This is a genomic window from Citrobacter sp. R56, from assembly GCF_016811995.1.
GTDB classification, from domain to species: Bacteria; Pseudomonadota; Gammaproteobacteria; order Enterobacterales; family Enterobacteriaceae; genus Citrobacter_D; species Citrobacter_D enshiensis.
Window position 1 is genome coordinate 3,450,836 of record NZ_CP069159.1, and the last position, 57,671, is coordinate 3,508,506.

55 protein-coding genes (2 of these 55 running past the window's edge) are annotated in these 57,671 nt (G+C 54.0%); 18 read left to right on the plus strand and 37 right to left on the minus strand.

Translation table 11 applies throughout. The features are described 5' to 3' along the window. The 3 genes from ispA to JM656_RS16335 form a co-directional block, all read left to right on the plus strand. Window positions 1–243, plus strand: the 3' portion of a protein-coding gene (ispA, locus tag JM656_RS16325; RefSeq protein ID WP_162378961.1) for a (2E,6E)-farnesyl diphosphate synthase. 657 nt of this gene lie to the left of the window's left edge; 243 of the gene's 900 nt are visible here — the last part of the coding sequence; its start codon lies beyond the left edge, outside the window; it ends in the stop codon at window positions 241–243. Between the two features lie 68 nt (window positions 244–311). After that, the gene (gene dxs / locus JM656_RS16330) at window positions 312–2,174 is read left to right on the plus strand and encodes a 1-deoxy-D-xylulose-5-phosphate synthase (protein WP_203358678.1); all 1,863 of its coding nucleotides are present in this window, start codon (window positions 312–314) and stop codon (window positions 2,172–2,174) included. Window positions 2,175–2,231: 57 nt separating this feature from the next. Beyond that, window positions 2,232–3,206 (plus strand): aldo/keto reductase, encoded by a 975-nt coding sequence (locus JM656_RS16335; protein ID WP_203358679.1) that lies wholly within the window; start codon window positions 2,232–2,234, stop codon window positions 3,204–3,206. 180 nt (window positions 3,207–3,386) lie between these two features. On the opposite strand, the gene pgpA is transcribed toward JM656_RS16335, so the two are convergent. The 6 genes from pgpA to nrdR all read right to left on the minus strand — a co-directional run bounded on the left by pgpA (window position 3,387) and on the right by nrdR (window position 7,488). Next, window positions 3,387–3,902 carry a phosphatidylglycerophosphatase A gene (gene pgpA, locus JM656_RS16340; RefSeq protein ID WP_192611362.1) on the minus strand — a complete coding sequence of 172 codons (516 nt, stop codon included), beginning with the start codon at window positions 3,900–3,902 and terminating at the stop codon, window positions 3,387–3,389. Continuing rightward, window positions 3,880–4,857 carry a thiamine-phosphate kinase gene (gene thiL / locus JM656_RS16345; RefSeq protein ID WP_203358680.1) on the minus strand — a complete coding sequence of 326 codons (978 nt, stop codon included), beginning with the start codon at window positions 4,855–4,857 and terminating at the stop codon, window positions 3,880–3,882. The genes pgpA and thiL overlap by 23 nt, the downstream gene beginning before the upstream one ends. A gap of 76 nt (window positions 4,858–4,933) precedes the next feature. Beyond that, window positions 4,934–5,353: a transcription antitermination factor NusB gene (gene nusB / locus JM656_RS16350; protein ID WP_192611360.1), complete on the minus strand. Its 420-nt coding sequence runs from the start codon at window positions 5,351–5,353 to the stop codon at window positions 4,934–4,936. Between the two features lie 19 nt (window positions 5,354–5,372). Next, entirely contained in the window at window positions 5,373–5,843 is a 471-nt protein-coding gene (ribE, locus tag JM656_RS16355; RefSeq protein WP_203358681.1) for a 6,7-dimethyl-8-ribityllumazine synthase, read from the minus strand. 88 nt (window positions 5,844–5,931) lie between these two features. Further along, on the minus strand, window positions 5,932–7,035 hold the full coding sequence (gene ribD / locus JM656_RS16360; protein WP_203358682.1) for a bifunctional diaminohydroxyphosphoribosylaminopyrimidine deaminase/5-amino-6-(5-phosphoribosylamino)uracil reductase RibD: 1,104 nt from the start codon (window positions 7,033–7,035) through the stop codon (window positions 5,932–5,934). 3 nt (window positions 7,036–7,038) lie between these two features. After that, window positions 7,039–7,488 (minus strand): transcriptional regulator NrdR, encoded by a 450-nt coding sequence (nrdR, locus tag JM656_RS16365; protein WP_162378968.1) that lies wholly within the window; start codon window positions 7,486–7,488, stop codon window positions 7,039–7,041. Between the two features lie 153 nt (window positions 7,489–7,641). Here nrdR and JM656_RS16370 point away from each other — a divergent pair, with 153 nt between their 5' ends. Then, on the plus strand, window positions 7,642–8,181 hold the full coding sequence (locus JM656_RS16370; protein ID WP_192611358.1) for a DUF3251 domain-containing protein: 540 nt from the start codon (window positions 7,642–7,644) through the stop codon (window positions 8,179–8,181). Between the two features lie 300 nt (window positions 8,182–8,481). Next, window positions 8,482–9,360, plus strand: coding sequence for a nucleoside-specific channel-forming protein Tsx (locus JM656_RS16375; protein ID WP_203358683.1), 879 nt, complete (start codon window positions 8,482–8,484; stop codon window positions 9,358–9,360). 111 nt (window positions 9,361–9,471) lie between these two features. Here JM656_RS16375 and yajD read toward each other — a convergent pair whose 3' ends face one another. The 3 genes from yajD to JM656_RS16390 form a co-directional block, all read right to left on the minus strand. Beyond that, on the minus strand, window positions 9,472–9,819 hold the full coding sequence (gene yajD / locus JM656_RS16380; protein ID WP_192611356.1) for an HNH nuclease YajD: 348 nt from the start codon (window positions 9,817–9,819) through the stop codon (window positions 9,472–9,474). 85 nt (window positions 9,820–9,904) lie between these two features. After that, entirely contained in the window at window positions 9,905–10,597 is a 693-nt protein-coding gene (locus JM656_RS16385) for a YafY family protein (protein ID WP_203358684.1), read from the minus strand. Between the two features lie 24 nt (window positions 10,598–10,621). Then, entirely contained in the window at window positions 10,622–10,987 is a 366-nt protein-coding gene (locus JM656_RS16390) for a VOC family protein (protein ID WP_203358685.1), read from the minus strand. 280 nt (window positions 10,988–11,267) lie between these two features. Between JM656_RS16390 and JM656_RS16395 the strand changes: the two genes are divergently transcribed. The 3 genes from JM656_RS16395 to JM656_RS16405 are packed head-to-tail and all read left to right on the plus strand — an operon-like array spanning window position 11,268 to window position 14,671. Continuing rightward, complete coding sequence (locus tag JM656_RS16395) at window positions 11,268–12,305, plus strand: extracellular solute-binding protein (RefSeq protein ID WP_192611353.1); 1,038 nt, start codon at window positions 11,268–11,270, stop codon at window positions 12,303–12,305. After that, entirely contained in the window at window positions 12,289–13,977 is a 1,689-nt protein-coding gene (locus JM656_RS16400; protein WP_203358686.1) for an iron ABC transporter permease, read from the plus strand. Before JM656_RS16395 ends, JM656_RS16400 begins: the two co-directional genes overlap by 17 nt. Before the next feature lie 10 nt (window positions 13,978–13,987). After that, window positions 13,988–14,671: an ABC transporter ATP-binding protein gene (locus JM656_RS16405; RefSeq protein WP_203358687.1), complete on the plus strand. Its 684-nt coding sequence runs from the start codon at window positions 13,988–13,990 to the stop codon at window positions 14,669–14,671. Between the two features lie 162 nt (window positions 14,672–14,833). Here the strand turns inward: JM656_RS16405 and secF are convergent, their stop codons facing one another. The 5 genes from secF to queA form a co-directional block, all read right to left on the minus strand. Further along, window positions 14,834–15,805 (minus strand): protein translocase subunit SecF, encoded by a 972-nt coding sequence (secF, locus tag JM656_RS16410; RefSeq protein WP_203358688.1) that lies wholly within the window; start codon window positions 15,803–15,805, stop codon window positions 14,834–14,836. A 10-nt stretch (window positions 15,806–15,815) separates the two neighbouring features. Further along, window positions 15,816–17,663: a protein translocase subunit SecD gene (gene secD / locus JM656_RS16415; protein WP_192611349.1), complete on the minus strand. Its 1,848-nt coding sequence runs from the start codon at window positions 17,661–17,663 to the stop codon at window positions 15,816–15,818. Window positions 17,664–17,690: 27 nt separating this feature from the next. After that, a complete protein-coding gene (gene yajC, locus JM656_RS16420; RefSeq protein WP_203358689.1) occupies window positions 17,691–18,023 on the minus strand; it encodes a preprotein translocase subunit YajC in 333 nt (110 codons plus the stop codon). Window positions 18,024–18,045: 22 nt separating this feature from the next. Continuing rightward, the gene (gene tgt, locus JM656_RS16425) at window positions 18,046–19,173 is read right to left on the minus strand and encodes a tRNA guanosine(34) transglycosylase Tgt (RefSeq protein ID WP_203358690.1); all 1,128 of its coding nucleotides are present in this window, start codon (window positions 19,171–19,173) and stop codon (window positions 18,046–18,048) included. 91 nt (window positions 19,174–19,264) lie between these two features. Further along, window positions 19,265–20,329 (minus strand): tRNA preQ1(34) S-adenosylmethionine ribosyltransferase-isomerase QueA, encoded by a 1,065-nt coding sequence (gene queA, locus JM656_RS16430; protein WP_203358691.1) that lies wholly within the window; start codon window positions 20,327–20,329, stop codon window positions 19,265–19,267. 90 nt (window positions 20,330–20,419) lie between these two features. Here queA and acpH point away from each other — a divergent pair, with 90 nt between their 5' ends. Continuing rightward, window positions 20,420–21,001, plus strand: coding sequence for an ACP phosphodiesterase (acpH, locus tag JM656_RS16435; RefSeq protein ID WP_203358692.1), 582 nt, complete (start codon window positions 20,420–20,422; stop codon window positions 20,999–21,001). A 252-nt stretch (window positions 21,002–21,253) separates the two neighbouring features. Further along, the gene (locus JM656_RS16440) at window positions 21,254–21,856 is read left to right on the plus strand and encodes a peroxiredoxin (RefSeq protein WP_003021524.1); all 603 of its coding nucleotides are present in this window, start codon (window positions 21,254–21,256) and stop codon (window positions 21,854–21,856) included. A gap of 49 nt (window positions 21,857–21,905) precedes the next feature. Here JM656_RS16440 and JM656_RS16445 read toward each other — a convergent pair whose 3' ends face one another. The 5 genes from JM656_RS16445 to JM656_RS16465 all read right to left on the minus strand — a co-directional run bounded on the left by JM656_RS16445 (window position 21,906) and on the right by JM656_RS16465 (window position 29,174). After that, window positions 21,906–23,300, minus strand: a complete 1,395-nt coding sequence (locus JM656_RS16445; protein ID WP_203358693.1) for a DUF3999 domain-containing protein — start codon at window positions 23,298–23,300, stop codon at window positions 21,906–21,908. Then, on the minus strand, window positions 23,297–25,900 hold the full coding sequence (locus JM656_RS16450) for a DUF2339 domain-containing protein (RefSeq protein WP_203358694.1): 2,604 nt from the start codon (window positions 25,898–25,900) through the stop codon (window positions 23,297–23,299). The genes JM656_RS16445 and JM656_RS16450 overlap by 4 nt, the downstream gene beginning before the upstream one ends. A gap of 145 nt (window positions 25,901–26,045) precedes the next feature. Further along, entirely contained in the window at window positions 26,046–27,914 is a 1,869-nt protein-coding gene (locus JM656_RS16455; RefSeq protein WP_203358695.1) for an amidohydrolase, read from the minus strand. 20 nt (window positions 27,915–27,934) lie between these two features. Then, window positions 27,935–28,483 carry an antibiotic biosynthesis monooxygenase gene (locus JM656_RS16460; protein WP_203358696.1) on the minus strand — a complete coding sequence of 183 codons (549 nt, stop codon included), beginning with the start codon at window positions 28,481–28,483 and terminating at the stop codon, window positions 27,935–27,937. Window positions 28,484–28,532: 49 nt separating this feature from the next. Then, the gene (locus tag JM656_RS16465) at window positions 28,533–29,174 is read right to left on the minus strand and encodes a hydrolase (protein WP_203358697.1); all 642 of its coding nucleotides are present in this window, start codon (window positions 29,172–29,174) and stop codon (window positions 28,533–28,535) included. Window positions 29,175–29,447: 273 nt separating this feature from the next. On the opposite strand from JM656_RS16465, the gene JM656_RS16470 reads away from it, so the two are divergent. Beyond that, a complete protein-coding gene (locus JM656_RS16470; RefSeq protein WP_203358698.1) occupies window positions 29,448–30,350 on the plus strand; it encodes a LysR family transcriptional regulator in 903 nt (300 codons plus the stop codon). Here JM656_RS16470 and malZ read toward each other — a convergent pair. The 5 genes from malZ to phoB form a co-directional block, all read right to left on the minus strand. After that, window positions 30,344–32,161 (minus strand): maltodextrin glucosidase, encoded by a 1,818-nt coding sequence (gene malZ / locus JM656_RS16475; protein WP_203358699.1) that lies wholly within the window; start codon window positions 32,159–32,161, stop codon window positions 30,344–30,346. The genes JM656_RS16470 and malZ overlap by 7 nt on opposite strands. A 182-nt stretch (window positions 32,162–32,343) precedes the next feature. Then, window positions 32,344–33,717: a proline-specific permease ProY gene (gene proY, locus JM656_RS16480; RefSeq protein ID WP_203358700.1), complete on the minus strand. Its 1,374-nt coding sequence runs from the start codon at window positions 33,715–33,717 to the stop codon at window positions 32,344–32,346. 82 nt (window positions 33,718–33,799) lie between these two features. Continuing rightward, window positions 33,800–35,119 carry a branched-chain amino acid transporter carrier protein BrnQ gene (gene brnQ, locus JM656_RS16485; protein WP_203358701.1) on the minus strand — a complete coding sequence of 440 codons (1,320 nt, stop codon included), beginning with the start codon at window positions 35,117–35,119 and terminating at the stop codon, window positions 33,800–33,802. Window positions 35,120–35,527: 408 nt separating this feature from the next. Next, window positions 35,528–36,823 (minus strand): phosphate regulon sensor histidine kinase PhoR, encoded by a 1,296-nt coding sequence (gene phoR, locus JM656_RS16490; RefSeq protein ID WP_203358702.1) that lies wholly within the window; start codon window positions 36,821–36,823, stop codon window positions 35,528–35,530. 56 nt (window positions 36,824–36,879) lie between these two features. Further along, entirely contained in the window at window positions 36,880–37,569 is a 690-nt protein-coding gene (phoB, locus tag JM656_RS16495) for a phosphate response regulator transcription factor PhoB (RefSeq protein ID WP_203358703.1), read from the minus strand. 192 nt (window positions 37,570–37,761) lie between these two features. Between phoB and sbcD the strand changes: the two genes are divergently transcribed. Then, complete coding sequence (gene sbcD, locus JM656_RS16500; RefSeq protein WP_203358704.1) at window positions 37,762–38,964, plus strand: exonuclease subunit SbcD; 1,203 nt, start codon at window positions 37,762–37,764, stop codon at window positions 38,962–38,964. Beyond that, window positions 38,961–42,104 carry an exonuclease subunit SbcC gene (sbcC, locus tag JM656_RS16505; RefSeq protein ID WP_203358705.1) on the plus strand — a complete coding sequence of 1,048 codons (3,144 nt, stop codon included), beginning with the start codon at window positions 38,961–38,963 and terminating at the stop codon, window positions 42,102–42,104. The genes sbcD and sbcC overlap by 4 nt, the downstream gene beginning before the upstream one ends. Window positions 42,105–42,155: 51 nt before the next feature. Here sbcC and mak read toward each other — a convergent pair whose 3' ends face one another. After that, entirely contained in the window at window positions 42,156–43,064 is a 909-nt protein-coding gene (mak, locus tag JM656_RS16510; RefSeq protein WP_203358706.1) for a fructokinase, read from the minus strand. A gap of 249 nt (window positions 43,065–43,313) precedes the next feature. On the opposite strand from mak, the gene rdgC reads away from it, so the two are divergent. Beyond that, on the plus strand, window positions 43,314–44,225 hold the full coding sequence (gene rdgC, locus JM656_RS16515; protein WP_192611332.1) for a recombination-associated protein RdgC: 912 nt from the start codon (window positions 43,314–43,316) through the stop codon (window positions 44,223–44,225). A gap of 39 nt (window positions 44,226–44,264) precedes the next feature. On the opposite strand, the gene ppnP is transcribed toward rdgC, so the two are convergent. From ppnP to JM656_RS16540, 5 genes are all read right to left on the minus strand, one after another. Then, on the minus strand, window positions 44,265–44,549 hold the full coding sequence (gene ppnP, locus JM656_RS16520) for a pyrimidine/purine nucleoside phosphorylase (RefSeq protein ID WP_203358707.1): 285 nt from the start codon (window positions 44,547–44,549) through the stop codon (window positions 44,265–44,267). A gap of 70 nt (window positions 44,550–44,619) precedes the next feature. After that, the gene (locus JM656_RS16525; RefSeq protein ID WP_203358708.1) at window positions 44,620–45,297 is read right to left on the minus strand and encodes an AroM family protein; all 678 of its coding nucleotides are present in this window, start codon (window positions 45,295–45,297) and stop codon (window positions 44,620–44,622) included. A 234-nt stretch (window positions 45,298–45,531) separates the two neighbouring features. Further along, on the minus strand, window positions 45,532–45,723 hold the full coding sequence (locus JM656_RS16530; protein WP_192611329.1) for a YaiA family protein: 192 nt from the start codon (window positions 45,721–45,723) through the stop codon (window positions 45,532–45,534). A gap of 30 nt (window positions 45,724–45,753) precedes the next feature. Then, complete coding sequence (aroL, locus tag JM656_RS16535; RefSeq protein WP_203358709.1) at window positions 45,754–46,299, minus strand: shikimate kinase AroL; 546 nt, start codon at window positions 46,297–46,299, stop codon at window positions 45,754–45,756. 181 nt (window positions 46,300–46,480) lie between these two features. Then, the gene (locus JM656_RS16540; protein ID WP_203358710.1) at window positions 46,481–46,939 is read right to left on the minus strand and encodes a YaiI/YqxD family protein; all 459 of its coding nucleotides are present in this window, start codon (window positions 46,937–46,939) and stop codon (window positions 46,481–46,483) included. A gap of 149 nt (window positions 46,940–47,088) precedes the next feature. Here JM656_RS16540 and proC point away from each other — a divergent pair, with 149 nt between their 5' ends. Continuing rightward, entirely contained in the window at window positions 47,089–47,898 is an 810-nt protein-coding gene (gene proC, locus JM656_RS16545) for a pyrroline-5-carboxylate reductase (RefSeq protein ID WP_203358711.1), read from the plus strand. 15 nt (window positions 47,899–47,913) lie between these two features. Here the strand turns inward: proC and adrA are convergent, their stop codons facing one another. The 4 genes from adrA to iraP form a co-directional block, all read right to left on the minus strand. Beyond that, window positions 47,914–49,029, minus strand: coding sequence for a diguanylate cyclase AdrA (gene adrA / locus JM656_RS16550; RefSeq protein WP_203358712.1), 1,116 nt, complete (start codon window positions 49,027–49,029; stop codon window positions 47,914–47,916). 111 nt (window positions 49,030–49,140) lie between these two features. Beyond that, window positions 49,141–49,461 carry a phosphate starvation-inducible protein PsiF gene (gene psiF / locus JM656_RS16555; RefSeq protein WP_192611324.1) on the minus strand — a complete coding sequence of 107 codons (321 nt, stop codon included), beginning with the start codon at window positions 49,459–49,461 and terminating at the stop codon, window positions 49,141–49,143. A 153-nt stretch (window positions 49,462–49,614) separates the two neighbouring features. After that, on the minus strand, window positions 49,615–51,030 hold the full coding sequence (phoA, locus tag JM656_RS16560) for an alkaline phosphatase (RefSeq protein ID WP_203358713.1): 1,416 nt from the start codon (window positions 51,028–51,030) through the stop codon (window positions 49,615–49,617). A 149-nt stretch (window positions 51,031–51,179) separates the two neighbouring features. After that, on the minus strand, window positions 51,180–51,440 hold the full coding sequence (gene iraP / locus JM656_RS16565; RefSeq protein ID WP_203358714.1) for an anti-adapter protein IraP: 261 nt from the start codon (window positions 51,438–51,440) through the stop codon (window positions 51,180–51,182). A 604-nt stretch (window positions 51,441–52,044) separates the two neighbouring features. On the opposite strand from iraP, the gene ddlA reads away from it, so the two are divergent. After that, complete coding sequence (ddlA, locus tag JM656_RS16570; RefSeq protein WP_203358715.1) at window positions 52,045–53,139, plus strand: D-alanine--D-alanine ligase; 1,095 nt, start codon at window positions 52,045–52,047, stop codon at window positions 53,137–53,139. 77 nt (window positions 53,140–53,216) lie between these two features. Here ddlA and JM656_RS16575 read toward each other — a convergent pair whose 3' ends face one another. Beyond that, on the minus strand, window positions 53,217–53,432 hold the full coding sequence (locus JM656_RS16575; protein ID WP_192611320.1) for a DUF2754 family protein: 216 nt from the start codon (window positions 53,430–53,432) through the stop codon (window positions 53,217–53,219). 260 nt (window positions 53,433–53,692) lie between these two features. Between JM656_RS16575 and JM656_RS16580 the strand changes: the two genes are divergently transcribed. Next, the gene (locus JM656_RS16580; RefSeq protein ID WP_203358716.1) at window positions 53,693–54,001 is read left to right on the plus strand and encodes a YaiY family protein; all 309 of its coding nucleotides are present in this window, start codon (window positions 53,693–53,695) and stop codon (window positions 53,999–54,001) included. 25 nt (window positions 54,002–54,026) lie between these two features. Here JM656_RS16580 and JM656_RS16585 read toward each other — a convergent pair whose 3' ends face one another. Further along, window positions 54,027–55,130, minus strand: a complete 1,104-nt coding sequence (locus JM656_RS16585; protein ID WP_203358717.1) for a DUF1615 domain-containing protein — start codon at window positions 55,128–55,130, stop codon at window positions 54,027–54,029. Window positions 55,131–55,144: 14 nt separating this feature from the next. Next, window positions 55,145–56,365, minus strand: a complete 1,221-nt coding sequence (gene sbmA, locus JM656_RS16590) for a peptide antibiotic transporter SbmA (protein ID WP_203358718.1) — start codon at window positions 56,363–56,365, stop codon at window positions 55,145–55,147. 425 nt (window positions 56,366–56,790) lie between these two features. Between sbmA and ampH the strand changes: the two genes are divergently transcribed. Beyond that, on the plus strand, window positions 56,791–57,671 hold the 5' portion of the coding sequence (ampH, locus tag JM656_RS16595) for a D-alanyl-D-alanine-carboxypeptidase/endopeptidase AmpH (protein WP_203358719.1). The gene runs 277 nt beyond the window's last position; 881 of the gene's 1,158 nt are visible here — the first part of the coding sequence; its start codon is at window positions 56,791–56,793; the stop codon falls past the right edge of the window.

Consider the following 57,671-nt stretch of genomic DNA (forward strand, 5'->3'; position numbering starts at 1 on the left):
CAGGTTCAGGATGACATTCTGGATGTGGTGGGCGATACTGCAACGTTGGGTAAACGTCAGGGGGCTGATCAGCAACTTGGCAAAAGTACCTATCCTGCACTTTTGGGCCTTGAGCAAGCCCGGAATAAAGCCCAGGATCTGATTGATGACGCGCGCCAGTCTTTACGTCAACTGGCCGCATTATCACTCGATACTTCGGCACTGGAAGCGCTAGCGGACTACATAATCCAGCGTGATAAATAATTGACTACCCTGAGCAATGAATTGCCGTGGACACACGGCAATTTGGGTAAACAAACGATGAGTCTCTGATGAGTTTTGATATAGCCAAATACCCTACCCTGGCACTGGTCGATTCCACCCAGGAGTTACGTCTGCTCCCGAAAGAGAGCCTGCCGAAACTCTGCGACGAGCTGCGCCGCTATTTACTCGACAGCGTAAGCCGTTCGAGTGGACACTTCGCCTCCGGGCTGGGCACGGTAGAACTGACCGTGGCATTGCACTATGTCTACCATACCCCGTTTGACCAGTTGATCTGGGACGTGGGGCATCAGGCTTATCCGCACAAAATTCTCACCGGCCGCCGCGATAAAATCGGCACCATTCGCCAGAAAGGCGGTTTACACCCCTTCCCGTGGCGTGAAGAGAGCGAGTACGACGTATTGAGCGTCGGTCACTCTTCTACCTCCATCAGCGCCGGAATTGGTATTGCCGTTGCCGCTGAAAAGGAAGGTAAAGACCGCCGTACCGTCTGTGTGATTGGCGACGGTGCCATCACCGCAGGGATGGCGTTTGAGGCGATGAACCATGCGGGCGATATCAAGCCGGACATGCTGGTCATTTTGAACGACAACGAAATGTCGATCTCCGAGAATGTCGGCGCGCTGAACAATCATCTGGCGCAGCTGCTTTCCGGCAAGCTGTACTCTTCGCTACGCGAAGGCGGGAAAAAAGTCTTCTCCGGCGTACCGCCGATTAAAGAGTTACTCAAGCGCACCGAAGAACATATCAAAGGCATGGTCGTCCCCGGCACGCTGTTTGAGGAGCTGGGCTTTAACTACATCGGGCCGGTCGATGGTCACGACGTCGTCGGACTCATTACCACGCTGAAGAACATGCGCGACCTGAAAGGACCGCAGTTCCTGCACATCATGACCAAGAAAGGTCGTGGTTACGAACCCGCAGAAAAAGACCCGATTACCTTCCACGCCGTTCCCAAATTTGATCCCTCCAGCGGTTGTCTGCCCAAAAGCAGCGGCGGCCTGCCGAGTTACTCGAAAATCTTCGGCGACTGGTTATGTGAAACGGCGGCCAAAGACAACAAACTGATGGCCATCACACCGGCGATGCGTGAAGGTTCCGGGATGGTGGGGTTCTCGCGTAAATTCCCCGATCGCTATTTCGATGTGGCGATTGCTGAACAACACGCGGTGACCTTTGCGGCCGGTCTGGCGATTGGCGGTTATAAGCCGGTGGTGGCGATTTACTCCACCTTCCTGCAACGCGCCTACGATCAGGTGCTGCACGATGTCGCGATTCAAAAACTGCCGGTCCTGTTTGCTATCGACCGGGCGGGGATTGTGGGTGCTGACGGGCAGACACATCAGGGGGCGTTCGATCTCTCCTTCCTGCGCTGCATTCCGGAAATGGTCATCATGACGCCGAGCGACGAAAACGAATGTCGTCAGATGCTCTTCACCGGCTATCACTACAGCGAGGGTCCTGCCGCCGTACGTTATCCACGCGGTAATGCGGTAGGGGTTGAACTGACGCCGCTGGAAAAACTGCCGATCGGCAAAGGGATCGTCAGACGCCACGGTGAAAAACTGGCGATTCTGAATTTCGGTACGCTGATGCCAGAAGCGGCCAAAGTGGCGCAGTCACTCAATGCGACCTTAGTCGATATGCGTTTTGTGAAACCTCTGGATGAAACGTTGATTCTGGAAATGGCAGCTCGCCACGAGGCAATGGTCACCCTTGAAGAGAACGCCGTCATGGGCGGTGCAGGCAGCGGTGTCAACGAAGTGCTGATGGCGCATCGTAAACCCGTGCCGGTGCTTAACCTCGGTTTGCCAGACCATTTCATCCCACAAGGGACCCAGGACGAAGCTCGTGCAGAACTGGGACTCAACGCTGAAGGTATTGAAGCCAGAATCAAGGCCTGGCTGGCGTAACTCCCCTCCTCACTCCTGCTATGCTTGAACGATGAACAGCAAAGCAGGAGTGGTATCATGCAATACAATACGTTAGGAAAAACGGATCTCCGGGTCTCTCGCCTCTGCCTGGGCTGCATGACGTTCGGTGAACCGGATCGCGGCAATCACGCCTGGACGCTACCGGAAGAAAGCAGTCGCCCCATCATTCAACGCGCACTCGCTGGCGGCATTAATTTCTTCGATTCCGCCAACAGTTATTCCGACGGGAGCAGCGAAGAAATTGTCGGACGCGCCCTGCGGGATTTTGCCCGTCGCGAAGAGGTGGTGGTCGCGACCAAAGTCTTTTATCCCGTCGGCGACCTGCCGGAAGGATTATCCCGGGCGCAAATTCTGCGTTCAATTGATGACAGCCTCACCCGCCTTGGCATGGACTATGTCGATATTCTGCAAATTCACCGTTGGGACTACAACACGCCCATTGAAGAGACGCTGGAAGCCCTGAACGACGTGGTAAAGTCCGGCAAGGCACGCTACCTCGGCGCCTCTTCTATGTACGCAGCACAATTCGCGCAGGCGCTGGCGCTCCAGAAACAGCATGGCTGGGCACAGTTCGTCAGCATGCAGGATCACTACAACCTTATCTATCGTGAAGAAGAGCGCGAAATGCTGCCGCTGTGTTACCAGGAAGGCGTGGCGGTGATCCCCTGGAGTCCGTTGGCGCGCGGACGCCTGACGCGGCCCTGGGGTGAAACCACCGCCCGTCTGGTCTCTGATGAGGTAGGCAAAAATTTGTACAATGAGAGCGATGAAAATGACGCGCAAATCGCCGCACGTCTGGCTGGCGTCAGTGAAGAGCTTGGCGCGACACGTTCCCAGGTCGCACTGGCCTGGCTGCTGAGTAAACGTGGCGTCGCTGCGCCAATTATCGGCACATCACGCGAAGAACAGCTCGATGAACTGCTGAATGCCGTGGACTTAACGCTGCAACCCGAACAGATTGCCGAACTGGAAACACCGTACAAACCGCATCCGGTGGTGGGGTTTAAGTAATGTGATAATGCCCGGTGGCGCTACGCTTACCGGGCCTACGCTGGCACCGTGCAAACCCGTAGGTCGGATCGGACATTCATGCCGCCATCCGGCAAAATCTCGCCCGGTGGCGCTACGCTTACCGGGCCTACACTGGCGTCGTGCAAATCCGTGGGCCGGGCCATCCGGCAATATGCGCGTTTAAATCAACCCAATCGGCCAGTGATGTCCGATGAAATACAGGATTCCGGCGGAAATCACGCCCGCGACGATATCATCGACCATAATCCCCATTCCGCCATGAACGTTGCGGTCAAACCAGCGGATCGGCCAGGGCTTCCACATATCAAGTATACGGAAAATCACAAACCCGGCGGCCACCCACTGCCAGGCCGTGGTGGGTAATGCCATCAGGGTTATCCACATCCCGATAAACTCGTCCCACACAATGCTACCGTGATCGTGCACGCCCATATCTTTCGCCGTCTGATGGCAAAGATAAACACCGATGCAGATCCCCAGCATCACCACCAGAGAATAGAGCTGCCAGGGTAAAAATGTCATCAGATACCAAAAAGGGATCGCCGCCAGCGACCCCATTGTACCTGGCACGACAGGGCTAAGCCCGCTGCCAAATCCTGTCGCCAATAAATGCCACGGATTACATAGTGTTAACCGACTTTTCGCGACATCTTTATGGCGTGGCAAAATGGTCATATCCTTTCCAGTCAAAGGTGACAGGATTCCCGTCACGCACAAAATTCATGCCTTCCACATCTGCGCTCATTTGCCCAATGCAGGTAAACGGAACGCCAAGCTGACCAATAGCCACATCCAGTGCGCCGCGGTTAATTTCCGGGACGGTAAAGCATAATTCATAGTCTTCACCGCCGGAGAGCGCCCAACGCAGAGCCTGATCTGGCGCCACATGACGGGAGAGCGCATCGGAGTACGGTAATGCGTCCACATCAACACGAGCCCCACAACCGCTGGCCGTGACGATATGGCCCAAATCGGAGATCAGTCCATCGGAGAGATCGATAGCCGCACTCGCCAGATCGCGCAGCGCCTGGCCGATCAAAATACGCGGCATAGGACGTAAATGGCGCTTCAACAGATACTCTGCATCTTTCGCCTCTGCGACCTGTAATCGATTCTGTAAAATCGCCAGCCCTGCGGCGCTGTCGCCTGGCGTTCCGGTAACGTAGATCCAGTCGCCCGGTTTCGCACCCGAGCGTTTTAAGGCACGCCCGACGGGGACATAGCCATGGATACCCAGCGTCATCGACAACGGTCCACGCGTGGTATCGCCGCCGATCAACTGCATACCGTAATAATTGAGTTGTTCAAACAGACTGTCACTGAACGCGGCAAGCCAGGCTTCATTCACCTCGGGGAGCGTCAATGCCAGTGTCAACCAGGCGGGGTCGGCCCCCATCGCAGCCAGATCGCTTAGGTTTACCGCCAGCGCCTTATAGGCCAGATCGGCAGGATCAATATCAGGAAGGAAGTGGTTGCCCGCCACCAGCGTATCGGTGCTGATCGCCAGGGTCTGTTTTTCAGGGATATTCAGGAGAGCGCAATCGTCACCAATGCCGGTCTCGACATCGAGGCGAGAGCTTCTTACACGATCAAAATAACGGGCAATCAGGGAGAACTCGCCGCATGCCATACGTTATGCCTCAGCAGGAAAAAAGAAAAGGCCGCCAGGCAAGCGGAAACATCCCGCTCTTCTGACGGCCTGCAGATTACTTTTTGTTGGGGCGAATCACAGGTGCTGCTTTATCCAGTACGCCGTTGACGAACTTGTGGCTATCTTCGGCACCGAAGGTTTTCGCCAGTTCGATAGCTTCGTTAATGGCCACTTTGTATGGCACATCCTGACGTTTGGACAGTTCAAACAGCGCAATGCGCAGCACCGCTTTTTCTACCTGACCCAGCTCTTCCAGCAGGCGGGACAGGTACGGCTTCATCAGACCGTCGAGATACGCGCTATTAGTCGCCACTCCCGACAGCAGTTCACGGAAGTACAGGACGTCAACGTCTTTGACGTCTTGTTCCGCCAGGAACTGGTATTCAACATCAGCGATGTCGTTCTGGGACAACTGCCAGGAGTAGAGCGCCTGGACGGCACACTCACGGGCGCGGCGACGAGCAGCAGGTTTCACGGATTTCCCCTTACAAAAATCAGGCCTTAATGGCTTTCAATACATTAATCATTTCAAGCGCGGTCAGTGCAGCTTCAGCGCCCTTATTACCGGCTTTAGTGCCAGCACGTTCAATAGCTTGTTCAATACTTTCAGTGGTGAGAACACCAAAGGCTACCGGGATTCCGCTTTCCTGAGCGACATGCGCCAGGCCATTGCTTGCCCCGCCAGCGACATATTCGAAGTGTGCAGTACCGCCACGGATAACCGTACCCAGCGCAATCACCGCGTCATATTTACCGGTTTTTGCCAGTGCGCCAGCCGCCAGCGGCAGCTCATACGCGCCCGGAACCCAAACGACAGTAATGTTTTCATCTTTTACCTGACCAATACGTTTCAGGGCGTCAATCGCACCTTCAAGCAGGCTGTCATTGATAAAGTTGTTGAAACGCGCAATGGTGATGGCGACGCGAGCGTCCGGGGTAGCAACGTTAGCTTCAATAATGTTCATACTCTTCCTTCGGGTTCATTTGTGGCCCCGCAGGGGGGCGGATTTTATCATAATATTTTGTGCGCTGCTTCCCTTTCGAACCGGGAGATCATGCGCCCACTAAATGCAGGCAAATATCCGGGCCTACATAGCGTATCTCATTGAATTTAAAATGGGGGGCCTGACTTAATTTCTCAAGCCCCGGCAGTACACATAATCCCCGGGCGTCGCTTCCTAACAGTTTAGGCGCAACATAGACGATAAGCTCATCCACTAATCCGGCTTGTAACAATGCCCCCGCCAGCGTCGGTCCCGCTTCAACCCAGAGACTGTTAATCTGCTGTTTGCCAAGCTGCATCATCAGCAGGACAAGGTCAAGATGGCCGTTGTGCTCCGGGGTAATGATTGACTTTACGCCTTCCGGCCAGTGGCGATCGTCGCTGTGCGTACGGGCAAACCAGGTTTCACCCGGCTGCTGCACAATGCGATGTTCGGGTGTGACGCGGTTTTGACTGTCGATAACAATGCGCACCGGCTGGCGCAGATTTTCCTGCGGATAAAACGCCTGCGTATCCGCGTCCAGTTCATCCCAGCGCACCGTTAATGCCGGATCGTCAGCCAGTACCGTCGCACTGCTGGTCAGAATGGCATGGCTTTGCGCGCGCAGACGCTGCACGTCACGCCGCGCCTGTGGCGAGGTGACCCACTGGCTTTCGCCGCTGGCCATCGCCGTGCGGCCATCGAGCGAGGCGCCAAGCTTCAGCTGAATATACGGAAATCCCGTACGCATCCGCTTGAGAAAGCCTTTATTCAACGCTTCCACGTCGCTCATCATCAGCCCGTGGCTCACGTCAATGCCTGCCTGTTGCAGACGATACAGTCCTCGCCCGGCCACCTGCGGGTTGGGATCCTGCATGGCCGCGACGACGCGGGTGACACCTGCCGCCACTAATGCATCACAGCACGGCGGCGTACGGCCATGATGGCTGCACGGTTCCAGCGTGACATACGCAGTGGCACCTTTGGCTTTCTCGCCCGCCATACGCAGCGCATGGACTTCAGCATGAGGTTCACCGGCGCGGTGATGATAGCCTTCACCGACAATCTCGCCCTCTTTGACAATCACGCAACCGACGTTCGGGTTGGGATGCGTGGTGAACCGCCCGCGCGCAGCAAGTTTCAGCGCTCGCGCCATGTAAAACTCATCCAGCATGGCTTAGTCCTGTAGGCGAGCGATCTCTTCGCCGAATTCTTTGATATCTTCAAAACTGCGGTACACGGAGGCAAAACGGATATAGGCAACTTTATCAAGCTTTTTCAGTTGTTCCATCACCAGATTGCCGATCATCTTACTGGGAACTTCACGCTCCCCGGTGGCGCGCAGTTGCGATTTAATGTGATTTAACGCCATTTCTACGTCGTCGGCGCTGACCGGGCGTTTTTCCAACGCTCTGAGCATACCGCTACGCAGCTTCTCTTCGTTGAAAGGTTCACGCACATCGTTACTTTTTATCACGCGCGGCATCACAAGCTCCGCGACTTCAAACGTCGTGAAACGTTCATTACAGACCAGACACTGCCGACGGCGGCGTACTGAAGAGCCCTCGCCGACCAGACGAGAGTCAATAACCTTAGTGTCTACGGCGAAACAGAATGGGCAATGCATACGGCGTCCTGTACCTCAGTGGTTAACGAAATCTATTTTACCCTGAACTGACGTGACAACAAAGGCAGAGCGCTTTTGAGACAAAGGATCTATGCCTTTGCTCACGTAGAGACCTACCATTAGGTTATCCCGACAATGAAGGAAATAATCTACATGACAAGACGTTACCTAAGAATTCTCCTGGTGGGAAGCCTCTTTAGTCTCAGCGCCTGTGTGCAACAGAGCGAAGTACGCCAGATGCATCACAGCGTCAGTACGCTGAGTGCAGAAATGACCCAGTTGAACCAGGAAACCATAAAAATAACGCAGCAAAACACGTTGAATGCGAAATCGTCCAGCGGCGTTTACCTGTTACCGGGTTCCAAAACGCCAGCCCGTCTGAACAGCCAGATTGGCACACTGCGCATGTCGCTTATCAATATTGCCCCTAATGCCGACGGTACGCGTCTGACGCTGCGTATTCAGGGTGAGTCCAACGATCCATTACCGGCATTCAGCGGTACGGTGGAATACGGACAGCTCCAGGGAACGACTGAAAATTATCAGGAGGTGAATGTACATAATCAATTGATTAACGCCCCTGCCAGTCTTCTTGCGCCCAGCGACATTGATATTCCGTTACAGTTAAAGGGATTGACTCCGGACCAGCCAGGGTTCATTCGCATCCACGACATCCAGCCTGTGACGCAATAAACGCCCACGCGGAACGTTTTGTTCGTTCCGCAACATATCTCCGCTCAGTTTTGTTATTCCCCTTACATCCCCCTCACTTTTAGTGAAAATTGACTACATTCATTAGAGTCAGTACATTCTCATCGCTTAAAGTACGCAAACGTGAACGCAATCGATTACGTGAATGATAGAACTGTGAAACAAGACATATTTTTGTGAGCAAGGGTTTTTATAATAGGTTCCGCAGAAACACGAAATATTTAGAAACGCAATTTGCGCCTTTTTCACTCCCGCAAGGGATTTTTAAACAGTGGCATACATATGAAAAAAACATTACTCGCAGCCGGTGCAGTGCTGGCGCTCTCGTCGTCTTTCACCGTTAATGCAGCTGAAAACGACAAACCGGAATATCTTTCTGACTGGTGGCACCAGAGCGTAAACGTGGTCGGTAGCTACCACACGCGTTTCGGACCGCAGATCCGTAACGATACCTATCTGGAATATGAAGCTTTCGCGAAAAAAGACTGGTTTGACTTCTACGGCTACGCGGATGCCCCGGTATTCTTCGGTGGTAACACCGATGCGAAAGGTATCTGGAACCACGGTTCCCCGCTGTTTATGGAAATCGAACCGCGTTTCTCTATCGACAAACTGACCAATACCGACCTGAGCTTTGGTCCGTTTAAAGAGTGGTACTTCGCGAACAACTACATCTACGACATGGGTCGTAACAAAGATGGTCGCCAGAGCACCTGGTACATGGGTCTGGGTACCGACATCGACACCGGTCTGCCGATGAGCCTGTCCATGAACGTCTATGCGAAATACCAGTGGCAGAACTACGGCGCTGAAAATGAAAACGAGTGGGATGGCTACCGTTTCAAAGTGAAATACTTTGTACCAATCACCCAACTGTGGGGCGGTAACCTGAGCTACATCGGCTTCACCAACTTCGACTGGGGTTCCGATCTGGGCGACAAGAGCCAGTATGCTGAAAATGGTATTAAACAGCGTACTAACGACTCCATCGCGTCAAGCCACATCCTGGCACTGAACTACGATCACTGGCATTACTCTGTCGTTGCCCGTTACTGGCATAACGGTGGTCAATGGAATGACGATGCCGATCTGAACTGGATGAAAGAGAACGTCCGTTCTACCGGTTGGGGTGGATACCTGGTCGTAGGTTATAACTTCTAATTGCGCTAAGTAGCCAGATGGCTTACCGGCCTACGTGATTATCGTAGGCCCGGCAAGCTAAGCGGCACCGGGCAAAAAAAGCACCGAACGAAAATAGCGTCGGTGCTTTTTTTATTTCTTCTTATCCATCATCGCTTTCAAATCAGCGAACGGATTGTACTTCGCTTCCCCGACATCCTTCTGCGCATCTTCCCCGGCAATGACCGTGGAACCATACAGATCGGCCTCAGTGTATTTTGAATGCTCGTGATCGTGGCAGTAGAGGCAAAGCAGTTCCCAGTTACTGCCATCTTCCGGATTATTGGTGTGGTCGTGATCCATATGATGTACCGTCAATTCACGCAGGTTCGAGTAGACAAACTCGCGCGAGCAACGCCCACAGACCCAGGGGAAGAGTTTCAGCGCTTTTTCACGATAGCCGCTTTCCAGCCGCGCATAATTTTTGGGGATTATCGCCATGATGATGAAGTACCAGGGTTAACTATAAGGTCATGTGCAGTTTCCCGCGAAGCTGACTTTTTATCAATCCCGGAGAGAGGACTATTTACGGCCTTTCTTCACATTGCACTTTACGCAAGAAATCACTCAACGAGCGGTTAGCGTCTTCACGGAAACGTCGGTCAAGCGGGGTAATCTGCAGGCAACGGTCAACGCGAAAACAGCGGTAATCTTCACGCCGCTCACACCAGGCAATCAACAGCCAGTGTTCTGCCCAGAAGAACATCCCGAGCGGCTGCACGTCCCGCCAGCTGAGATGTCCGGCTTCATCGCGATAATGCAACGCCAGTACCTGCTGCACCGATACCGCCTGGTGAATGAGATCAAAGGCACTGCGGGAATGCGGCTGCGTACCAAAATCAGGCGCAAATATCCTCGTCTGCTCAGCCCGGCGGCGGCTCTCTTCCGGCAATATCGCCAGCACCTTCTCCTGCGCGGACTCCAGTTCCCGCGAAAGGGAATCCCCTCCCCATGTTTTCAGCAAACGAATGGCCACCATCAACGCTTCTGATTCGCGGTGCGTTAACATCAGCGGAGGCAGATCAAAGCCCGCAATTAAGCGATACCCGATCCCCGCTTCGCCTTCCACTGGTACACCGGATAATGAAAGGTCGCGGATATCGCGATAGATTGTCCGCTCGGAAACCTCGAGCCGTTCGGCCAGCAGCGCCGCCGTTGTCAGCCGCCTGCCACGCAGGATTTGCACAATCTGAAACAAGCGGTCGGCGCGTCGGGTCATTTTCACTCTCTGTGTTAGCGATGATTACACGGGTTGATGCAGGCCAACACGATTGCCTTCACTGTCGGTAAACAGCGCAATAGTGCCGATATTCTGCCCCAGGTCGAGCGGCCCAAAGACGCACTCGCCGCCAGCGGTAGTGACGCGTTCAAGTGATGCCGCCAGATCTGCCGTATGCAGATAAATAATAGCGCCGTGCGTCGATGGCGTAATCCCATCAAATTTTGCCAGTGCGCCCCCGGTTGCCGGTTCGTCATAGGGGAAAACGGCCAGATCAGCGCAATCCATTTTTTCACGGCGTAGCGACATCTGCATCACCGGCTCATAGAACGCAATGGCGCGCTCCATATCCGCAACCGGAATTTCAAACCAATTAATAATGCTTTTCATGGTTCCTCCTGCCTGTTTGGGTGAGTTCAGGAGAGATCATAAAGCAGGGCTACTGACAGCATACTGTCAGTAGTGATCACCGTTTTTACATTCCGTCGTTCCCCTCATCGACGCCGCCGCCCCTGCCATATCACATCGTTGATTAAAGTTTTGTAAATGTGAATCAGTTGCATTTCCCCATAATTGTCACTGCTACTGATTATCATTTATTGTATGCGCGCCTGAAGAACAGGCTCCTGTTCGGATCACGATTAGTTCCAATTACTCCGGGATAAAAACGATGAATGCTCTGCCCAGCATCAGACTGCACCGAATCACTCTTGCATCAGCCCTGGCTCTCTGTTTCAGCGCACCCGCGCTGGCCGAGGAGACATTGACCCTCTACACCACGCGTGAACCTGGCCTGATTCAGCCATTACTCGATAGCTGGACACAATCCAGCGGCGTCAAAGTGAGCACGGTTTATATTAAAGACGGCATGCTCGAACGCGTGAAAGCGGAAGGTAAAAATTCCCCTGCTGACCTGCTGATGACCGTCGATGCCGGTAATCTCATCGATTTAGTCGAAGCGGGCGTGACGCAGCCGGTACAGTCAGACGCGCTGAAGGCGGCTATTCCGGCCAATTTACGCGGTGAAGATAATCAGTGGTTCGCGCTGTCTATGCGCGCCCGTGTGCTCTATGCGGACAAATCCCTGCCCATTGATAACTGGCATTACGAACAGCTTTCCAGCCCGGAATACAAAGGTAAAGTGTGTATCCGTTCCGGGCAGCATCCTTATAACACGGCGCTGATTGCCGCCATGATTGCCCACCACGGTGAAGCGAAAACCGAAGAGTGGCTGCGTGGCGTGAAGGCGAACCTGGCGCGTAAAGCCACCGGCGGTGACCGTGACGTCGCCCGGGATATTCTCGGCGGCATTTGTGATATCGGTCTGGCGAACTCCTATTACGTCGGCCACATGAAAAATGCAAAAGAAGGCAGCGATGCGCGCCGTTGGGGTGACGCTATTAAAGTCGTTAAGCCGACCTTTGAGCAAGGCGGCACCCATGTGAATATCAGTGGTGCCGCAGTGGCCCGCTACGCGCCGAATAAAGCAGAGGCCATAAAACTGATGGAATACCTGGTGTCTGCGCCAGCCCAGCAGCTCTACGCCAAAGCAAACTTTGAATATCCGGTGTTGAAAGGCGTCACGCTTGATCCTGTTATCAGCGCGACCATTGGTGAGATTGACGTCGACAAAGTTCCGTTAACTGAAATTGTGAAATACCGTAAACAAGCAAGCCTCCTGGTTGATAAAGTTGGATTCGATCAATAAGTCACTTCATCTGACGACGTTACGCGGCCTGGTTTCCGGGCCGCAGTCGTTATTAACGCCGCTGCATCTTGGCGCGCTGTGTATTGCGCTGGGCGTACTCACCCCTATCGTGGCGCTCATCTGGCAGGCAACACAGGCTGACTTCTCCCATTGGGATAATCTCATTACCTTTGTGCTGCCCTCCGTTCTGAAAAATACCGTGCTGTTACTGGCGGGGGTAGCGGTGATGGTGGGCGTCATTGGCGTCGGCAGCGCATGGGCGGTCACGGCATGGGACTTCCCCGGGCGTAAAATCCTCAGTTGGGCGCTGCTGCTGCCGCTGGCAATGCCGACCTATATTGTGGCATTTGCCTGGCTCGATTTAATGCATCCCATCGGCCCGCTGCAAACATTCATCCGTTTTTTATTGGGGTTTGACAGCCCGAGACAGTTCCGTCTGCCTGATTTGCGCTCACTCCCAGGCGCCATTATTCTGCTCGGTTTAGTGTTGTACCCTTATGTTTACCTGACGACCCGGGCAATGTTTATTAGCCAGCCAGCACACCTGCTGGAAGCTGCCCGCACGTTGGGCTGCGGCGCTGCCGGGACCTTCTTCCGCGTTGCGCTGCCGCTGGCACGCCCGGCGCTGGCAGTCGGTATCAGTCTGGCGTTGCTGGAAACGCTGAACGACATTGGCGCGTCCGAATTTCTCGGCGTGCAAACCCTGACCGTCACCGTGTACACCACCTGGATTTCTCGCTCTGATTTGGCATCCGCTGCGCAAATCGCCTGCATGATGCTGATGTTTATTTTCTGCATTCTGACGCTGGAATTTTATGGCCGCAGGAAACAGGGGTTTAGCAGCCGCAGCCTGCGGGAAATTCAACCCACACGCGTACACGGCTGGCGCGGATGGCTTCTCGGCGCGATCATTGCGCTGCCGGTGATCCTCGGGTTTCTGGCTCCGGTCCTGTTTTTGGTCTGGGAAAGCCTAAAACGGTTAGGTGAAGAGAATCCGCTTTCCGCCTCGTTACTTTCGGCATTGCAAAACACGCTGACGCTGGCGGCGGGAACCACCCTTGTGGTTGTGTGCGTCAGTTTGCTGGTGGCGTGGAGTGCGCGCCATAGTGCTGCTGACAACGCGATGCCGGGATTTCGTCGCGGCGTCATGCGCCTGGCCTCCCTGGGCTACGCGGTTCCGGGGACCATTCTGGCGATTGGTTTTCTGACGCCAGCGATGGCGGTCGATAAATGGCTGGCAGATTTACTGGAAATTCGCGGCTTGCCGTTGATGTCTGCGGGCATATTACTGGTTATCTGCTGTGCCATGCGTTTCCAGGCCATTGCCATCGGCGCACTGGATTCCGGGCTCGGCCGCATCCCCCCTTCCCTTGAGCAAGCCTCGCGTTTGTTAGGGGAGAATGGCGCAGGAACGTTTGCCCGGGTTCACTTCCCGTTATTGCGCCCGGCGTTGGTGAGTAGCGCATTATTAGTCTTTGCCGATGCGATGAAAGAGTTGCCCACGACGCTGCTTTTACGTCCGGTCAACTTCGAGACGCTGGCAACGTTGCTTTATGCAGAAGCCGCTCGCGGAACCTATGAGGAAGGGGCTATTGCCGCCTTAATGATTGTTCTTGCAGGCACACTGCCGGTTATTTTGCTGGTTCGTCATCAACTGACGCGCCGCCACTAAAGGAACGACAATGTCAGAAATTGCATTACGCCTTGAGGATGTGCATGTTGCCTATGGCAACAGCCAGCAATCGGTGCTGAACGGATTTTCAATGTCCTTGCGTAAAGGTGAACTGGCCTGTTTGCTGGGTGCCTCCGGCTGCGGAAAAACCACGGTGTTACGTGCCGTTGCCGGATTTGAACGGTTGCGAAGCGGTGAGATTTATGTTTCACAACGACGAGTCGCCGGACCGGGCATACATCTGCCGCCAGAGAAACGTCATGTCGGGATGGTATTTCAGGAATATGCGTTATTCCCCCATCTGACAGCGCAACAAAACGTGGCGTTTGGTTTACGCCGGATGCCGCGTGAGGCGCAACAGGCCAGAGTGACGGAACTGCTAAGAATGGTGGAATTGCACAGCCATGCGGGCCGCTATCCTCATGAGCTCTCTGGCGGACAACAGCAACGTATCGCATTAGCCCGTGCGCTGGCGCCGCATCCGGACATCCTGCTGCTGGATGAACCCTTTTCCAGCCTGGATAAAAAAACACGCGAGCGCCTCGGCACAGAGGTTCGGGATATTTTGCGGGACGCGGGGCAAACCGCGCTGCTGGTGACGCACAGTGAGCACGAAGCGCAGTTAATGGCTGACCATATTGGTTATGTCCAAATGGGTCAATATCAAAAGAACAGAGACGCACAGTTCAACTGACAGAAGATCGCCCTTTCCTCCTGATGGCATAAAAGTGCCATCACGCACATGCAGTAACACCTCCCCCGAGAACAATGGGTTTTACTTCCGCAAACTCAAACGGATAAGCAAAAAAAATCCCGGTCATTTGACCGGGATTTCTATGACAGCATGAACGTCTGCTTAAGGCAGAATTGACGGCTGATCCGCCCCTTCTTTCTCGACTTTCTGCTGCAGCATGTGCTCGCGTTTCATCCCCAGCTTCAGCGCCAGCGCTGATGCGACATAGATGGATGAAGCCGTACCGATGGATACACCGATCAGCATGGTCAGTGAGAAGCCTTCCAGTACCGGACCACCGAAGAGGAACAGCATCAGGATAACCATCAAAGTGGTACCGGAAGTGATCAAGGTACGGTGCAACGTCTGGGTCAGGGAGACGTTAAAGATCTCGTAAGGCGTACCGCGACGAATCTTACGGAAGTTTTCACGAATACGGTCAGAAACCACGATGCTGTCGTTCAGCGAGTAACCGATGACCGACATCAGCGATGCGACGATAGTCAGGTCAATCTCGATATGGAACAGCGACAGCACGCCCAGCGTAATGATCACGTCGTGCGCAAGAGAGATAACCACACCTGCCGCCAGTCGCCACTCAAAGCGGAAACCGACGTACACCAGGATGGAGATCAGCGCCACAATCAACGCCATGGCACCCGTTTGCGCCAGATCGGCACCCACGCTTGGTCCGACAAACTCAATACGCTTCACAGCCGCATTCTGGTCGGTGGCTTCGTTGATGATCGTCAGCACTTTGCTGCCTAACACCTGACCGCCATTTTCGCCTTCCGTCGGCGGCATGCGCACCATAATGTCGTGGCTGCTGCCGAAGTTTTGCAGTTGCGGCTCTTCAAAACCCGCCTTCTGCAACGCTTCACGCATGACATCTATTTCTGCTGGTTTTTCCAGCGTAATCTCAATAACCGTACCACCGGTGAAATCCAGCCCCCAGTTAAAGCCTCGCACGCCCATAATCACAATGGCCGCGATCAGCAAAAGACCGGAGATGCCGAAAGCCCAGTAGTCCCAGCGCATAAAGTCCCAGACTTTACGGCCATGGTTCAATTGTTCAACAGTATATTCCTGTGCCACAACGCACTCCTCAGATTGACAGCTTGTTGATGCGTTTGCCGCCATACAACAGGTTTACGATGGCACGCGTACCGACAATTGCGGTAAACATCGACGTTGCTACACCAATACCGGTGGTGATAGCGAAGCCTTTGATTGCGCCGGTGCCGACTGCATACAGGATCAGGACTTTAATCAGCGTAGTGATGTTCGCATCAAAGATGGAACTGAATGCACCCGCATAACCTTCGTTGATTGCCTGCTGCACTGAACGCCCGTTGCTCAACTCTTCTTTGATACGTTCGTTGATCAGTACGTTGGCGTCGACCGCCACCGCAAGGGTTAGCACGATACCCGCAATCCCCGGCATACTCAGCGTGGCCCCTGGCAGTAACGACATGATGCCGACGATCAGCACCAGGTTAGCAATCAGCGCGCTGGTCGCGATCAGACCGAACTTCTTATAGAAGAAGATCATGAACAGAATAGAAACCGCCAGACCTGCCAGACACGCTTCCAGACCCTGTTCGATGTTCTGCATACCCAGCGTTGGGCCGATGGTACGTTCTTCAACAATCTGAATCGGCGCAATCAGCGCACCGGCACGCAGCAACAGAGAGAGCTGACGCGCTTCGTTCGGGTTGTCGATGCCGGTAATACGGAAGCTGTTGCCCAGGCGAGACTGGATGTTGGCGATGTTGATCACCTCTTCCTGCTTCACCAGTACTGAACGACCGTTAGCATCTTTCTTACCGCTGTCTTTGTACTCCACAAACAGGGTCGCCATCGGTTTACCGATATTGTCCTTGGTGAAGTTAGACATGATGTTGCCACCCGCGCTGTCCAGCGAGATGTTAACCTGCGGCTGGTTGTATTCGTCCTGGCTGGAAGTGGAGTCAGTGATATGGTCACCGGTCAGGATCACACGTTTGTACAGCACAACAGGCTGACCTTCGCGGGTCTGTTTCACTTCGGAATCGCCCGGTACACGCCCGGAAGCGGCAGCAGACTGGTCTACGTTGGTGTTGACCAGACGGAACTCCAGGGTCGCGGTGGCGCCCAGAATCTCTTTCGCACGCGCAGTATCCTGAATACCCGGCAGCTCAACGACGATGCGGTCTGCACCCTGACGTTGTACGACAGGCTCAGCAACACCCAGTTGGTTAACACGGTTACGCAGGATATTGATGTTCTGCTGCACCGCATATTCGCGGGCTTCGCTCAGGCGAGCATCGGTCATTACCGCACGCAGTACATTGCTACCCTGGCTTGTGATCACCAGATCGCGATGGCGGGGCGTCAGATAAGCGATCGCCTCATCGCGGGCCTTGTCATCACGGAACGTAATGCTCAGACCGTATTTGTCTTCTTTGCGTACAGTCGTATAAGGAATGCCTTTATCGCGCAGTTCGCTGCGCAGGCTATCGATATTTTGCTCCTGCAGCTTACCCAGAGCGGTGTCCATATCCACTTCCATCAGGAAGTGAACGCCGCCACGCAGGTCAAGACCGAGTTTCATCGGTTCTGCGTGAATAGCAGCCAGCCAACGCGGGGTCGCTGGAGCAAGGTTTAGCGCCACGACGTATTTATCACCCAGCACGCCCACCAGCGCTTCACGTGCGCGCAGTTGGATGTCGGTGGAGTCGAAGCGCGCAAGAATAGCGCCCTCTTCCAGTGCCACAGACTTAGCAGTAATTTTTTCTTCTTGTAACGTTTTCTGGACCTGGATCAGCGTTTGCTCACTGGCGGCGACACCGCGCGCGCCAGTGATTTGAACAGCCGGATCCTCACCATACAGGTTGGGAAGTGCGTAAAGCAGGCCGACGACAATCACGACGACCAGCATAATGTACTTCCACAAAGGATAACGGTTTAACACGGCAGTTCCCTTTGGGAAAACAATAAATTACAGCGCCTTCATGGTGCCTTTCGGCAGAACGGCAGCTACGAAGTCACGTTTGATAACCACTTCAGTGGTGTCGTTCAGCGCGATAACAATGTAGCCAGACTCAGCTACTTTGGTCACACGACCCACCAGGCCACCATTAGTCAGTACTTCATCGCCTTTCGCAATGGAGCTCATCAGATTTTTGTGTTCTTTGGTACGCTTCTGCTGTGGGCGAAGGATCATGAAGTAGAAAATCAGACCAAACACCACCAGCATCAGAATCAGAGACATCGGGCTGCTCTGCGCCGGAGCACCTGTTGCCGCTACCGCATCAGAAATAAAAAAGCTCATTCAAATTCCCTCATTATTAAAATTAATCAACGTTCAAAGGTGGAACAGGTCGACCCTGGCGTTGGTAAAAATCGGTCACGAAGCTCTCTAATTTACCCTCTTCAATAGCCTTACGTAAACCCGCCATCAAACGCTGGTAGTAACGAAGGTTATGAATGGTATTGAGTCGCGCGCCCAATATTTCGTTGCAACGGTCAAGATGATGCAAGTAAGCGCGCGAATAATGGCGACAGGTATAGCAATCACACTCGGCATCGAGTGGGCTGGTGTCGCTTTTATGCTTCGCATTACGAATTTTCACCACGCCGTCAGTCACGAACAAGTGACCGTTACGGGCGTTTCGCGTTGGCATCACGCAGTCAAACATATCGATACCACGACGCACGCCTTCAACCAGATCTTCTGGTTTGCCGACGCCCATCAGGTAACGCGGTTTATCCGTAGGGATTTGCGGGCAAACATGCTCCAGAATACGGTGCATATCTTCCTTTGGCTCACCCACAGCCAGACCGCCGACAGCGTAGCCATCAAAGCCGATATCTACCAGACCTTTGACGGATATATCACGTAAATCTTCGTAAACGCTACCCTGAATGATGCCAAAAAGCGCATTTTTATTGCCAAGGCCGTCAAAACGGTCACGGCTGCGCTTCGCCCAACGCAAAGACATCTCCATGGAGCGTTTAGCATAGTCCCAGTCCGCCGGATAGGGAGTACATTCGTCGAAAATCATCACGATATCGGAACCGAGATCGTATTGAATCTCCATGGACTTTTCAGGATCAAGGAAAATCGGATCGCCGTTGATCGGATTGCGGAAGTGAACGCCTTGTTCGGTGATCGTGCGAATATCGCCCAGACTGAACACCTGGAAACCGCCGGAATCGGTGAGAATCGGGCCTTTCCACTGCATGAAATCGTGCAGGTCGCCATGCAGTTTCATGATTTCCTGACCCGGGCGCAGCCACAGGTGGAAGGTATTGCCGAGAATAATCTGCGCGCCAGTGGCTTCAACTTCTTCCGGCGTCATCCCTTTGACGGTGCCGTAAGTGCCAACAGGCATAAAAGCAGGCGTTTCCACTACGCCACGATCAAACACCAGGCGGCCACGGCGAGCGCGTCCGTCGGTGGTATCCAGTTCGAATTTCATTTTTTCTCCTGCATCAGAGAAACAGTCTGATGATTACACATTCACCGTGGAATCACTCCACGGCGGCAAAATAGTACCTGAGATAGTCTTCTCAGGGTTGCTCAGAAACAGCCTGCGGATTGTACGTGATAAACATGGCATCACCGTAACTAAAAAATCGATATTCCGCTTTTACTGCTTCGTGATAGGCGTGCATGGTGTGTTTATAACCCGCAAACGCCGAAACCAACATAATCAGTGTCGATTCAGGCAGATGGAAGTTAGTCACCAGCGCATCAATCACTTTGTATTGATAACCTGGATAAATAAAAATCTGCGTATCGCCGAAGAACGGTTCAATGAGGTCGTTTTTGGCCGCCTGCGCCGCGCTTTCCAGCGAACGCACGGAAGTCGTACCTACCGCAATCACCCGGTTGCCGCGCGCTTTCGCGGCCAGCACCGCATCCACAACGTCTTGCGGCACTTCGGCGTATTCGGAGTGCATGATGTGGTCTTCAATGGTGTCCACACGCACAGGCTGGAACGTCCCGGCGCCGACATGCAGCGTGACGAACGCCATCTCGATGCCTTTGTCACGCAGTTTGGCGAGCAAAGGATCGTCAAAATGCAGACCTGCGGTTGGCGCCGCAACGGCGCCAGGTTTTTCACCGTAAACCGTCTGATACAGCTCACGGTCGGCGTCTTCATCCGGACGGTCGATGTACGGCGGCAACGGCATATGCCCGATGGCATTGAGGATATCCAGAACCGGACGTTCGTCGTTAAATTCGACTTCAAACAGCGCGTCATGACGCGCGGTCATGGTGGCCTTGATGCTCTCATCATCGCCCAGCAGCAATTCAGCGCCTGGCTTCGGCGCTTTAGACGCGCGAATATGCGCCAGAATACGCTTGTCATCCAGCATACGCTCAACCAGCACTTCAATCTTGCCGCCGCTGGCCTTACGGCCGAACAGACGCGCCGGGATCACGCGGGTGTTGTTAAAGACCAGCAGATCGCCAGGGTTGAGCTTATCGAGTAAATCGGTGAAAGTACCGTGCGTCAGCGCGCCCGTCGGCCCGTCTAATGACAGTAAGCGGCAACTACTGCGCTCAGGCATCGGATAGTGGGCAATCAGGGACTCGGGTAATTCAAAGGAAAAATCGGCAACGCGCATGACACTGACTCTGACTAAAATAAGAGGCGGGTAGTCTAGTGCCGGGGCGTTCTCCCTGCAACCTTTACCCCTCTGGATAAACATTAAACCATGAATTTTCTTGCTCACTTACACCTGGCGTACCTCGCCGAAAGCTCACTTTCCGGCAATCTGCTGGCCGATTTTGTGCGGGGGAATCCGCAAGCGAACTATGCGCCTGATGTGGTGGACGGTATTTTTATGCATCGTCGAATCGATGTGATGACCGACAACTTGCCGGAGGTCCGTGAGGCGCGGGAATGGTTTCGAGCGCAAACCCGTCGCGTAGCGCCCATTACGCTCGATGTAATGTGGGATCACTTCCTGTCGCGTCACTGGACGCAACTCTCCCCGGACTTCCCATTACAGGCCTTTGTGCGGTACGCCCATGCCCAGGTTGAGATTATTCTGCCGGAATCGCCGCCACACTTTGTGAATCTGAATAACTACCTGTGGTCAGAAAAGTGGCTGGAGCGCTACAGTGATATGGATTTCATACAGGATGTCCTGAACGGCATGGCCAGTCGTCGCCCTCGTCTTGATGCCCTTCGCGACTCCTGGTACGACCTGGATACCCACTACGATGCCCTGGAAGCGCGTTTCTGGCAGTTTTATCCGCGCATGATGGTGCTGGCGAAAAATAAACAACTTTAATTTACACGTCATCCTTCAAACTGCCTCTGCGTTGGCTGCGTCTGCTCACCCCAGTCACTTACTTGGGTAAGCTCCTGGGGGTTCTCAGACTTGCCGCCTTGATTCAACTTGAATGATTTTATGTATAGAAGCCAGATTGATAGGTAAAAGCTCACTGAACGATTGTCAGCGCCTCTTTGTCTTATTGCCGAACACTCTCTATACTGGCCCGCGTTGCGTTCCAAAAAACCCTTAACTTTGCAGGAGAATTATATGGTACTGGTTACTCGTCAGGCTCCGGATTTCACAGCAGCTGCGGTACTGGGTAGCGGTGAGATTGTTGAAAACTTCAACTTCAAACAGCACACCAACGGTAAAACAACCGTTCTGTTCTTCTGGCCGATGGATTTCACCTTCGTTTGCCCGTCAGAACTGATCGCGTTCGACAAACGTTATGAAGAATTCCAGAAGCGCGGCGTTGAAGTGGTTGGCGTTTCTTTTGACTCTGAATTTGTCCACAACGCATGGCGTAACACCCCTGTCGACAAAGGCGGCATCGGTGCAGTGAAATACGCAATGGTTGCTGACATCAAACGCGAAATCCAGAAAGCCTACGGCATCGAGCACCCGGAAGCGGGCGTGGCGCTGCGTGGTTCTTTCCTGATCGACGCGAACGGCGTTGTTCGCCACCAGGTTGTTAACGACCTGCCGCTGGGTCGTAACATCGACGAAATGCTGCGTATGGTTGACGCGCTGCAGTTCCACGAAGAGCACGGTGATGTTTGCCCGGCTCAGTGGGAAAAAGGGAAAGAAGGTATGAACGCCTCTCCGGATGGCGTTGCAAAATACCTGACCGAAAACGTCTCCAGCCTGTAATTGGCATGAATTAAGAAAAGGCTCGCCACGGCGAGCCTTTTTTATTGTGTTACGCCGCGCCGCCCTTCTTCACCTCACGCCAGATTCGCCACGCCATTGTCAGCAGTACCGCCACGCCAAGAATTAACGCTCCCCAGACCAGCAATGTTTTCCACAAACGCTGTTGTTCAGCCGCTGAGGTGGCCGTTAACCGTGCTTCTCCCCCCAGAACCACGCGGGTATGCGGGAAAACCCTCGGCAGAGCGTCAATCTTCTGCCTTTCACGCAATGCTTTCGGGATCAGCATATCCATGCTGACATCCGCCTTGACTGCCGCCCCGTTTCCCCACGCCAGCATGTAAGGACTCGTCCCCTGGGCATTGAAAATCACCTGATAGCTGTCGCGAACGCCTCTCACCACCGGGAGTGTCTCCGGCAATTTGGCATTCAGGGTGGTCATGCGAACCGCCTCGACTAACGCACCAGAGAGGGGAATACTGTCAGAAAACTGCCCATCCAGCCAAAAGAGCACCGTCTTGCTCAACGGTCGCCATGCCTCTTTTTCGCTGCTGCGCCACTCCAGCTCGACAGGTAAGATCCCTTTATTGTCCAGAATGATGTCCAGCGCCGTCAGCGGTTGGGGATGATCCCATTGCCAGATAGCCTCAGTGGGTGAAATTTTACTGCCACGGGCATTCAGTAAGACGCGCTCGGCGGCAGGCGGGTTTGTGTCGGTGAGTGCGCTCACGCCATTCAGAATCAACGCCGGGCTTTGCGGATCCAGGATCACCAGCAGATAAGCGATGCTATCCGTTGACAGCGTGATGTCTGCACGGAGGGTGTCGATTTTCAGTCGATCATCGCCACGTTTCAGATCCATAAGCTGCGAGGCATCCTGAATCTCATCCCAACGATGTAAGTCACGACTGTAATACACCGAGGCTTTTCCCTGCCAGTTTTCTGCGGGATCGCGCCAGTCCAGGCGCAACCGGGAAACCTGCAGTGATTCCACCCCATTTTCCGGCAGCGTCAGCAGAAAACTTTGCCCAATCTCTTTGGCATCTTCGCTCTCAAAATGGATTTCCAGCCCGCTTTTCGAACGCAGCAGCACCGTCTGCGTACCGCTATCGTCATTTGGTTTCACCGGGACAGGTGAGGCATCAAACGCAAAGAGTCGAAGCGGAACGGCTTTTGGCTCCGTGGCCTGCGATTTCTGCACCTCAAGCGCGAAAGGCACCACGTCGCCCTGGCGGTTAAACACGCGCACATCACGTAAATCCGGCCAGACGCTGGTGGCATAGACCTCCATTGGGAGCGGGACGCGATACCAGGGCGATTCCCCGGTTGTCTCCAGCGTCATCCCCACCGCGTAATCCTGCGGCGTCTCCGGTGCCTCGTCACGGCTGAACGCCGGAAACGTCATCCCCAACAGGACACTCCATAATACCCCTTTCATCCCGTTCATTTTTCGTCTCCAGCCCTGGGCGGTAACGGTGAGAAGTACCCCACGATTAATACCAGAATCGCCACGCCAATAAAGGCGACGGCGCGTGCTAACCCGCCGCCATTCGCACTGTCCACCAGCATCAGTTTAATGATAACGATGCCCAGAAAGGCCGCGCCACAAAACCATTCCCGTCGCGAACCACGTCGCGTTGCGCGGATCATGACAATTAATGCCGTGAGCATCCAGAACAGGGCAAAACAGGTCTGGATCAAACGCGAATGCCACAACGCATCACTGCTCCACGCGACATCGCCATACCACGACAGCGCGCGCATCAGCGCCCCATTCAGCCACCAAAATGCCAGCGCTACCAGCGCAACCAGTCCCCATGAACGGTACTCCGCTAACGGCGCAGGTAATACGCGAAGAGAGAAACGAACAAGAATATACAGCCCCAACAACGCGAAGGCCGCCCCCTCTTCAAGCGGGTTAACCCCAGGAATGTAACGCTGATGGAGAACCACACCATCTTCCAGGTTCGCCAACAGCAGATACAACACTAAAATAACGGCCAGCGGCGCTAAGGCGACCGCGCCATACAGAACAGGCCAGCTCGTAAACGGCCACAGTTTGCGGCGAAGCGCCGTATGTACCAGCAGGATCACTATCCCGCCCGCCGCCATCATCAGACCGCTGCGCCAGGCGTCCATTCCCCACGGCAATGCCTGCGTAAACCAGAATAACTCCATGGCGAACGCCAGTAAGATTATCCAGAACAGAGAAAGATGCAGCGCCTGCGAGAGCCGTGGCAACAAACGTGGGCCATCGCGATACAGCATGAACACCGCGCAAGGCAATGCCACGCACCACACCAGATTTTGCCAGCCCGCGGCAAAAATCTGCTTTAAATCTATTTGATACATCAGCAGCAACAGCATGGCGGGCCACAGCAGCCACTGGCTGTACCCCAGCTCCCGCCATGCGAATCGCCCGCTCAGATAACGCCAAAGCATGCCAGATACGGTCATCAGCGCCAGCGCGCCAAACCATTCAGAACCTGAGTCTTCAAGCATCAGTTGTGATGCGCCCACAATAGCGACGATCCAGAATGCCACGCCCCCCGCCAGTAGCGCCCAACTGATCTGCACCTTTTCACTGCGCCACAGCCACGCCCCTGCCAGCCAACACAGACTCAGCACAGAAAAGATCATCATCACCGACAGCGCCGCGGCATTTTCTGCCAGCGCCCAGCCTCCGCTGACCACCGCCAGCAGCATCAATGCGGTACCGCTGTAGCTCATCCGCCGCTGCTGTTGCTGAATGCCCAGCCACAACACGCCCAATCCTTCGAGCGCCCAGGCCATCGCCGTCCAGCGTGCGGAAAGCGCCAGCGGGATGGCCAGCGTGGCAAATGCCCCACCAAGCGCCAGCGCCGCCAGGGCCAGTGGCCGTCCCATCGACGGAAAACGGCGTAATGCCAGCCACGCCAGCACCATGTAGAAACCGCCAAATCCCAGCGCACTGAGGGCCGGGCCATATTCCAGATGCTCAGTCATGGCGTACTGCATACCAAATCCAATCACCGGAGGCGCAAACACCAGCACGCCGTCAATAATACGCTTGCTCTTCTCCTGCGCCCGCAGCGAAAGCGCCACGCTCAACACGCCAAAAATGAGGATGTTGGCGATCAGGAAAAGCTGGCAATTGAGCCAGTACTCAGGCCGGTAATCACTCAGCCCCCACAGCCCACCAACTCCGAAGGTAAACAGCAGCCCCAACAGATTGAGCTCACGCCAGTGCTGCCAGATGCTGATGGCGAGAATGCCGAGCGAAAGCAGGAGGTAAAACGAGAACAACGCGACATAGTTGCCGCTCCCGGTGGAAAGCAGCAGCGGGGCGAGATAGCCGCCGATACTTGCCAGCATCGCCAGGCTCAGCGCTTTTTGCAAAATAGCGAGCCCCACGCTTGCCGCGCAGATCAGCACCAGTAGTGCAAAAGCCAGCGTGAGCGGCAACATTTGCCACAGCCGGAATGCGCCAAAGACGGTCAAGTAAAGCGCGCCGGTCGCCCCCCCTTGCAGAATTAAGGCATAGACGGGCTGTTTGTGCCGCAAGCGCCAGCCCACCGCGAGCAACACCACGGCAAACAACGCCGCCGCCACAAGGCGCAGCTCAAGGGGAAACAGGGAATGTTCAACCGTATAGCGCAGCAGGAATGATAAACCGAAGAAGAGCAGCAAAATCCCCAGTTTGGCCAGCGGATTTCCCTGCATAAACCAGCGTGCCAGCGAAGAGAAAACACCGCCAAACGCAGAGGGTTTCACAGGCGGCGCGTCGACGTTTTCAGGCAGGACGAGGGAGAGTGGAGGACGTTCACCCCCTGACGCGGCGGTAACCACAGACTCTGATATCGGCTCCACGGGGATAACAGGCTCAGGTGTCGCCTGTTGAACCGGCGCAGTGTCCACACCACGCTGTTCAAGTTCTTCAACCCGTCGGCGCAGAATGGAAAGTTCATATCGGAGCACGGAGGTGCGATTCAGCGCGACAATCGCCAGTATCGGCACCACCAGTCCAAAAAAAAGAGCAATGCAGCCAAGGATTACAAAATCATCCATGTTTCCACCTTCACTGTACAAGACGCGCGTAGATTGGCACACAATGTTGCATTTGTGCCATCCCTGTAAGCTAAATGAAAACAATTCTAGAAAAGATCGGCGGGTTTTGCCGGATGAACGTGAGCGTCATCCGGCATGCCGAACATTAAAATGCGAAGCAGGAACAGCCGAGCGCACCCCAGAAGGCCTGGTCATCCGACACCGGGATCCCCGATTTGCGCGCCATATCGTGCTGGTGCCCATGAACGCCACAGCTGCCACAACACTGGTGCATCTGGACAATGGCCCCCACTTTAGCTGCGGCTGGCGGCGCGGAACGGTAGTGGCCTGGGACGTTTACCACCGGCGACCAGTCCGGCACCACCGGAATCGCTGGCGGTGCCAGCGGCGTGAACTGTCCCGCGGCGTAGACCACTTTGCCATCGACAACCGTCATCACCGACTCAATCCCTTTGATCTCCTCTTCCGCCACGCTGAAGTAGTCTTTTGACAGCACCACCAGGTCGGCAAGCTGTCCTTGTTCAATCCGCCCTTTTTTCCCCTGCTCGCTGGAGAACCACGCGCTGCCCGCCGTCCACAACTCCAGCGCCACCTCACGCGGCAGACGGTTGTTATCGTCATACATTGCCGTACCCCCGACGGTACGCCCGGAGACCAGCCAGTACAGCGCCGTCCACGGGTTGTAGCTGGCAACACGCGTTGCATCGGTACCGAGTCCGACGGGAACATCCGCCGCCAGCATTTTTGCCACCGGCGGCGTGTGTTTCACCGCCTCTTTGCCGTAGCGATCGATAAAATATTCGCCCTGGAAAGCCATCCGGTGCTGTACGGCAATCCCGCCGCCCAGCGCTTTTACACGGTCGATGTTGCGTTCGGTGATAGTCTCAGCATGGTCGAAGAACCAGTGTAATCCGTTGAACGGGATATCACGGTTGACCTTCTCAAAGACATCCAGCATTCGGCTGATGGATTCGTCGTAGGTGGCATGCAGGCGGAACGGCCAGCGATGTTCGACAAGATGGCGCACCACGCGCTCCAGCTCATCTTCCATTCCTTCAGGCAGGTCCGGGCGCGGTTGCAAAAAGTCTTCGAAATCCGCCGCCGAAAAGACCAGCATTTCCCCTGCGCCGTTAGCACGATAAAAATCGGTCCCTTGCCCCGGTTTGAGCATGTCAGTCCAGCGCTCAAAGTCCCCCAGTTCTTGCTTCGGCCGTTGGGTAAACAAGTTGTAGGCAATGCGCACCGTCATCTGGTTGTTGGCGTGCAACTGCTCAATAATCTCGTAATCTTCCGGGTAGTTCTGGAAGCCGCCACCCGCGTCGATAGCGCTGGTCAATCCCAGACGGTTCAGTTCGCGCATAAACTGGCGGGTCGAGTTTACCTGCATCTCCAGCGGCAACTTTGGCCCTTTCGCCAGCGTCGAGTACAGGATCATGGCGTTCGGTTTGGCGATCAGCATCCCGGTTGGGTTGCCGTTGCTGTCGCGGACAATCTCACCGCCAACCGGGTCCGGCGTCGCTTTGGTATAACCCACCGCTTTCAAGGCCGCCCGGTTGAGCAGCGCACGATCGTAAAGATGCAGCACAAACACCGGTGTGTCCGGTGCCGCGTCGTTCAGCTCTTCCAGCGTCGGCATACGGCGTTCCGCGAACTGAAACTCACTCCAGCCCCCCACCACGCGAACCCATTGCGGTGATGGCGTTCGATCCGCCTGATCTTTTAACATACGCAGCGCGTCCGCCAGCGACGGCACGCCTTCCCAGCGTAATTCCAGATTGTAATTGAGGCCGCCGCGAATCAAATGCAGGTGGGAGTCGTTTAAACCAGGGATCACCGTGTGACCTTTTAGATCAACAAGTTGTGTCCCGTCAGCGGCAAAGCTCATGATCCTGTCATGAGTACCGGTCGCCAGAATTTTTCCGTCTTTGATCGCCACGGCTTCCGCCTGTGGGTATTGCCGATCAAGGGTATGGATTTTTCCGTGCGTCAGAATGAGTGTGGCAGTTTGAGACATAACAATCTCCTGAAAAACCGTCAGGCTTTTTTCAGCCATCCGGCAAACAGACGGGTTACGATGGGCATCCAGAGCCAGACCACCAGCGCAACCACACAGGCATCATTAATCAGATGCAATAGCATTGACCCCTTCAGTGCGGGAAGGATCATGCCGGTTATCCACGGCACCAGATTGGTGCTGGGAAAAATAACCAGCAGGGTTATCAGAAACTGTTTCCAGCGCAGCGGCTGGCGGACGTGGGGCGCTGGCGGCGTAAACCAGAACGCCGCTTCGGTGCGGACTTCCGTTTTATCACCTTCCGCCAGCAGCGGGGCTATTTCTTCCACCAGTACCCGACGCGTATCCGACTGGGTCCAGTTGTAGAGATGCTCGAGGGTGTCGAAACGAATAATGATGTTCCACAGAGTTTGTCCGTCAGCGGGACGAATGACGTTCGCCCCCAGATGCCCGGGAAACTCCGCCGCCACCGGCATAATTTTCCCCAGCCATTGCTCATAGCGCTCCGCCTGGTTGGGCTGCAATGTATGCGTAATGACCAGCGTCACGTGTTTATTTTGTTGCGCCATGGAAGGTTCCTTGCACAAGGAGAATGGCGGGATTGCCCCGCCATTGGCATTACGCTTTGCGTTCAGGCGCGCCATGCACCAGGGTGTAGGCGTAATCCACGCCCATACCGTAGGCGCCGCTGTGTTCGCGCACCAGATCCATGACGGCGTCATAAGTTTCTTTACGGGACCAGTCGCGCTGGTATTCCAGTAACACCTGCTGCCAGGTTACGGGAACCGCGCCTGCCTGCACCATGCGGTCAATCGAACGTTCATGCGCGTCAACAGAGGTTCCGCCGGAGGTGTCAGTGACCACATACACTTCGTAACCCGCTTCCAGCGCCATCAATGCCGGGAATGTCAGGCACACTTCGGTCCACAACGCAGAGATAATCAATTTCTTACGACCGGTCGCTTCTACCGCTTTTACAAACGCCGCATCTTCCCATGAATTCATTGAGGTACGTTCAATGGGTTTCACATCAGGATGCACCGCCAGTAATTCCGGCCAGATATAACCACTAAAACTTTTCGTTTCAACAGAAGTATAAATGACCGGAACTTTAAATATTTTCCCGGCTTTCGCTAACGCAACGGTATTATTTTTCAGGGTTTGACGATCAATATTTGCCACGCCAAATGACATTTGCGGCTGATGGTCAATAAAAATAAGCGTAGAATTGTCAGGATTAATGAGTTCCCGAATAGACATATCACACCTTCTTAATCAATGAGTTAAAAGGTGACGGCCTGTATCTTCCGTCAGTAGTAAGATCCTGAATCAGAAAGCTTCTTGAGTATAGCGGGAAATTTCTAATGAGTTATTAAAGAAAACTTACCATTCGGTGACGATAATAATTTTGTATTAAGTAAAGTCGCAGTCATCATCAAAAAATTTACAGATTCCACTCTAAAATATTCACTGGCTTTGTTTTTCTCTATTCGGTACAACTGAGTTGTTTAATTTTCAGGATATTTTCAGCCCATGCGAATCAATCTGGATGTTTTGCTTATCCTCGACGCTCTCGACAAGCACGGCTCATTTGCCGCCGCAGCCGAATCACTCTTTAAAACCCCGGCGGCACTCAGCTACATGATTCAGAAGCTGGAAAATGACCTAAGTATTGAGCTACTCGACCGTTCCGGTCACCGGGCGAAATTTACCGACACCGGACGGATGATGCTGGAAAAGGGACGGTTACTGCTCAGTGCGGCAAAAGATCTGGAAAAGCAGGCTGTTCAGTTAAGTTCTGGCTGGGAAAAAGAGCTGGCTATCGCGCTCGACGATTCGTTTCCTTTTGAGGCGTTACTCCCGCTCATCGAGGCATTCGACGCGCTCAACAAGCAAACGCGCCTCAATTTTACCCATCATACGCTGGCAGGTTCCTGGGAGGAGCTAACGCATAATGGCGCGGATATTATTCTCGGCGCCATCAATGAGCCGCCCACCTCCGCCGCATGGTCGTACAAAATGCTTGGCACGCTGGATAATGTGTTTGTCGTCGCCCCTTCGCACCCACTGGCAAGTGCGTCGGATGCGCTGACCAATGAGCAACTTTGCCTGCATCGGGCGGCGGTGATCAGCGACAGCGCCCGCTATTGTCAGCCGCTACAATCCAATTTGATGGATGAACAGGCGCAAATTCGCGTCGACAGTTTTAGCAGTAAAGTCACATTGTTACGTGCGGGTATTGGCTGCGGATTCCTTCCCCGGCATATCGCCAGACCGTGGCTTGCCTGTGGTGAACTGGTCGAAAAATCCGTGATCTCATTTCGCGAGAAGGACGTGGCCTACATGGCATGGCGTAATCACAGCGATGGTCTTGCGCAGCGCTGGTGGCGTGAAGCGTTACTCACCAGCGCTGAAATCGCAAAACTGTATCAGTGACTGACCCACACAGAAGCAGAAATGGCCGGCAGGCTGAGAATACCCTCCGCAAGCTGGCCTTTCCCTTCATGGCATTGCCATGAAGTCACATTGAGCAGCGGCGAATCGGCTAACACCACTTCGCAGGCCTCGCCCCGGTTGATCGCCACCAACACCCGCTGCTGATGTAAGACCCGGACAAAGACCACCACATTCTCTTCGGCATAAATGACCTGGCAGCCGCCATGACGTAGCGCCTGGCTGCGATGGCGCAGTTTCGCCAGCCGTTGGTACAATGCCAGTAATTCGCCATCCTGTTTTTCTGCCTGCCACGGGAAGGGCTTGCGACAGAACGGATCGTTGTTGCCATCCAGCCCCACTTCATCCCCGTAATAGATACAGGGGACGCCAGGCCAGGTAAATAACCAGATCACCGCCAACGGTAAGCGCGCTACGTCCTTACCTAACAGGGACTTAAAGCGGGCGGTATCGTGACTGTCCAGCTGATTAAACATGCGCAGCTGCTGTTGGTGCGACAGGCTGGCGCGATAGTTGTCCATCCATGCCATACAGGTCTGGGCATCAATATGCTGCGGATCGTAAGAGATGTCGGTATTGGCGAGGAATCCCCAGAGCGGAAAGGTAAAACCGCGATAGTTCATCGCCGCATCTTCGGCATCAACCTGTAACCACTGGCGCGCATCGCCAAAGTGCTCACCAACAATATAGGCCTCTGGCTGCGTCTCTTTTGCTGCCTGCGTAATACCGGCGACGTGCTGAAGGTTATTACGCGCGCCGCCGCCTTCACCCAGCATATGCACTACATCCAGACGCCAGCCGTCCATATTCCACGGCGCTTTGAGCCAGTGCCGAACAATGCTGTCCTCGCCCCGGTAAATTTCATTCACCAGCGTTTCGGACTGGAAATCCAGCTTCGGCAAGCTCGGATACCCCAGCCAGCCCAGCGCCACGCCGTCTGTCGAGAAGTGATACCAGTCGCGCCACGGCGATTCCGGATTATGGCAGGCGCCGCCGGTACCCCGGTTATGCCTGTCAAACCAGGCATGCGAGTCGCCGCTGTGGTTAAACACGCCATCCAGTACCAGCCGCATGCCGTGGCGCTGCGTATTATGCCGCAGGCGCAGCAACGCCTGATCGCCGCCAAACTGCGGATCAACATGACGATAATCTTCGGTGTCGTATTTATGCACGCTCGGTGCGGTAAAGACAGGATTCAGGTACAGCGCCGTCACGCCCAGCTTTTTCAGGTACGGCAGCTTTTCACTAATGCCGTCCAGATCGCCGCCATAGAACGTGGATCCCCCCGCCTGCGCGGTGATCGGCGCGTCCCAGTCACGCAGCACGATATCCTGCCCGGCAGCATGATGATAATAGACATTGTCCTGATCCGCGCTGCGCGGCTGACTGCGGGCGAAGCGATCGGGGAATATCTGATAAAAAATCTGATCGGCGACCCACTGAGGGCCGTTATCGGGAGCGTCTATCGCGAACTGTTCCAGCCGTGCGGGCGGGAAGCGGCTAAAGCCTTGCGGGGTAAACCAGCACTGGCGATCGTGCCAGAGCAGTTTGAAACTGTAGCGTCGACGGGGTTGTCCGCCAGAGAGATCAATCGCCGCGCGCCAGGCCGTGACGCCGGGCTGTGGCTGCGTGCGAAGCGGGTGCATGACCAGCGAAATTTCTTCGTTATCATTCTCTGCGCGTAGCGTCACACGTTGAGGAGGATTTTCCCCGCGCAACCATAACGTAATGGCCAGCTTATCTTTGTTTTGCTTAACAAATGGGGCAACCGGAAGGTGCCAGGCGTTCAACATCACGTATCCCCTTTGATGAAAATGAGGTCACCTTGCCATAGCGCAATGCAGGATAACTCATCATCTTACTGTTTATTGGGGGAGGAGCCAGGGGGAGGATATTTCGCCGGACGGCGCTACGCGTATCCGGCCTACCTGCTCACAAGTAGACCGGATATGGCAAAGCCGCTACCTGGCAAAAATTACTGCGCTTGTGCCAACTGACGGTCGTAACGACGTTTAAACATCCAGCCAACCAGCAGCAGCGCAATCCACGCGAATCCGACGTACAGCGAGATACGCGTCTCCGGATGATAGCCGATAAGCGCGATGATAAAGACCAGGAAGATCAGCCCCACAACGGTCGTTGCCACGCCGCCAGGTACTTTAAATTTCAGCGCTTTGATCTCTTCCGGCGACAGGCGGCGACGGAAAGCAATCTGCGACAGCAGGATCATGATCCACACCCACACTGTGGCAAAGGTCGCCAGCGACGCAATTACCAGGAAGACGTTCTCCGGCATGATGTAGTTCAGCCAGGCCGCAAACAGCAGCGCAATCGTCATCACCAGGACGGTGACCCAGGGAATACCGCGACGCGAGGTTTTCGCGAACACTTTCGGCGCGCTCCCCTGCTCCGCCATACCGTGCAGCATACGCCCCACGCCAAACACGTCAGAGTTGATGGCGGAAAGCGACGCCGTCAACACCACGAAATTGAGGATACTGGCCGCAAAAGCGATGCCCAGATGCTGGAACGTCAGCACAAACGGACTACCGTTGGTGCCCACCTGGTTCCACGGATAAATAGACATAATGACGAACAGCGTACCGACATAGAACACCAGAATACGCATCGGCACAGAGTTGATAGCACGCGGAATCGACTTCTCCGGGTCTTTCGCTTCCCCGGCGGTGATACCAATAATCTCAATCCCGCCGTAGGCAAACATCACCATTTGCAGTGACATCACCATGCCCAGCCAACCGTTGCTAAAGAAGCCGCCGTTACTCCACAGGTTGTGGATCCCGGTCGGTTGCCCGCCGTTGCCAATACCCCAGATAATGATGCCGAAACCGGCAGCAATCATGACAATGATAGTGGCAACTTTAAAGAACGAGAACCAGAACTCCAGTTCGCCGAACACCTTCACGCTCATCAGGTTGACGGCGCAGATAATCAGCACCACGCTGAGAACCCAAATCCAGTGCGGTACGGCAGGGAACCAGACGCCCATATAGATGCCAAATGCCGTCACATCCGCTATGGCCACAATCAGAATTTCAAAACAGTAGGTCCAGCCGGTAATGTAGCCAGCGAGAGGACCGAGGTTCTCCTGCGCATAGCGTGAAAACGAACTGGCAGAAGGGTTATGCACGGACATCTCACCCAGTGCGCGCATAATAATGTATGCGGCTACCCCGCCAATAATGTAGGCCAGCAGCACACTGGGACCGGCCATCTTGATGGCATCTGCCGAGCCATAAAATAATCCGGTGCCAATTGCTGAACCCAATGCCATAAAGCGAATATGCCGGGTGCTTAGCCCACGCTTTAGCTTGTTATTACTTTCCATTGATTCCTAACCCATCAACACAATAAAAAAACCACGGGGCCATCAAAAATAGCCCCGTGGTTAAAACATACTGTCAGTGAATTTAGTGAGCGCTTGAAGTCACTTGTCGACCCGCTGCACGATCCCAGATAATCGCCAGGACCACCATCACGACTGTTGGCATCAACCACGCCAGCCCTTGTTCCGCCATTGGCAAACGCTGGGTCCAGGCCGGTAATACGTCGCCAATTGCCGATGCTTTAATGCCGTCAAGGATACCAAAAATCAGGCTGATAAACATCGCAGGTGCAATGACGCGGGAAGAATTATGCCACCATGAGCGGGTAAAACTTAATACAACCAGTGCGATACATGGCGGATAAATCGCCGTCAGCACCGGAATAGAGACCTGAATCAAGTGGCTGAGACCCAGATTCGACACCACCATCGAGAAGCCGCCGAGGATGAACACCAGCGTACGATAAGACAGTGGGACGTATTGTGCGAAGAACTCAGCGCACGCACAGGTCAGGCCAACCGCCGTCACCAGACAGGCGAGGAAAATCAGCCCTGCCAGCATCAGGCTACCCGCACCACCGAAGGTGTGCTGCACGTAAGCATGCAGGATTGCCGCGCCATTTGCAGACTGGTCAACCAGAATCGCACTGTCTGACCCCAGGCGGAACAACGCGAGATACAGCAGGGTTAACCCTACGCCCGCCATCAGACCCGCCCACACGGTGTAACGCGTCAGTAAACGCGCTTCCGTCACGCCACGAGAACGCGCGGCGTTGACAATGACGATACCAAAGACGATCGCGCCCATCGTATCCATGGTCAGGTAGCCGTTCACAAAACCATTCGAAAACGCAGATTTTTGGTAGGCCTCCATCGCATCGCTGATCGGGCCTGCTGGCCAGACAATCGCAGCAACAGACAGCACCGTCAGTGCAATGATCTTCAACGGCGCCAGGAAGTTGCCGACGGTATCCAGCAATTTACCCGGATAGAGCGACACCAGAATCACAATGGCAAAGTAGACCACGCTGTAGATAAACAGCGGCAGAGGGGAGTTACCGGTCAGCGGCGCAATCCCTACTTCAAAGGAGACGGTTGCCGTACGCGGCGTAGCGAACAGCGGACCTACGGCCAGATAACAGACGGTGGCCAGCAGGAGTCCTGCCACTTTACCAATTGGCGCACTCAGGCTGTCTACGCCACCACCGACTTTTGCCAGCGCCACAACCGTAAGAACCGGCAGGCCAACCGCGGTGATAAGAAAGCCGAGCGCTGCAGTCCAGACGTGCTCGCCTGCTTGCAGACCCACCATAGGAGGGAAAATAATGTTGCCTGCGCCAACGAACAGCGCAAATGTCATAAAGCCCAAGGCGATAATATCGCGCGATTTTAACTGATGGGTCATAAAATTTTACTGCCTGTGGATGTGGTGTTGAAAACGTTAAATTTTCTGCCTTTCCCTGGGGGACAATACAGCGGAATTTTTAATCAATTCCAGCGGGATATGCTCCCGACCTGGCGCGGCGAAGAATAGTTTTTCGATTTACCGCATTAATGCAGTCTGTATGACAGCATCTGAGGCGCAATTTAAACGCTTATAACGTTTTAAAGCAAGATGGGATCCCAAAACCAGAACAATATATCAAGATGAATATACGACTTAGAACAAAACACCATCCATAAGAAAAAGTCATGGCTAATCATGCGAACAAAAAAGCATCAGACGTTGAAAAATTCAGCAGGTGAATCTTTACCGCAAAGAAAAAAAGCCAGCATTCGCTGGCTTATGGAAAGATAATCTTACATTGCAACATTAAGCATTATTTTTGGCAATTAAACGTTCCGGCAGAACAAAACTAAACCGCGTGCCTTTCCCCACGGTGCTGTCGATAATCAATCGACTGTCGTGATGATTTAATGCGTGCTTAACAATCGCCAGCCCCAAACCGCTGCCGCCAGTTTGCCTGGATCGCGCCTTATCCACCCGGTAAAAACGTTCGGTCAGGCGCGGAATATGCTCAGGCGCAATGCCTGGACCATCATCCTCCACGCTGAACTCCACGCCCTGCGCGGCGAGCTGCCAGCGCACGGTGATATGTGTCCCCGCCGGGGTGTGATTCACCGCGTTATAGACCAGATTCGAGATAGCGCTACGCAACTGATCATCATTGCCCAGCACGCAAAGCTGACTGTCAACCTCAAACGTGAAGCTGTGCTGCTGCTGACTTAACGTTTGCGCCTCGCGTTCAACAACACGCAGCATCATCGGTACGTCAACGCGTTCATTAAGCAAGAGCACAGGCGCAGCCTCAATTTTCGACAGCGTCAGTAACTGTTTCACCAGCCCTTCCATGCGGTGCGTTTGCTCGCGCATCGTATGCAGCGCTTTTTCCCGCGTGGCTCCCTCCAGAGATTGTTCCTGCATCATCTCCAGATAACCCTGCAACACGGTGAGCGGTGTACGCAGCTCATGACTGACGTTGGCGAAAAAGTTGCGCCGCGCCCCTTCGAGCTGGTGCATTTGCGTCACATCACGCGCCACCATCAACAACTGCTTGTCGGTGTAGGGCATCACCCGAATCTCCAGATGCCGTCCGGTGTTTAACACCAAATTGATCGGTCGGGTGAAGTCGCGGGTTTTCAGATACTGCGTAAATTCCGGATAACGCAGCAGGTTGAGAATGTTTTGCCCATTGTCATCAGGCCAGCGTAATCCCAGTACCTGTTGCGCCAGACCGTTACACCAAAAGATGCCCCCGTCCTCTGTGGTCAACACCACCGCATCAGGGAGCGATTCCGCCCCGCTGCGAAAACGTTTAATGAGATTCCCCAGTTCACGGCGGCGTTTCTTGTTACGCAACTGCATTTGGTGCAGGCCGTACAGCAGCGGTTCCCAGCTTCCGCTTCCCGGCGGCGGCGTCATACTTCTGTCGACCCACAACCACCAGGAAAGACGTAATAAATTCCAGAAATGCCAGATGAGCAGTCCCGTTACCGACGCCAGTAAAAACCAGGGCAGATAACCAAAAAATACACTAAGGATAAAGGCCGGGAGGCAGCAAAGTATCAGCTCCAGCACCAGCCTTTTCCATGACAGCCGTTCCAGCACGCGTCACACTCCATTCACGATTTGAAAGCCCTGCCAGCCGGATGGCCGGCAAGGCGTCAGAAGCGGGTCGAAAAGCGATACCCTGTCCCACGTACGGTTTGTACCATGCGGTCATGACCGCTCTGTTCCAGCGCTTTACGCAGGCGGCGAATATGGACGTCGACCGTACGGTCTTCCACATACACGTTGGTGCCCCAGACGTGGTTTAGCAGTTGCTCTCGACTGTAGACGCGTTCGGGATGCGTCATAAAGAAGTGCAGCAATTTGAATTCGGTAGGTCCCATATCAAGCGGGTTTTCCCCGGTCATCACCCGGTGCGATGTCGGGTCGAGGCTCAGTCCTTGCATCTCAATCACCTCTTCGACCGCCATCGGTGAAATACGTCGCATGACCGCTTTGATCCGCGCGACCAGCTCCTTGGGCGAGAACGGTTTTGTGACATAGTCGTCCGCCCCCGTTTCCAGTCCACGCACGCGGTCTTCCTCTTCCCCTCTTGCCGTTAGCATAACGACGGGGATCTCGCGGGTCATCGCCTCACGTTTGAGATGTTTAATGAACTGAAGGCCGGAGCCGCCCGGCAACATCCAGTCCAGCAGGATCAGATCCGGCCAGGGTTCATTCAGTTGGTTCACTGCACTGTCATAATCTTCGGCCTCGACTGGCTGAAAGCCATTTTGCTCGAGCACGAAGCAGACCATTTCGCGAATTGGAGCTTCATCTTCTACGACCAGAATACGTCTCGCCATGATTTGCCCTGTTATAGAGTTGCTTGTCATCATTATCAATGCGGCGCCATTATGCGTCAGATTTATGACAGTTTTATGAAAAAAAGTGTCAATCCCCACGCCAGATTGTTGATTTATGACACCCCATAAACAAGATATTAACCTCTCTGAAAGGTTATAATCCCGTTCACGCTTTTTCGCCATGGAACTGTTATGCGCATCCTACACACCTCTGACTGGCATCTCGGCCAAAACTTCTACAGTAAAAGCCGCGCCGCCGAGCACCAGGCCTTTCTTGACTGGCTGCTGGAAACAGCGCAATCCCGGCAGGTGGATGCGATCATTGTTGCAGGCGATATTTTTGATACGGGCTCGCCGCCAAGCTATGCCCGTGAGCTGTACAACCGTTTTGTCGTCAATTTACAGCAAACAGGCTGTCATCTGGTGGTATTGGCCGGAAACCATGATTCTGTGGCCACGCTCAACGAGTCACGCGAGATTCTGGCGTTTCTGAACACCACCGTGGTCGCCAGCGCGGGGCATGAACCGCACTATCTTCCCCGTCGCGATGGCACGCCAGGCGCGGTGCTGTGCCCAATTCCGTTTTTACGTCCGCGTGACATCATCACCAGCCAGGCCGGTTTCAGCGGTCGCGAAAAACAGCAGCATCTGCTCACCGCCATCACCGACTATTATCAGCAGCAATATCAGCAGGCCTGCGAACTGCGTGGCGAGCAACCGCTGCCGATTATCGCCACTGGCCACCTGACGACCGTCGGTGCCAGTAAAAGTGACGCGGTACGTGACATCTACATTGGCACCCTGGATGCTTTTCCGGCGCAAAATTTCCCCCCTGCCGATTACATCGCGCTGGGGCACATTCACCGGGCGCAGGTGATTGGCGGGACGGAGCATATTCGTTACTGCGGCTCTCCCATTGCGCTCAGCTTTGATGAGTGCGGAAAAAGCAAATGCGTTCATCTGGTGAGTTTCGAAAACGGAAAACTGAAGTCAACAGAAAGCCTCACCGTTCCGGTCACCCAGCCGCTGGCGGTGCTGAAAGGCGATTTGGCGGCCATTACCGAACAGCTGGCGTCGTTTAAGAACGTCGCGCAACACCCGCCGGTGTGGCTGGATATCGAAATCACCACCGACGAATACCTGCACGATATGCAGCGAAAAATTCAGGCGTTAACCGACAATCTCCCGGTAGAGGTTCTGCTGGTGCGGCGTAGTCGGGAACAACGTGAGCGGAGCATGGCGAATGAGCGACGCGAAACCCTGAGCGAACTGAGCGTGGAAGAGGTTTTTGAGCGTCGTCTGGCGCTGGAAGAGCTGGAGGTTCCCCAGCGTGAACGCCTCAACCAGCTGTTCAGTACCACCTTACACACTCTCGCCGGGGACCATGACGCATGAAAATCATCAGCCTGCGCCTGAAAAACCTGAACTCCCTGAAAGGGGAATGGAAAATCGATTTTACGGCGGAGCCTTTCGCCAGCAACGGACTGTTCGCCATTACCGGCCCGACCGGTGCCGGGAAAACCACGCTGCTGGATGCCATTTGCCTCGCGCTGTATCACGAAACGCCGCGCCTGAGCACCCTCTCGCAGTCACAAAACGATCTGATGACCCGCGACACCGCAGAATGTCTGGCGGAAGTCGAATTTGAGGTCAAAGGCGAAGCCTACCGCGCGTTCTGGAGCCAAAACCGCGCCCGCAATCAGCCAGACGGTAATTTGCAGACGCCTCGCGTGGAGCTGGCGCGCTGCGCAGACGGAAAAATTCTCGCCGATAAAGTCAAAGACAAGCTGGAGATGACCGCCACGCTGACCGGGCTGGATTACGGGCGCTTTACCCGTTCTATGCTGTTGTCGCAGGGGCAGTTTGCCGCGTTCCTGAATGCCAAGCCTAAAGAGCGCGCCGAACTGCTGGAAGAGCTGACCGGCACCGAAATTTATGGCCAGATTTCGGCAATGGTCTTTGAGAAACACAAAACCGCCCGCACCGAACTGGAAAAACTGCAGGCGCAGGCCAGCGGCGTCGCCCTGCTCGCCCCGGAGCAGTTGCAGGCGCTCACGGAACGTTTGCAGGTACTTACTGACGAAGAAAAACAGTCCCTCACGCGCCAGCAAACGCAGCAGCACCACCTGCAGTGGCTGACACGCCAGAGTGAGTTGCAAACGGAGGTCACTCGTCGCCAGCAGGCGCTACAGTCGGCGCAAGAGGCGCAGGCAAACGCGCAGCCGCAGTTAGCCGCGCTGAACCTGGCGCAACCGGCGCGGCAGCTACGCCCCTTGTGGGAACGTATTGAGGAACAAGCCGCTACCGTTACCCGCACACGTCAGCAGATTCAAGAAGTGAATACTCGCTTACAGAGTTCATTATCCTTGCGAAATCGCCTTCGCGCCCATGCCCAGCGCCAGTCTGCTGAACTGCACGCCTCGCAGCAAACGCTCACGGCATGGCTCACCGAACACGATCGTTTTCGTTTATGGGGCAGTGAACTGGCCGGGTGGCGCGCGCTGTTTGCACAGCAGTCCGGCGACAGAACGCAGTTGCTCAAATGGCAACAGCAGCAGGAAAGCGACACCCGTAAGCTTGACGCGCTCCCGGCGCAAACGCTGGATTTGTCCGCCGATGACGTGACGCAAGCACTCGCACAGCATGCTGAGCTTCGCCCGTTGCGCCAGCGCCTCGCCTCGCTCCACGGACAGATCGCGCCAAAACAGAAACGGCTGGCACAGCTACAGGCCGCGATTCAACACAGCCAGCAGGAACAGGCTCAGCGTAATACCACGCTTGAGGAAAAGCGGCAGCGTTATAAAGAGAAAAATCAGCAATTCCTTGATGTAAAAACGATTTGCGAGCAGGAAGCGCGGATCAAAGACCTTGAGAGCCAGCGCGCGTTACTGCAATCCGGTCAGCCGTGCCCGTTGTGTGGAGCCACCGAACACCCTGCCGTAGAGGTCTATCAGGCTCTCGAACCCGGTGTGAATCAGGCACGGCGCGACTCGCTGGAAAAAGAGGTCAAAACGCTGGCAGAAGAAGGTGCCACACTGCGCGGGCAACTCGACACCCTCACGCAGCAATTACAGCGTGACGAAAGCGAAGCGCAGACGCTGTTAAAAGAAGAGCAAGCACTTACTCAGGAATGGCAAACGCTGTGCGCCAGCCTGCAAATTTCACTGCAGCCGCAGGACGATATTTCGCCCTGGCTGAGTGCGCAGGATGAATACGAGCACCAGTTGCACCAGTTGAGTCAACGTCACGTTCTGATGGCGCAAATCGCGGCAGACACGCAGCAGGTGATGCAGTTTCAGCAGCAGATCGCGCAACGCCACGCGTCGCTGTTAGCCGAAGTGACGCGCTACGCGCTGTCACTGCCTGGCGAAGGTGAGGAAGAGTCCTGGCTCAGTGCAAGAACGCAGGAAGCGCAAACGTGGCAACGCCGTCAGACGGAACTGACCGAGCTGCAAACGCGAATAGCCCAATTAACCCCGCTGCTGGACACGCTGCCGGCGACCGATATCGCCGTCGACGACAGCGCCCCTCTGTCTCTGGAAAACTGGCGACAGGTCCATGACGAGTGCGTTTCGTTACAGAGCCAATGGCAAACGTTGCAGCAGCAGGAAGCGCAGGAAACACAACGAGCCGCAGACGCTCAGACCCATTTCAACACCGCGTTGCAGGCCAGTGTCTTCGATGACCAGGCCGCGTTCCTCGCCGCCTTGTTGGATGATGAAACCGTTAACCGTCTTGAGCAACTCCGGCAGTCACTGGAAAACCATTTACAGCAGGCGCAAACATTAGCCGCACAGGCCGTCCACACGCTCGCGGGTCACCAGCAGCAGCCTCCCGACGCGCTGGACCTCACCCTCACGGTGGAACAGATCCAACAGGCACTGGCGCAGGTCAACGCCCAGTTGCGGGAAAACGCCACCCGCCAGGGCGAAATCCGCCAACAGCTTAAGCAGGATGCCGACAATCGTCAGCAGCAGCAGTCACTGATGCTGGAGATAGAAAAAGCCGCGCAGCAGGTGGAAGACTGGGGCTATCTCAATGCGCTCATCGGCTCTAAAGAGGGCGATAAATTCCGCAAATTCGCCCAGGGGCTCACGCTGGATAACCTGGTCTGGCTGGCGAACAATCAGCTGACGCGCCTGCACGGGCGCTATCTGCTGCAACGAAAAGCCAGTGAAGCGCTGGAGCTGGAAGTGGTCGATACCTGGCAAGCCGATGCCGTGCGCGACACCCGTACGCTTTCCGGCGGCGAGAGTTTCCTCGTGAGCCTGGCGCTGGCGCTGGCGTTGTCGGATCTGGTCAGCCACAAAACGCGAATTGACTCCCTGTTCCTTGATGAAGGATTTGGCACCCTGGACAGCGAAACGCTGGACACCGCGCTGGATGCGCTGGATGCGCTGAACGCAACAGGTAAAACCATCGGGGTGATAAGCCATGTCGAAGCGATGAAAGAACGGATCCCCGTGCAGATCAAAGTGAAGAAGATCAATGGACTGGGCTACAGCAAGCTGGACAGGATGTTTGCGGTGGAATAACCCGTATGTTGCCGGAGGCATATCAGCGCCATCCGGCAACGGGTTAAACTATCACGTTTGCGGCCACAGCCAGGCCGCCCCGCGCACGCCGCTGGAATCACCATGCAGCGCTTTACGAATCGGCGTCTCGCACTCGCCGCCAAAAACAAACGGTTTGATTAACGACGGCACCGTTTGGTACAGCCTGTCGACATTACTCATCCCGCCGCCCAGAACAATAACGTCCGGGTCAAGAATGTTCACCACATGCGCCAACGATTTCGCCAGCCGTAGCTCATAGCGACTCAGCGCCAGTTCCGCTGTTGCATTCTGTTCTTCCGCCAGTCGAATAATTTCACTGCCTTTCAGCGGGTTGCCGCTCAAACGATGGTAATCCGTGGCAAAACCGGTCCCGGAGATAAACGTTTCAATGCAGCCTTGTTTACCACAATAACAGGGGACTTCAGCGCGATAGCGAAGCTCGTCTTCGTCCATCCACGGCAGCGGATTATGTCCCCACTCGCCCGCCGTGCCATTTCCGCCAATGTGCGCACGGCCGTTCAGCGCCACGCCAGAACCACATCCGGTGCCGATAATCACGGCAAAAACCGCGTGTGCGCCCGCCGCCGCGCCGTCCACGGCTTCAGACACCGCCAGGCAGTTGGCGTCATTCGCCAGCCGAACTTCACGGTTAAGGCGCGTACTCAGATCTTTATCGAACGGTTGACCGTTAAGCCAAGTAGAGTTGGCGTTTTTCACCACCCCGGTGTAGGGAGATATGGACCCCGGGATCCCCATCCCCACCGTTCCCGTTTGGCCGGTCGCCTGTTCAGCCATTTCCACCAAGCTGGCAATGGTCTCAATGGTTTGTCGATAATCGTCGCGCGGCGTGGGCAGACGATGGCGAAACAACTGTTCCCCCGCGTCGCCGAGCGCAATCACCTCTGTTTTGGTCCCACCCAAATCAATACCTATACGCACACGACGTTCCTCATTTTATGAAATATCAACAGAGTAGAAGCGAGCTTCCTGATTGGCAATGCAAGCCCGTCGACAATTCGTTATTATACCCGGCATCCTTCAAGTTGCAGATGCGGCGGCTTTCCTCGCTCCCCCCAGTCACTTACTTCAGTAAGCTCCCGGGGCTCTCTGCGTTGCCGCCTTCCTGCAACTCGAACTATTTGGGTATAAATACCCGCTGTATTTAACGACAAGGCCGTGGAAATTATCATGCTGTGGTTCAAAAATTTAATGGTTTACCGTCTTAGCCGCGACGTTTCTTTGCGTGCTGAGGAGATGGAAAAACAGCTATCCTCGATGACGTTTACCCCTTGCGGTAGCCAGGATATGGCAAAAATGGGCTGGGTACCGCCGATGGGATCGCACAGCGATGCATTAACGCATACCGCCAATGGCCAAATTATTATTTGCGCGCGCAAAGAAGAGAAGATCCTGCCTGCGCCGGTTATCAAACAGGCGCTGGAAGCGAAAATCGCCAAACTGGAAGCCGAACAGGGTCGCAAGCTGAAGAAGACCGAAAAAGATTCGCTGAAAGATGAAGTGCTGCACTCCCTTCTGCCGCGCGCCTTTAGCCGTTTTAACCAGACAATGATGTGGATAGACACGGTGAATGACCTGATCATGGTCGACTGCGCAAGCGCCAAAAAAGCGGAAGATACGCTGGCGCTGCTGCGTAAGTGCCTCGGTTCCTTGCCGGTGGTTCCGCTGACGCTGGAAAATCCTATCGAATTAACACTCACCGAGTGGGTGCGTTCCGGTACGGTTGCTCAGGGATTCCAGTTGCTGGATGAAGCCGAACTGAAAGCCATGCTCGAAGATGGAGGCGTGATCCGCGCGAAGAAGCAGGATCTGGTCAGCACCGAAATCGCCAATCATATTGAAGCGGGTAAAGTGGTCACCAAACTGGCGCTTGACTGGCAGCAACGGATCCAGTTTTTGATGTGCGACGACGGCTCGATCAAACGCCTGAAGTTCTGCGATGAGCTGCGCGATCAAAACGAAGATATCGACAGGGAAGATTTTGCCCAACGTTTTGATGCCGACTTTATCCTGATGACCGGCGAGTTAGCTGCTCTGATTAAGAGTCTGGTCGAAGGACTGGGTGGCGAAGCGCAACGCTAGTTGCGCGGTATTCCCTCTCCCGATGGAGAGGGAATCGCATTACAAATAGCGGCAAAGATAGGAGGTCGGCTCTGCCACCTGCAGATGAAATTCGCTATTGCCGGGAACGTTAAACACCTCGCCTGCGGCAAACACTTTCCACTGGGTCTCACCCGGTAGCAGAACATTCAACGCGCCGCTGACCACGGTCATTTCTTCCGGTGCTGCAGTACTGAAGGTATATTCACCTTCCGCCATGACGCCAACACTGGCGCGGCCAGTACTGCTGCTGGTAAAACCGATTGATTTCACTTTACCGGAAAAGTACTCATTGCTTTGTAGCATAAACGGGCCCTGTTTCATGATTAAGTTAATTCTCAATATAGGGGCCTGACCTTCAGCCTGTCACGCAAAATTAAACAAGTAATTCCGACGCCAGTCGCGCAATCAAGACATTAGAAAGTAAAACCGGAACATCCAGCGCTTTTTGCAGCAAATCACGATGACGTTGGTTAAAACCCAGGCAATCGAGCATGACAACATCAGCGCCCTGTTCCAGCAACGCCTTCCCCGCATCAATCAATTGCTGTTCCGAACCGTGGATGGGGTTCGCCAGCGAAAAGACCGGCGGCGTCTGTAATACCTGCCATTTTTGGGTCTGGGCTTCCAGTAACGCCTCAACCGGAACAATCACCCCTACCTGATGCCCTTCGACGATCGAGGCCACCAGCGGCGGGATAATGCGCGAAGGTTCCAGCAAAATTGTATTACGGGTCGACATGTTGTTGATCGACGAGGTGCTCATTAACAGGATCACGTCGTAGCCCTGGTTATCCAGCACTTCAACCACACTTTGTAGATCCCGTTCCACTTTCTGGCGGGATACATGAGCAAGTTGATTATCACTGAGCAGCGTCAGCAGGGGGTCATCACCGGGCGCCACGGCATAATCCGCCATCACCTCCTCACGCGACATTTTTCCCAGCAGACTATGATGAGCGATATGCTGCTCATCGATATACTCGGTTAGGAGAGGTAAGACTTCACTCATTGGCACGACGCCAATAGTGAGAATAGCCAACGACGCACTCATTTTTATGCTCCGCCTTCTTATACTTCGTCGTTAATTCCCGGTAAATATACGAACACTTACCTGCGCTACAAATGCCCAAAAGCGTAGCAGCAGTTACGCGACGTATTGTGTAAAGATTCCAATTAATTCCAGTACTGTATTGTTATCGTTTAATTTTCAGTTTTAGCTGAACGCTACAGAGTGTGATTAATGTGATCCAGGCACACTCAGAGTCCTTTCTGAGTCGTGATGGCATCAGGTTTTATCAGGGTCTTCATAGCGTTTTTTGGCATCCAGTGCGTCTTCTTCGCTGGCGTGCTCGCTGATCAAAGAGTCTGGTTTGGGATAATCGGCCCGAAGCTGGTAGCGGAGCGCCGTCTGGCCTGGCATCCCTTTTTCAAGGGTGACAATCCAGGCTTTTCGCGGGTAGAGGGGACTGTTCGGCATGGTTCCTCCTTTTTAACAACGGGATGAACTTTAAGTATAGACGCCACCCTGTCGACGGAGTTGCGCTTGCGACAGTGCCGCGAGAATTTCGCCCACCACCTGGTCCGGATTTTTCGTCGCATCAACAATGTAATGCGCCGCTTCACGGTATAGCGCGTCGCGTTGTTCAAGCACTTCCCGCACCTCTTCGCCCAATGGTTTACCCGTTAAGGTGGGGCGCAGCCCCTCTTCCGGCGCCGCTTCCAGGCGATCAACCAATACCGACACCGGAGCGCATAAATAGAAAACAATGCCGTTATTACGCATGTAATGACGGTTATATTCCGTAAGAATAATCCCGCCACCGGTCGCCACAACCGTTGACGGTGCGGTGACCGCCTCAAGCGCCGTCGTTTCCCTGGCACGAAAACCGTCCCACCCTTCTCTCTCGACCATCTCCGCTACGGTCATTTGCACATGCGACTGCAACCACTGGTCGGTATCAACAAACTGGTAATCGGTCGCCTGAGCAAGCGTCATACCGGTTGTTGTCTTACCACAGCCTCGTGGGCCAACAAGAAAAAGAGGTTGCGTCATAGCGGGCGTTCCCAGGAGAGCCGCAAACATGCGGGATCGGATATCGTTAAAGTAATAATCATACCACCAAACTAGTACATCGTTAAGTGTAAATAAATCATTCCAAAAAGAATGTGGTATACCGTACGTCCTTACTATAACAAGAAATCGCAGGTAGTGAAGTGTAAAGATAAAATTGCAGTTAACGCGCCCTGCGCTGAACTTCCAGCCACCACTTATCCAGTTCAGCAGCGAAATGTTGGCGATCGCGTGGAGAAAGACTATCCGGACCGCCGGTCTGGATCCCACTGGCGCGTAAGGTGTCCATAAAATCACGCATCGTCAGACGTTCACGGATGGTTGATTCGCTATACCGCTCTCCGCGCGGGTTTAACGCCGCAGCCCCTTTTTCCAGGACTTCGGAAGCCAACGGAATGTCCGCCGTAATAACCAGATCGCCGGGTTCACACTGGCGTACGATCTCATTATCCGCCACATCGAAACCGGCCGGTACACGCATCGTGCGGATAAGTCGTGATGGCGGGACACGTAAACTCTGGTTGGCGACCAGAATCAACGGCATCTGCATCCGCTCAGAGGCTCGGTATAAAATGTCTTTGATTACATTCGGACACGCGTCAGCGTCCACCCATATTGTCATAATCGCTCCTTACTGATGTGCATTTTCACATTGTCTCGTGCTTTTGCCTTCCGTCAAAGTGCTGTTTATCCTTCTGCACATTCTCATTCCGCGTTAAGCTACGCTTTACTCATCAAAACAATGAATATCACCCAGGGGGGAGTGACACGATGGAGAAGAAAATCGGTTTTATCGGTTGTGGCAACATGGGAAAAGCGATTCTTGGCGGTCTGATTGCGAGCGGCCAGGTTCTCCCGGGGCAAATCTGGGTCTATACCCCCTCCCCCGACAAGGTTGCCGCCCTGCATGAGCAGTACGGCATTAACGCGGCGCAGACCGCACAAGAAGTGGCGCAGGTTGCCGATATCGTCTTTGGCGCGGTAAAGCCCGCCATTATGATTAAAGTGCTGAGTGAAATCACCTCCAGCCTGAGCAAAGACTCGCTGGTCGTCTCGATTGCCGCGGGGGTCACCCTCGACCAGCTCGCACGGGCGTTGGGACACGATCGTAAAATTATTCGCGCGATGCCAAACACGCCATCGTTGGTCAATGCCGGTATGACCTCCGTGACGCCAAATGCCCTGGTCACCCCGGAAGACACCGCCGACGTGCTGAATATTTTCCGTTGCTTTGGCGAAGCAGAGATCATTGCAGAACCGATGATCCATCCGGTTGTCGGCGTCAGCGGCTCTTCGCCAGCCTATGTCTTTATGTTTATTGAAGCGATGGCGGATGCCGCTGTACTGGGAGGGATGCCGCGCACTCAGGCATATAAATTCGCGGCGCAGGCCGTTATGGGATCGGCGAAAATGGTTCTGGAAACCGGTAAACATCCTGGAGAGTTAAAAGACATGGTGTGTTCACCGGGAGGCACCACCATCGAAGCGGTTCGGATCCTTGAAGAACGAGGCTTTCGTGCCGCCGTAATCGAAGCGATGGCGAAGTGTATGGAAAAGTCGGAGAGTCTCAGTAAATCCTGAGGATATCGCTGGACGTCAGGCCGCCACTTCGGTGCGGTTACGTCCGGCGTTCTTTGCTTTGTAAAGCGCGATATCTGCGGATTTCAACCATTCACGATAGTGTCCGAGTTGTGAGGTCAATGGCGCAATCCCCACGCTAATACGTAACGTTACCTGCGGTGCGCAAGGTAAACGCAATGCGCTTAACCTTTCGTGTACCCGCGTCATTGCGGCAATGGCGTTTTCCGCAGGGGTTCCGCACATGATGACCGCAAACTCATCACCGCCGAAGCGACCAATAACATCGCTACCGCGCAGGGTCATCTGTAGTTGTCGCGTCAGGGCAACAATCGCCTCATCACCGACATCGTGGCCCCAGGTGTCATTGATACTCTTAAAGTGGTCGATATCGATGATCAGCAGCGTGGCGTCACGGTTATAGCGGCGACAATTATCGAATTCGTTGCGTAATAAAATTTCCCAATGACGCCGATTATAGACGCCCGTCATGCCATCCCGCGTACTCATCACCTGCAACCGGCGCTTATGCTCCGCCAGTTTCGTCGCCGTCTGGTAACTGACCCAGGCAAACAATAACGGGTACATCACAATCACAGGCAGGCAGAGCCACCATTCCAGTTGCGCGCTGGCAAAAGCCACAGTGATACCGGTTAGCTGCAATGTCACCAGGCTAGAAACAATCATTAGTACGATCCCGGCGACAAACAGCCGCACACCGCCAGCCCCCATCAGATTCATACACATCATCATCAGTAATGCCGTCGAGGGGAGGATATTGACGCCCATCACGCCGACCCAAACCCCCGCAAGAATCGCGTCAGCTTTTAAGTTGTATATTTCACGGCTTAAAGGATCGATGGCTTTGCTCGCCAGTTGCCATGCCAGATGCGGCCAGACAAAAGCCCAACCCACCAAAAATAGCCACCACCCGCCCGCGACAGACTGATCAACCAGTGCGGCAGAGATGGGGAAGAACATCCATCCCAGTCCTACTGCTCGCGGCAGCCGGACTCGCCGGGCGAAGCGTAACCCGGAACGCTGGTGGTCATTGGGAGGCGGTATGGCGGGCTCTCCACCCGGTGCTACCGTTTTTTTGTAAAAGCTTTCATCATTCATAATTTTTGGGAACATTCTGAAACAATTTTCCCAAATTATAGAGACGAAGCTAGCGGAGAAAGTATGATATTTCGGGTGAGCGATTTTCTCCTCTCACCCGTTAGCACTACAGCTTAGCGTAGGGCACTAGGCCGCTTTTTTCAGGCAGGCACTCATAAACTTGTTGCGATCGTCCCCTTTCAGAGATTGTTCTGTCGCCTGGACATTACACTCACGCATTTTCTGCTGCTGGGGAGTCAGACTTTTCTCACCTGGCGCAGACGTGCTGTTCTTCAGGCAATCACTCATATAGGTTTTACGGGCATCCCCTTTCAGTGCTTCTGCTGTCGCCTGCTGGTTGCAGGTCGTCATACGCTGTTGTTGCGGCGTTAAGGTTTTCTCGGCAGCGCCGACGGTCGTTAAAAACACCAAACCAAAAAGCAGGGCAACCAGTAATGTTATTTTCATAGCACCATCCTTTTGTGGGTATTCACACACCTAATCCTTCAGGAAACGCGAAATATTTAACCTCTATAAACTGAAGGATTTTGTGCCATTAAGTCTGGCTGCTTACGACGAAATTACCACCCGACGGTAAAAAGTATTACCGCCAGGCGCCGTTTACTTCAGGCCCAGGGCCGCTTTCATGGTGTAAAACAGATCGGTTTGGTCCGTCAGCCCCACCACATTGGCTGCGTGCGGGCCGTAGGCGGCAATACGCAGCTGGCTGCCGGTATGTTCCTGAGATTCTTCTTCTGAGTTTCCGTAACTTATCACCATCACCGCGCCGTCTTTGGTGTTCAGCGCCTGCGTCAGGCCTGGCGCTTTCGTATCCGGTGCAACAATCTGGCTGGCGTGAGCATGATCGGCGGTCACCACCACCAGCGTGTTGCCATCCTTCTTCGCAAATTCCAGCGCGCGTTGCACGGCTTCATCGAGATCGACCGTCTCGCCAATCTGTCCACACGGGTTAGCCGCATGATCCTGTTTGTCGATGGAGGCCCCTTCAACTTGCAGGAAGAACCCCTTCTCATTTTTGCTCAGCAGCTCGATCGCTTTGTCGGTCATCTGCGCCAGCGTTGGCACGCTATCGTTACGCTTCACATTTGGCGTACAGGTCACTGCCGGTTTATCAATATTGCCATGGTATGACGCTTTCGGACCTTCCCAGCGCACGGGCATGTTGCCGTCAGAGAATAATCCCAGCAGCGGTTTATCCTGATTGGCCTCGCGAACATCGGCCAGCGTCGCGGCATCGCTGACGAGCTGATAGCCGCGTGCCTGTGCCTGTTCACGCAGCGTTTTTCCCTGCCATTCGCCTGCCTTCGCCGTTTCAGTAAAGGTTTTTGCGCCGCCGCCAAGCGTGACGTCCGCGCGTGCATTCAATAATTGTTCAGTGATGGAGCCTTTGCCGCCCTTTTCCAGGGCATTTGTCGGGCATTTTTCGCTGGTGATGTCAGGGCCGTAGCATTTTCGGGAGGTCACATGTGCCACCAGCGCCGCCGGTGTCGCATCCTGTAATTCCGCCGTTGAGACATTCCCGGTTGCCAGTCCCGCCGCTTTTGCCATTTCCAGAAGGGTCGTGTGATCTTTTTCGTGGATATCGACGCCCAACGCGCCGTTATAGGTTTTTACGCCCGTCGTCCAGGCCGTAGCGGAGGCCGCAGAGTCCGTCACATAATCGGGTTTGCCGGTTTTTTTATCCAGCGCATAGTGGGTGTACTGCCCTGTCAGAGGTAACGCATCAATGCCTTTAAAAAAACCACCTGCCCCTTCGGCATAATTTCGCGCGGCGGTTATTTCCGAGTCGCCCATGCCATCGCCAATCAGCAATATGATATTTTTAGCGGGTTTATTACTGAGTGAATCCCGCAGAGCAGAGGTTTGATCGGCTGCTAAACGGCGCGCACCGCCAGGGGTCGTAATATCCCCCTGGGCTGCGCGGTTCTCCAGCACGGCCACGGATGAAGACCCGGCATATGTCGCAGGGATAAAAAACAGAGAGACCAGGGCAATAGCAATAGCGCTTTGTTTCACTTTATTTTCTCCATGTATAAATACATAAAATATGCTCTTAATAATTTGAATTGCAGTTGATGCAACCCGAAGTACGACAAGCATAAAAACAAAGTGACTATAGGTATCTGATATGACAGCAATATGACAGTTATTGACCCTGAATACGATCAGCTACGAGGATGCCTCAATAACTTCTTTACGTACTGGCGCAGCAATTCCGTATCGTTATCCGGAACGCTGGCATCCGGCTTTACGCCTTCAAGCGCGCCCTCTATCTGGTGAATCAGCCTTTGCTGCTCAACCTGCGCCATATTACGCAGCATTGCGGTGACAATAATCTCTAACGCTTCTACCTGAGCCACCAGCTCTTTCGACTCTTCTTCTTTTTGGGCGAGTTTAAGCAACAACTCTGAAATGAGGTTTTTCATAAACGTATTTCCTTATCCGAAGTAGGCTGACGGTATCATTATGATTCATCACTGCCTAGAGGATGAAAGTAGTATTTTTATGATTAAAGAAAGACTTTGTGTTAATAATCACATTGAATTAATCAGCGAAACGTTTCTCAGGCCAGAATAATTTCATAATAAGAAAGCCTGAAACTCAATAGTCACGCAGCACCATAATATAAAGTTATGATAAACCCGTCTAATTTCACTTAAGTTGCAGAACAATAATAAGTGTTGATGTTGCCAGGCATTATTGTCGAGCCAGTTAAGGCACGACACGAACAGTGCGGAACAACCTGTGCGTATAAAGATGAACTGTGACGTCCTCTTCGGGTCCTTCTGAAGAGAGCAAAAGTGGAATCCAGCGCGCTGATGCCTACCACTGACATTTTATCTCCCCGTTCATCAGATTTGTGAAGCACATCACGCAAAGCCATGTAATTAGCAGGGAATTGTGCTTTGACCTGTGTTTGGCAGCGTTTGTGTCTCTGGCCTGTTCGAAACAATATGGCAGAAGCACGCGAAACCCTCGTTTTGTCGTGGTAATGTATACGCTTTGCGTTTCATGGAATGGGTTTTTAAGATGGCGAAATTGCGGGTAGGGATCGTATTTGGTGGTAAATCAGCGGAACATGAAGTGTCTTTGCAATCGGCAAAAAATATTGTCGATGCCATCGACAAGACCCGCTTTGATGTTGTGCTGTTAGGTATTGATAAACAAGGACAATGGCACGTTAGCGATGCCAGTGACTATCTGCTGAACGCAGACGACCCCGCGCATATTGCGCTGCGTCCTTCAGCCACAAGTCTGGCGCAGGTGCCCGGCAAACAGGAACACCAGCTCATTGACGCGCAGAACGGCCAACCGCTGCAAACGGTTGATGTGATTTTCCCTATCGTTCATGGAACGCTGGGTGAAGACGGTTCGCTACAGGGCATGCTTCGTGTGGCAAATTTACCGTTCGTCGGTTCTGATGTGCTCGGCTCTGCGGCCTGTATGGACAAAGATGTCACTAAGCGCCTGCTGCGCGATGCCGGATTGAATATCGCCCCCTTTATGACGCTCACTCGCACCAACCGCAATACGGTTAGTTTTGCAGAGGTAGAAGCACGTCTCGGCCTGCCGCTGTTTGTTAAACCGGCGAACCAGGGCTCCTCGGTTGGCGTCAGCAAAGTCACCAACGAAGCACAGTATCATCAGGCCGTGGCACTGGCGTTTGAATTTGATCATAAAGTGGTGGTTGAGCAAGGCATCAACGGTCGCGAGATCGAATGTGCCGTTCTCGGTAACGATCATCCGCAAGCCAGTACCTGCGGCGAGATTGTCCTGAACAGCGATTTTTACGCCTACGACACCAAGTACATTGACGATAACGGCGCTAAAGTGGTGATCCCTGCGGCGATCGCCCCAGAAGTGAACGAAAAGATCCGTGAGATCGCCGTTCAGGCGTATCAAACACTGGGCTGTGCGGGTATGGCGCGCGTCGATGTTTTCTTAACACCAGACAATGAAGTGGTGATCAACGAGATCAACACGCTGCCTGGGTTTACCAATATCAGCATGTATCCGAAACTGTGGCAGGCAAGCGGTTTAGGTTATACCGATTTGATCAGCCGTTTGATCGAGCTGGCACTGGAACGCCACGCGGCTAACAATGCGCTGAAAACCAGTATGTAAACGGCGCATCGTCATACGTCTAACGGTCTCTTCTGCAACCCGACGTGTTGACGCAGACAAAGCCCGATGACTGCACGTTATCGGGCATCTTCCGTTTCATCTTCCACACGACGGCGAATAATCAGCCCGGAAAGCCAGAAACTGATGCCCCATGTCACCAGACCGACGGCATAGGTTTGCCACCCTTTGGCTTCAAAACCCAATAACCCCACCACCCCATTCAAAATGAAGATAAGCCCAATGGCAAAGGCATAGTAGTGCCAGTCACGGCGAATTTTTACAGGCAAGTTCATGACAGCTCCGGGGACAGGGCATAAAAGAACATCCTCGCACATTTACGCCTGACGGTCTGTGGCGGACGCGGAATTTCTGAAATGTTACGCAACTTAGCGTAAAGATCGTATTTTGTGACAGCGAACAGAAATCTGCAATCCAGGAGTAATCCCTGGGCTAAATTACCATCATTCTGATATTGACAAATCTGATGACCTGCCAGAATTACTGCGAGCCACTGGTATGACGCCAGAGTTGCAGAATTCCCCCGGAGGTCTTTATGGCTGATTTCACTCTCTCAAAATCTTTGTTTGGCGGGAAGAAGCAGGATACTACCTCCACTTCCGGTAACATCGCTTACGCCGTATTTGTGCTGTTTTGCTTTTGGGCAGGGGCGCAGATTTTAAATCTGCTGGTTCACGCGCCGGGCGTCTATGAACATTTAATGCAGGTACAGGAAACCGGACGCCCTCGTGTCGAGATCGGCTTAGGCGTCGGCACCCTTTTTGGTCTGGTGCCGTTCCTCGCGGGATGCTTGATTTTCGGTGTGATTGCCGCGTTCCTACGCTGGCGCCAGCGTCATCAATAACCCCGGAACCAACAGATTCCGGGACTTATCCGGCCGGAGAATTCATACAGCGAGCCCGACGTTCATCTACCCGTTTTGCAAACCATGCGGTGGTCAGATTACGCGTGATCTTCGGGCTTTCCAGTTGAATCCCCGGCAACATCTCTCTCGGTAGCGCTTTGCCTGTTTTGGTTTCTGCCAGCTTATACACCTTCTCGTACAGCGCCGTCTTCTCGAATGCCAGACTGTCACCTTTCTCCAGTTGGCGACGAATCTCGCTCTCACTCATTCCCAGTGTGTTTGCCAGTTTACGTATCGCCAGTTCTGTTTTGCCCGGCTCTTTGCTGTCGTAACGGATCAGATCGCCATCAAGGGCCAGTTTCACACCGCTGGCTTTGGCCACCGCATTCTGGAAAGCCGCATTACGACTGGCGTACCAACCAGCATTAAAATCGGCGAAACGGAAAATGGGCGCAGTGTAATTCGCGGGATAATTCAGCAGATGGTACGTACCGAACCACAATCCGCCCCGACGGGAGAAGACTTCCTGGCGCACCGTACCTTCCATTTTCCACGGATAGCCTTTGGTATGCTGCTCGGCAAACGCGATGCTGACCTGCATTGGGCCGCCCGTGTGAACCGGATTAAGCGAACCAAACAGCGTCTGCCCCATGGGCACCATATTAATAAAATCATCAAAAATGGCGCTGAGCTGTTTCTCCGTTTTCACCGAGTCCAGACGTTCGCTGTAGCTCTTCCCTGTCGGGGAGTTGATTTTCAACGCCGTATGGACCAGGAAAACGGGGATGTGCATACGCTCGGCACGTTTGTCGATCTCCTGCCAGGCAATTTTACTCAGGCCTGGTACGGCGGGGTCAGCCTGATAATTTGACTCTTGCTGCGCCACCGCCAGCACCGAACAGACATTTTCGACCGTCGGCGCCAGCCCCTGACTCTCAAAAGTCTTTGCCAGATCCTTCGCCCAGGCATCCCGGTCTTTCACACTTGCCGGCATTTTCTGGCGCACCACGCTTGCCACATCCACGGGCTTTTCACCCTTTTTTAAGGGCTGCGGGGGTTGGGTACTACAACCTGCCAACACCAGCACAGCCAGTAATGATAAGGGGTAAAGACGGGATACCGCCGGCATAACGTTTCCTTTTGTTAGCTAAATGTGTTGGTCACTTCCTGAATTTCTTGTCCATCCAGTTCACGTTCAAAGCTGCGTAAACGTTTATAGATAGACATCAGCTCAACCAACGTGGTCCAGGAATTGATCAGATACTGGAAGGAGCCGCGCACCTGACCAAACACGTTGGTGATTTGCGTCATCAGACCCAACGTAATGGTACCCGCAACAATCGACGGAAACAGCAGGAACAGACCGAAAACATTATCCACCTGCAAATAGAGGATGCGGGCAATGTTGAAGTACATATAGTGGAAATAGAGACGGAAATAGTTCTGGCGCACCGCACTGAACAATTCCCGTATGGTAGGCGGCGTAGCGCGACTGCCGTCATCTTCGCCGTAAACCAGTTCTTTACGATAAGCTGCTTCAACGCGCTGGTTTTTAAATTCCAGCCCCGGCAGTTTGATCCCCACGACAGCCAGTAATCCTGTACCCATCAGCGACCAGACGATCGCCGCAATCACCAGCCCGTAAGGAATATGCCCGACCACCGGCAGTTCTGGCACATGCGCGGAAAGCGTAACCAGCACCGGCAAAAAGGCGATCAACGTCATGATGGCATTAATGAAACTCACGCCCATATCTTCGAGGGTTGACGCAAAACGCATGGTGTCTTCCTGCACACGCTGTGCGGCGCCTTCAATGTGACGCAGGTGCTGCCAGTGCGCCATGTAATGTTCGTTCATGGCAGTACGCCAGCGGAACACATAGTGGCTCACAAAGAAATTGTTCATCACGCCAATGACCACAGCGATCAGCGCAATGCCAAGAAATACCCCCACTTCATGATAGAACTGCCCGATGGTCACTTTATGCGGCGAACTTAATGCCGTCTGGATCAAGTCATAGAATGGGGCATACCAGGCGTTGACGGCGACCCCCACTTCAACCAGAAACCAGGTGACGAAGATAATCAACGATGTGCCAAGAATTGACCAGTACTGCCAGCGGTGCGGGCTATAGATAAACCAGAACAGCGCAAACAGCCCCACGCAAATAATGTAATAAGCGTAAAAAACCAGGTAGTCCAGCGACCAGAATCGCGCGGCGCTGATGGGAATATTACCGGACGCACCTGTGATATGCGAAACCCAGGCTCCCCCACCCGCTTGCCAGAAGATGACAGCAACCAACGCCCAAATAAATGCCGAGATGAAAAACGGCCCTGGCTTGGGGAAAAAAGACTTAAACATGATGCTCTCCTGCTAACTTCTTATCGTTATGACGACTGCTGTTTATTTTTGCGCCATAAACGGCGGTAATGCAGATCTTCGCCCACGAAAAACGAGACGGAACCGACCATTGTGACCAGGATCATGGCGCTTAGTTCGCTTTCGAGGCTTCAGGAATTGTTTCGACGGGTTTCACAAAAACAAAATTCTCCGGCGTCCCGAGGTTACCACAAGCGTGGGATCACAAAAGCGAACTTTCACTCTCAAGAAAAAAAGCCCCATTTACTCGCCGTTACGTTTTTCACACTATCATTGCTCTATTTAGCGCTTTGCAGGCGCCGCTGAGTAGTATATACAACAAATCGTTCAGGTCGCGTCGAGGCGGTCTGAAAGAAGAAGTGTGTAAACTCGCATTGTTCTCTTCAATTAACTTATGGACACCACCGTTGAAACGTAGTCTGCTTTTTTCTGCCGCGCTGTGTGCGGCGTCATTGACACCTGTCCACGCGGCCCAACCTGGCCTCGATCCGGTTTTTGCTTCCGATATCGTCGATCGTTACGCCGAACATATTTATTACGGCAGCGGTGCCACGGGAATGGCGCTGGTTGTGATAGATGGAAATCAACGTGTGTTCCGTAGTTTTGGTGAAACACGACCAGGAAATAACGTCCATCCGCAGTTAGATTCTGTCATTCGTATTGCGTCACTCACCAAATTGATGACCAGTGAAATGCTGGTGAAATTGCTCGATCAGGGTACGGTGAATCTACACGATCCGTTGAGTAAGTATGCGCCCCCTGGCGCACGCGTTCCGACATATCAGGGAGCGCCGATTACGCTGGTGAATCTGGCGACCCATACCAGTGCATTGCCGCGTGAACAACCCGGCGGTGCGGCGCATCGTCCGGTGTTTGTCTGGCCAACCCGTGAACAGCGCTGGAGCTATCTCTCTACCGCAACATTAAAAGCAGCGCCGGGTTCACAGGCCTCATATTCTAATCTGGCGTTCGACCTGCTGGCCGACGCGCTGGCAACGGCCTCAGGCAAGCCTTATACCCAGATTTTTGAAGAGCAGATCACCCGTCCGCTCGGGATGAAAGATACGACGTTTACCCCCTCGCCCGATCAGTGCAAACGCCTGATGGTCGCAGAGAAAGGCGCCAGCCCCTGTAATAACACGTTAGCGGCCGTTGGCAGCGGCGGCGTGTACTCAACGCCAGGGGATATGATGCGCTGGATGCAGCAGTATCTCTCCTCTGATTTTTATCACCGCAGCAACCAGGCTGACCGCATGCAGACACTCATCTATCAGCGTGCGCAGTTGAG

Bases quoted from the DNA above. Each gene is read 5' to 3' on its own strand.
- JM656_RS16440 (WP_003021524.1), top strand. From the start codon at position 21,254: ATGGTACTGGTTACTCGTCAGGCTCCGGATTTCACAGCAGCTGCGGTA.
- thiL (WP_203358680.1), bottom strand. From the start codon at position 4,857: ATGGCATGCGGCGAGTTCTCCCTGATTGCCCGTTATTTTGATCGTGTA.
- aroL (WP_203358709.1), bottom strand. From the start codon at position 46,299: ATGACGCAACCTCTTTTTCTTGTTGGCCCACGAGGCTGTGGTAAGACA.
- sbcC (WP_203358705.1), top strand. From the start codon at position 38,961: ATGAAAATCATCAGCCTGCGCCTGAAAAACCTGAACTCCCTGAAAGGG.
- JM656_RS16455 (WP_203358695.1), bottom strand. From the start codon at position 27,914: ATGTCTCAAACTGCCACACTCATTCTGACGCACGGAAAAATCCATACC.
- JM656_RS16405 (WP_203358687.1), top strand. From the start codon at position 13,988: ATGTCAGAAATTGCATTACGCCTTGAGGATGTGCATGTTGCCTATGGC.
- JM656_RS16375 (WP_203358683.1), top strand. From the start codon at position 8,482: ATGAAAAAAACATTACTCGCAGCCGGTGCAGTGCTGGCGCTCTCGTCG.
- pgpA (WP_192611362.1), bottom strand. From the start codon at position 3,902: ATGACCATTTTGCCACGCCATAAAGATGTCGCGAAAAGTCGGTTAACA.
- yajD (WP_192611356.1), bottom strand. From the start codon at position 9,819: ATGGCGATAATCCCCAAAAATTATGCGCGGCTGGAAAGCGGCTATCGT.
- ribD (WP_203358682.1), bottom strand. From the start codon at position 7,035: ATGCTGGATGAGTTTTACATGGCGCGAGCGCTGAAACTTGCTGCGCGC.
- JM656_RS16530 (WP_192611329.1), bottom strand. From the start codon at position 45,723: ATGCCGAACAGTCCCCTCTACCCGCGAAAAGCCTGGATTGTCACCCTT.
- sbcD (WP_203358704.1), top strand. From the start codon at position 37,762: ATGCGCATCCTACACACCTCTGACTGGCATCTCGGCCAAAACTTCTAC.
- queA (WP_203358691.1), bottom strand. From the start codon at position 20,329: ATGCGCGTTGCCGATTTTTCCTTTGAATTACCCGAGTCCCTGATTGCC.
- rdgC (WP_192611332.1), top strand. From the start codon at position 43,314: ATGCTGTGGTTCAAAAATTTAATGGTTTACCGTCTTAGCCGCGACGTT.
- JM656_RS16390 (WP_203358685.1), bottom strand. From the start codon at position 10,987: ATGAAAAGCATTATTAATTGGTTTGAAATTCCGGTTGCGGATATGGAG.
- JM656_RS16335 (WP_203358679.1), top strand. From the start codon at position 2,232: ATGCAATACAATACGTTAGGAAAAACGGATCTCCGGGTCTCTCGCCTC.
- JM656_RS16370 (WP_192611358.1), top strand. From the start codon at position 7,642: ATGACAAGACGTTACCTAAGAATTCTCCTGGTGGGAAGCCTCTTTAGT.
- dxs (WP_203358678.1), top strand. From the start codon at position 312: ATGAGTTTTGATATAGCCAAATACCCTACCCTGGCACTGGTCGATTCC.
- ddlA (WP_203358715.1), top strand. From the start codon at position 52,045: ATGGCGAAATTGCGGGTAGGGATCGTATTTGGTGGTAAATCAGCGGAA.
- JM656_RS16385 (WP_203358684.1), bottom strand. From the start codon at position 10,597: ATGACCCGACGCGCCGACCGCTTGTTTCAGATTGTGCAAATCCTGCGT.
- malZ (WP_203358699.1), bottom strand. From the start codon at position 32,161: ATGTTGAACGCCTGGCACCTTCCGGTTGCCCCATTTGTTAAGCAAAAC.
- brnQ (WP_203358701.1), bottom strand. From the start codon at position 35,119: ATGACCCATCAGTTAAAATCGCGCGATATTATCGCCTTGGGCTTTATG.
- psiF (WP_192611324.1), bottom strand. From the start codon at position 49,461: ATGAAAATAACATTACTGGTTGCCCTGCTTTTTGGTTTGGTGTTTTTA.
- proY (WP_203358700.1), bottom strand. From the start codon at position 33,717: ATGGAAAGTAATAACAAGCTAAAGCGTGGGCTAAGCACCCGGCATATT.
- JM656_RS16460 (WP_203358696.1), bottom strand. From the start codon at position 28,483: ATGGCGCAACAAAATAAACACGTGACGCTGGTCATTACGCATACATTG.
- JM656_RS16465 (WP_203358697.1), bottom strand. From the start codon at position 29,174: ATGTCTATTCGGGAACTCATTAATCCTGACAATTCTACGCTTATTTTT.
- JM656_RS16525 (WP_203358708.1), bottom strand. From the start codon at position 45,297: ATGAGTGCGTCGTTGGCTATTCTCACTATTGGCGTCGTGCCAATGAGT.
- sbmA (WP_203358718.1), bottom strand. From the start codon at position 56,365: ATGTTTAAGTCTTTTTTCCCCAAGCCAGGGCCGTTTTTCATCTCGGCA.
- tgt (WP_203358690.1), bottom strand. From the start codon at position 19,173: ATGAAATTCGAACTGGATACCACCGACGGACGCGCTCGCCGTGGCCGC.
- iraP (WP_203358714.1), bottom strand. From the start codon at position 51,440: ATGAAAAACCTCATTTCAGAGTTGTTGCTTAAACTCGCCCAAAAAGAA.
- yajC (WP_203358689.1), bottom strand. From the start codon at position 18,023: ATGAGCTTTTTTATTTCTGATGCGGTAGCGGCAACAGGTGCTCCGGCG.
- ppnP (WP_203358707.1), bottom strand. From the start codon at position 44,549: ATGCTACAAAGCAATGAGTACTTTTCCGGTAAAGTGAAATCAATCGGT.
- JM656_RS16470 (WP_203358698.1), top strand. From the start codon at position 29,448: ATGCGAATCAATCTGGATGTTTTGCTTATCCTCGACGCTCTCGACAAG.
- JM656_RS16580 (WP_203358716.1), top strand. From the start codon at position 53,693: ATGGCTGATTTCACTCTCTCAAAATCTTTGTTTGGCGGGAAGAAGCAG.
- JM656_RS16450 (WP_203358694.1), bottom strand. From the start codon at position 25,900: ATGGATGATTTTGTAATCCTTGGCTGCATTGCTCTTTTTTTTGGACTG.
- adrA (WP_203358712.1), bottom strand. From the start codon at position 49,029: ATGTTCCCAAAAATTATGAATGATGAAAGCTTTTACAAAAAAACGGTA.
- JM656_RS16445 (WP_203358693.1), bottom strand. From the start codon at position 23,300: ATGAACGGGATGAAAGGGGTATTATGGAGTGTCCTGTTGGGGATGACG.
- ribE (WP_203358681.1), bottom strand. From the start codon at position 5,843: ATGAACATTATTGAAGCTAACGTTGCTACCCCGGACGCTCGCGTCGCC.
- nrdR (WP_162378968.1), bottom strand. From the start codon at position 7,488: ATGCATTGCCCATTCTGTTTCGCCGTAGACACTAAGGTTATTGACTCT.
- JM656_RS16575 (WP_192611320.1), bottom strand. From the start codon at position 53,432: ATGAACTTGCCTGTAAAAATTCGCCGTGACTGGCACTACTATGCCTTT.
- acpH (WP_203358692.1), top strand. From the start codon at position 20,420: ATGAATTTTCTTGCTCACTTACACCTGGCGTACCTCGCCGAAAGCTCA.
- JM656_RS16540 (WP_203358710.1), bottom strand. From the start codon at position 46,939: ATGACAATATGGGTGGACGCTGACGCGTGTCCGAATGTAATCAAAGAC.
- proC (WP_203358711.1), top strand. From the start codon at position 47,089: ATGGAGAAGAAAATCGGTTTTATCGGTTGTGGCAACATGGGAAAAGCG.
- JM656_RS16585 (WP_203358717.1), bottom strand. From the start codon at position 55,130: ATGCCGGCGGTATCCCGTCTTTACCCCTTATCATTACTGGCTGTGCTG.
- JM656_RS16395 (WP_192611353.1), top strand. From the start codon at position 11,268: ATGAATGCTCTGCCCAGCATCAGACTGCACCGAATCACTCTTGCATCA.
- phoB (WP_203358703.1), bottom strand. From the start codon at position 37,569: ATGGCGAGACGTATTCTGGTCGTAGAAGATGAAGCTCCAATTCGCGAA.